We start from the raw sequence: 48,812 nt of genomic DNA on the forward strand, positions 1-48,812 counted from the left end.
GGGTGTGGTCAAGGCTTTCGATGACGCGCAAAGTGACCATCGACTTCAACCATCCGTTGGCCGGTAAAACCTTGACGTTTGACGTTGAAATCATCGACGTTAAAGCGCATCTTGATCAACGACTTCGAATTAAAACTGTGGGAGCGGGCTTGTGGTGGGAGGGGGCTTGCCCCCGATGGCGGTGGATTCAGTCAAAGATTTGTTTTCTGACCCACCGCCATCGCGGGCAGCCCCCTCCCACCTTTGATCTTCATTGTCAGCTGAGTCGCGTCGATCCTGACCCATAGCAGCTGCAACACACGAGGCACAGCATGCAAATCAAACTCGCCAACCCCCGTGGCTTCTGCGCCGGCGTGGACCGGGCGATCGAAATCGTCAATCGCGCCCTGGAAGTCTTCGGGCCGCCGATATACGTGCGTCATGAGGTCGTCCACAACAAGTTCGTGGTCGAAGACCTGCGCGCACGTGGTGCCATCTTCGTCGAAGAGCTCGACCAGGTGCCCGACGACGTAATCGTTATCTTCAGCGCCCACGGCGTGTCCCAGGCTGTGCGTACCGAAGCGGCAGGCCGTGGCCTGAAAGTCTTCGATGCAACCTGCCCGCTGGTCACCAAGGTGCATATCGAAGTCGCCCGCTACAGTCGCGACGGCCGTGAATGCATCCTGATCGGCCATGCCGGCCACCCCGAAGTGGAAGGCACCATGGGCCAGTACGACGCCAGTAATGGCGGCGCGATTTATCTGGTGGAAGACGAAAAGGACGTCGCCGCCCTGCAGGTGTGCAACCCCGAACGCCTGGCCTTCGTGACGCAGACCACCTTGTCCATGGACGACACCAGTCGTGTGATCGACGCCCTGCGCACGCGCTTCCCGGCCATCGGGGGGCCGCGCAAGGATGACATCTGCTACGCCACCCAAAACCGCCAGGATGCAGTCAAGCAACTGGCCGACGAGTGCGATGTGGTGCTGGTGGTCGGTAGTCCGAACAGCTCCAACTCCAACCGACTGCGCGAGTTGGCCGAGCGTATGGCGACACCGGCGTACCTGATCGACGGTGCCGAAGACCTGCAGCGCGGTTGGTTCGACGGCGTCGAGCGTATCGGCATTACCGCCGGTGCCTCGGCCCCGGAAGTGTTGGTGCGTGGTGTTATCCAGCAACTGCACGCCTGGGGCGCGACCGGCGCTGATGAGTTGGCTGGGCGTGAAGAGAACATTACTTTCTCCATGCCCAAGGAGCTGCGGGTGCGCTCGCTGCTCTGACGGCCACGGTGCCGTCGCCACGGCACAATGCCTGCTCGGCTCTATCGCTGCGCAGGCTGATGCGCCCGCTGGGTGCCAGCACCACCTGGTGCAGACTCTGCGCCGAATCTACTGTGCACACATGCAAGGTGCCCGCACGGAACCCCCCGCCTGCAAATACCGGTTCGCCCAACCCGCTGAAGCGTACCTGGCGCTTGACCGGTCCGTTGCCGACTATCGGGATGCGCCCGTTGTCCTGATGCTCCAGCAGCACCGGATTGTCTTCGTCCAGAGGGCCGCGCCCGCTGATATCCACGATCACCCGCCAGCCCCTGCTCCAGTCGTCGTGCCGGGCATGGATCACCACCGCCCGATTGCGCGCAATGGCTTCAGTACGTGCCAGGCGAAGGCCGTTCGCCAATGAGTGTGCTGCGCTGTACCGCTGCTGTGACTCCAGCAAACCCTTGAAACTGGGCACTGCCAAGTGCGCGAGGACGCCGCTTACGAGTAGCCCGAGCAGCAGTTCGATCAGGGTAAAACCACGTTGTCGCATGGGCCGTCCCTCCGTGGACGTGAGTCAATATTCAAGTGCAGCCCTAGGTATAGCGTCCAGCCGCTGGCGTTGAGTGATGGCATTTATGTCCAAAGTATTTCCCTTTGTTCCGCCGACGGCACGGCTGGAAAACCGCCGCTAGTCTTGGGTCGCACGGCAGGATTTACCTGCTTCTTTTTGGCCTTCGACACGGATGGCGACGGTAATGCTTGACGGCCTGAACCTGTTTTCCCGGCGCACTTTCCCTCGGCTTCAAGGCGGCATGACGCTGATTGAAGTGCTGGTGGCGGTGCTGATCCTTGCCATCGGCCTGTTGGGCGCTGCGGTGATCCAGCTCAATGCGCTCAAATACACCGACAGCTCAAGAATGACCAGCCAGGCCAGTTTTATCGCCTACGACATGCTTGACCGAATCCGCGCCAACACCGGGGTCGATTACTCATGGGGGCGGGGCGAACGCGCGCCGGCCAATAGCACCGCCGCCAGCGTGCGCGACCTGGACTTGCATGATTTCGAGGCCAATATCCTGAGCTTTGCCGGAGAGAGCGCCAAGGGCACGGTAGCCATCAGTGCCGGTGAGGCGACCGTCAGCATCAGTTGGGATGACAGCCGAGGTACCAACAGGTCTGGCGCGCGGGAAACCTTTGCCCTCACCAGCCGCATCGGCGATCAGTCGCAGGTGGGGCAGTGAGAAGCACAAATCTAGGTTTCAGCCTGGTGGAGCTGCTGCTGGCCCTGGCTGTCGGGCTGTTGCTGGTGTTGGGGATCGGCAAGGTGTTGATCAGCTCGCGGGCGACCCATGCCAGCCAGCAAGCCGCCATGTTATTGCAGGACGACGCGCGGTTCGTGCTGGGCAAGATGATCCGGGACATTCGCCAGGCGGGCATGTTTGGCTGCCTGGCCACGGCCTTTATCGAGAATGCCCCGGCGGCGTTCGAACGGCCGATTGGTTGGACTGCCGCTGGCAGTGCGACGTCGCTGACGCTGATAACCGCCAATCCGGGTGAAAGTGGCGACAAGCCTGACTGGACGGTGTTGTCCGATTGCGTCGGTACGGCTCAAGCCTATGCCGGGAACGCACCTGCACCTGCGCCTGGGCAGATTCGTTTTGCCGTACGTCAGCTCACTTACACCTTTGAGACGGGCCAGTTGAAGGTCAGCACGCCTGCCGCCCCGGCCAAGGTGGTATTGGTGGACAACGTGCGGGCATTCGATATCAGTTTTGGCATGGCCGCCAAAATGGATTCCATGCAGGTCGTGCGCTATGACAGTCGCCCGGCCAACGAGGCCCTGATACGCAGCGTGCGCATCCGCATGATGTTGCAGGACCCGGCAGATCGGGTAAAGGATCAAACCTACAGCGTCGTGGCGGCGCTACGAAACCGTTTGGGGTAGGGCGTCCATGGAGTTTTTCAATAATTTGCATTCGTTGCAGAGGGGGATGGCCCTGCTGATCAGTCTGGTATTTCTGCTGCTGTTATCACTGCTCGGGCTGTCGTCGATGCAAGGCGCTGTGGCGCAGCAAAAGGTCAGCGGCAGTTTCTGGCAGCGCAACCAGTCACTTCAGGCGGCAGAAAGCGGTTTGAGGCGGGGAGAGGGAGATGTGCGGCGAGCAGGGGGCATATGGCCGCGATGTTCCTCAGTTATTGCCTGTGCGCCGCCGCCGGAAGCGTTTTCGGTGGTTGGCGCCGGGACGAACCCTGTTTCGACGGTTACCTGGTTTGCCTTCAAGGGCGGCGTCTACGCCGTGCAATCCCTGGGCCCTGGCGTCGGGGTGGCGAATCTGCCGCCGCGTGTGTCTGCGAGGTTGTATCGGGTAACGGCGGTCGGGCTCAGTGGTCAATCGCGTACGGTGCTGGAGAGCCTGTATGCGCAGGTGGAGGAGGAGGGTGATCCACGTTTTCGACGGGTGTCATGGCGGCAACTTCAATAAGGAGCAATGGGATGGGCAGGGACAGCCAGGGGTTCACTCTGATTGAGTTATTGATTGCCGTGGCGATCATCACGGTGTTGGCCGCGGTTATTTACCCCGGTTACACCGGCCAGGTAAAAAAAGCTTATCGCGCAGAAATTGTCGCCCTTCTGTTGGAGCAGGCCCAGCATCTGGAGCGGTTTTATACGAGGAACGGCACTTTTATTGACGCAGGCGGCGTCAGTACCGGCAATGATCGCTATAGAATCACTGTTGCATTGAACCCTTTGGATTTCGTCCTGGTGGCGACGCCGGTCGCTGGATCCATGATGGTTGGCGACCCCTGTGGTGACTTCAGCCTGACCAGTACCGGTGCGCGGGAGAATCCGGGGGCGGCGCCTGAAATGTCGCGCCGCACATGCTGGGGGCAATGATGAGGATACTCGATCATTGGGCGCCGGGTGCGCTTGTTCCTTTTTATCGACTGGATCGAATGATGGCTAAGCAACAGCAAGTGGTGATCGTCGGTGGCGGAGTCATCGGTTTGTTGACGGCATACAACCTGGCAACCCAGGGGCAAGCGGTAGTGCTGCTGGAGCGCGCGGGTGTGGGGCAGGAGTCGTCTTGGGCGGGGGGCGGCATTGTTTCGCCCCTGTATCCGTGGCGCTACAGTCCGGCGGTTACCGCGCTGGCCCACTGGTCCCAGGATTTTTATCCGCAACTGGCTGAGCGACTGTTTGCCGCCACCGGCGTCGACCCAGAGGTGCATACCACTGGCTTGTACTGGTTGGACCTGGACGACGAAGCCGAGGCGCTGGCCTGGGCGGCCCGGGAAGGTCGCCCGTTGAGCAAAGTGGACGTGTCTGCCGCCCACGACGCAGTGCCGGTGCTGGGTGGCGGGTATGCCCGGGCGATCCATATGGCCAACGTGGCCAATGTGCGCAACCCGCGTCTGGTCAAATCGCTCAAGGCCGCGTTGCTGGCACTGCCCGGCGTGACCCTTCATGAGCAGTGCGAAGTCAGCGGCTTTGTCCTGGACGATGGCAATGTAGTGGGGGTGAATACGCTCGATGGCCCGATCCTGGGCGATCAAGTCGTGCTGGCGGCAGGTGCGTGGAGTGGTGAGTTGCTGCGCACGCTGGGCTTGTCGTTGCCGGTAGAGCCGGTCAAGGGGCAGATGATCCTGTACAAGTGCGCTGCGGATTTCCTGTCATGCATGGTATTGGCCAAGGGGCGTTATGCGATCCCGCGACGCGACGGGCATATCCTGATTGGCAGCACCCTCGAGCATGAAGGCTTCGACAAGACCCCCACTGAAACCGCGCTGGAAAGCCTCAAGGCTTCGGCTGTAGAGTTGATTCCCGCTCTGGCGGATGCAGAGGTGGTCGGGCATTGGGCCGGCTTGCGGCCGGGCTCGCCGGAGGGCATTCCCTATATCGGCCAGGTGCCGGGCTTGAGGGGGCTGTGGCTCAATTGCGGGCATTATCGTAATGGCTTGGTGCTGGCGCCGGCGTCCTGCCAGCTGTTTGCCGACTTGTTGCTGGACCGTGCTCCAATCATCGACCCGGCGCCTTATGCGCCCGAAGGTCGCCTCAACGCTGGATAGACTTGGGCCCTTGTTCCAGATGCGCCTGGGTGCAGTACCACTCCTGGCGCAGGCTGAGGGCGCGATCCTGCGGCAGGTGCACCCCGCAATGGGCGCAACGCACCATCAATGCCGCACCGGGTTCGCTGGCGCGTTGCTGTTTAGCCGCAGGGCTTTTGAACTTGCGCCAGAACCACACCGCGGCAGCAATAACGGCAATCCAGAACAGAAGACGAAGCATGATGAGCAGTTTCTCGACGAGGAATGCGCCAGTTTAGCAAGGACGTGGCAGGCGCACAGAGCAATAATGCTCGCCCACAAAAAAGGGAGCCTCAAGGGGCTCCCTTTTAACGTGGCCTCGACTGATCAGTCGAACACGCCGAAGGTCATGTAGCTGAACCACGAGCGGTCCTGGTTGTTGCCCAGGGCTTGCGGTTCTTGCTCTTCGATCACGTCGCCGTTCTCATCATGCGGTTTGAGATCCGCTGGAATGGCGTCCTTGGCGTCCTGATACTGCTTGATCACGTCCTGGTTGGCGCGGGTTTCGCCCGGCGGCAACGGTGGGCGGGACTCGATCAGGCCCAGGGTGTATTTGCTCAGCCACGAACGGTTGTCCGCTTCGGCAACCTGCGGCACGAACTGGCCGTCTTTCAGGCTTGGGTGATCGGGGTAGTTGAGCTTCAGGGTTTCCAGGCTGGTGCTGGCCAGTTCGTCCAGATGCAGGCGCTGGTAAGCCTCGGTCATCACGGCCAGGCCGTCACCCACCGAAGGGGTTTCCTGGAAGTTCTCGACCACGTAGCGACCACGGTTGGCGGCTGCGACGTAGGCCTGGCGGGTCAGGTAGTAATGGGCGACGTGGATTTCATAGGAGGCCAGCAGGTTGCGCAGGTAGATCATGCGCTGCTTGGCGTCCGGTGCGTAGCGGCTGTTGGGATAGCGGCTGGTCAGTTGGGCGAACTCGTTGTAGGAGTCGCGGGCAGCGCCCGGGTCACGCTTGGTCATGTCCAGCGGCAGGAAGCGCGCCAGCAGGCCAACATCCTGGTCGAACGAAGTCAGGCCTTTCATATAGTAGGCGTAGTCGACGTTCGGATGCTGCGGGTGCAGGCGGATAAAACGCTCGGCGGCGGACTTGGCGGCTTCCGGCTCGGCGTTCTTGTAGTTGGCGTAGATCAGCTCAAGCTGGGCCTGGTCAGCGTAGCGCCCGAACGGATAGCGCGACTCCAGTGCCTTCAGCTTCGCTGTGGCGCTGGTGTAGCTATTATTGTCCAGGTCTTTCTGAGCCAGTTGGTACAGCTCGACTTCGCTCAGGTTTTCGTCGACGACTTCCTTTGTTGACGAGCAAGCAGCAGTCATGGCGAGGATGGCGATCAGCAGCAGGTGTTTCACTTGCATGGCGGCTTGCGTCCCTATGACGGCCGCTGTCTTGGGCGGGGCCGTCCTGTTATGATGAGCGCCCCGTTGAAAGCCTCGGGGCAAAAGACGCCGTATTTAACCACAAGCGCGCAGCCGAAACCAAAGGCTGTGCCACGCCTAGTCTGAGCATGTCCGATAAAATTGAACTTCGCGCAGAGGTGCCGTCCGAATTGGGCGGCCAACGCCTCGATCAAGTCGCCGCACAATTATTCGCTGAGCACTCGCGCTCGCGCCTTTCCGCCTGGATCAAAGACGGCCGCCTGACTGTGGATGGAGCGGTTATCCGCCCGCGAGACATAGTCCATGGCGGTGCGATTCTTGAGCTGACTGCCGAGCAGGAAGCCCAGGGAGAATGGGTCGCCCAGGACATCGAGCTGGATATCGTCTATGAAGACGACGACATCCTGGTCATCAACAAACCCGCAGGCCTGGTGGTTCACCCGGCGGCCGGGCACGCTGATGGCACCTTGCTCAATGCCCTGTTGCACCACATCCCCGACATTATCAATGTGCCGCGTTGCGGCATCGTGCACCGTCTGGACAAGGACACCACCGGCTTGATGGTGGTGGCCAAGACCATTCAGGCGCAGACGCAGTTGGTAACCCAGTTGCAGAGCCGCAGCGTCAGCCGGATCTACGAGTGCATCGTGATCGGCGTGGTCGTGGCCGGTGGCAAGATCAACGCCCCGATCGGCCGCCACGGCCAGCAGCGCCAGCGTATGGCGGTGATGGAAGGTGGCAAGCAGGCCGTTAGCCACTATCGGGTACTGGAGCGTTTTCGTTCCCACACCCACGTGCGGGTCAAGCTGGAAACCGGTCGTACTCACCAGATTCGCGTGCACATGGCCCACATCAACTTCCCGTTGGTCGGCGATCCTGCCTACGGTGGTCGCTTCCGCATTCCGCCGGCTGCCAGCCAGACCATGGTCGAATCGCTCAAGACATTCCCGCGCCAGGCACTGCACGCACGCTTCCTGGAACTGGACCATCCGACGAGCGGTCAGCGCATGAGCTGGGAATCGCCGCTGCCGGACGATTTTGTCTGGCTGCTGTCGCTGCTCAAGCAGGATCGCGAGGCGTTTGTCGGATGAATGACTGGCTGATACCTGACTGGCCCGTGCCGGCTTGGGTTAAAGCTCGCGTCACCACGCGCGCGGGCGGCGTCAGTCAGGCGCCGTTCGACAGCCTCAACCTTGGCGATCATGTCGAGGACAGCTTTGAGGCCGTCCTCGAGAACCGCCGTCGTCTTACCGAAGCCTTTGGTATTCAGCCGGCCTGGCTGCGCCAGGTACATGGCGTGACTGTGGTCGAAGCCGACCCTGGCCGCACGCCTGAAGCCGATGGCAGTTGGACCAGCACCCCAGGCATCGCCTGCACCGCGATGACCGCTGATTGCCTGCCCGCGCTGTTCTGCAACCGTGCGGGTACCCGCGTCGCGGCGGCCCACGCCGGTTGGCGTGGGCTGGCGGCGGGTGTGTTGGAAGCTGCTTTTGAAAGCCTGGACGCAGAGCCTGCCGATGTGTTGGTCTGGCTGGGCCCGGCAATCGGTCCGCAGGCTTTCGAAGTGGGCCCGGAGGTGCGTGAAGCCTTCATGGGGCAACTGCCGGGTACCGTCGACGCCTTTGTGCCGAGCCGCAACCCTGGCAAGTTCATGGCCGACATCTATAAGCTGGCGCGCCTGCGCCTCGCCGCGCGGGGTGTCACGGCTGTCTACGGTGGCGGTTTGTGCACTGTGACCGACCCGCGCTTCTTCTCTTACCGCCGCAGCCCGCGCACCGGTCGGTTTGCCTCCCTTATCTGGCTGGAACGCTAGACTCTCCTGATCCATATCAAGCATCGCCCGCTTGAATCCTCCAGAATCCACCCCATCTATAAGGGTATCTGGCAGGTTTCTTCATTCAGGAATGTTTTATAGCTCCGGCCTGCTCAAAAGGAAGGTGACTAATGCGTATTGATCGTTTAACCAGCAAATTGCAGTTGGCCTTATCGGACTCCCAATCCCTGGCGGTCGGCCTCGACCACCCGGCCATCGAGCCCGCGCACTTGATGCAGGCGCTCCTGGAGCAGCAAGGTGGTTCTATCAAACCTTTGCTGATGCAGGTGGGCTTTGACGTCAATAGCCTGCGCAAGGAGTTGAGCAAAGAGCTCGACCAACTGCCGAAAATCCAGAACCCGACCGGCGACGTGAACATGTCGCAGGACTTGGCGCGCCTGCTTAACCAGGCCGACCGCCTCGCCCAGCAAAAAGGCGACCAGTTCATTTCCAGCGAACTGGTGCTGCTCGCCGCCATGGACGAAAACAGCAAGCTCGGCAAGTTGCTGCTGGGCCAGGGCGTAAGCAAGAAAGCCCTGGAAAATGCCATCAACAACCTGCGTGGCGGCGACGCGGTGAACGACCCCAACCACGAGGAGTCGCGCCAGGCCCTGGACAAATACACCGTCGACCTGACCAAGCGGGCCGAAGAGGGCAAGCTCGACCCGGTGATCGGTCGTGACGATGAAATCCGTCGCACCATCCAGGTCCTGCAACGTCGCACCAAGAACAACCCGGTGCTGATCGGTGAGCCTGGCGTGGGTAAAACCGCGATTGCCGAGGGTTTGGCCCAGCGCATCATCAATGGTGAAGTGCCGGACGGTCTCAAAGGCAAGCGCCTGCTGTCCCTGGACATGGGGGCGTTGATTGCCGGCGCCAAGTTCCGTGGCGAGTTCGAAGAACGCCTGAAATCCCTGCTCAATGAACTGTCGAAGCAGGAAGGGCAGATCATTCTGTTTATCGACGAACTGCACACCATGGTCGGCGCCGGTAAAGGCGAGGGCTCCATGGACGCCGGCAACATGCTCAAGCCCGCCCTGGCACGAGGCGAGCTGCATTGCGTCGGTGCGACCACGCTCAACGAGTATCGCCAGTACATTGAAAAAGACGCGGCCCTCGAGCGGCGGTTCCAGAAAGTACTGGTGGAAGAACCTAGCGAAGAAGACACCATTGCGATCCTGCGTGGCCTGAAAGAACGCTACGAGGTGCACCACAAAGTGGCGATCACCGATGGCGCGATCATCGCGGCGGCCAAATTGAGCCATCGCTACATCACTGACCGTCAGTTGCCCGACAAGGCCATCGACTTGATCGACGAAGCGGCCAGCCGTATTCGCATGGAGATCGACTCCAAGCCGGAAGTGCTCGATCGTCTGGATCGGCGCCTGATTCAACTGAAAGTCGAATCCCAGGCGCTGAAAAAGGAAGAGGACGACGCGGCGAAGAAACGCCTGGAAAAACTTCAGGAAGAAATCGTGCGCCTGGAGCGTGAGTATTCGGACCTCGAAGAAATCTGGACCTCGGAAAAAGCCGAAGTGCAGGGCTCTGCTCAGATCCAGCAAAAGATCGAACAATCGCGCCAGGAGCTGGAAGCCGCACGCCGTAAAGGTGACCTGAACCGCATGGCCGAGTTGCAGTATGGGGTCATCCCGGACCTGGAGCGCAGCCTGCAAATGGTCGACCAGCACGGCAAGGCTGAAAACCAGCTGCTGCGCAGCAAGGTGACCGAGGAAGAAATCGCCGAAGTCGTCTCGAAGTGGACCGGCATTCCGGTGTCGAAAATGCTCGAAGGCGAGCGTGACAAGCTGCTGAAGATGGAGCACCTGTTGCACCAACGTGTGATCGGCCAGGAAGAGGCGGTGGTGGCCGTATCCAACGCGGTGCGGCGTTCCCGGGCCGGCTTGTCCGATCCTAATCGCCCGAGCGGTTCGTTCATGTTCCTCGGCCCGACCGGCGTGGGTAAGACCGAGTTGTGCAAGGCCCTGGCCGAATTCCTCTTTGATACCGAAGAGGCCATGGTGCGGATCGACATGTCCGAATTCATGGAAAAACATTCGGTGGCGCGTCTCATCGGTGCCCCACCAGGCTATGTGGGCTATGAAGAGGGCGGTTACCTGACCGAGGCCGTGCGGCGCAAACCTTACTCGGTGATCCTGCTGGATGAGGTCGAGAAGGCGCACCCGGATGTGTTCAACATCTTGCTGCAAGTGTTGGAAGATGGCCGGTTGACGGACAGCCACGGGCGTACCGTGGACTTTCGCAACACGGTGATCGTGATGACTTCCAACCTGGGTTCGGCGCAGATCCAGGAGCTGGTAGGGGATCGTGAGGCGCAGCGTGCCGCTGTCATGGATGCGCTCACCAGTCATTTCCGTCCGGAGTTTATCAACCGGGTCGACGAAGTGGTGATCTTCGAGCCGTTGGCGCGGGATCAGATCGCCGGTATCACCGAGATCCAGTTGGGCCGTCTGCGTGGTCGCCTGGCTGAGCGCGAGCTGTCGCTGGAACTCAGCCGCGAGGCGTTGGACAAGCTGATCGCGGTCGGTTACGACCCTGTGTATGGCGCACGGCCTCTGAAACGTGCGATCAGCGCTGGATCGAGAACCCGCTGGCGCAGTTGATCCTGTCGGGCAGTTTTATGCCTGGCACCAGCGTCGAGGCGACTGTGGAGAACGACGAAATCGTCTTCCACTGAGTCCGGATTGCACTGCTATAAGAGAAGGCCCTGCATCGCAGGGCCTTTTTTTTCGATAGGGCGTTGAACTGTAAGGCAAAGGCTTGTAAAGTGCGCCCCGCAGCAACGTCAGCCCACGGGTTTCCTCTCCCCAAGAAGAAATCAGAAAGAAGCGCAAATCATTGTCTTAAAAGCAATTTAAAGGGTTGACAGGGGTTTTTAAGATTGTAGAATAGCGCGCCTCAGAGACGCTAACGTAGCGATACGGACAGGGTCGAAGAGGAAGGTTACACAGCAGTAAAATTGAAATATGTAGTTCCGTGATAGCTCAGTCGGTAGAGCAAATGACTGTTAATCATTGGGTCCCAGGTTCGAGTCCTGGTCACGGAGCCAATTTCAAATCGGGGTATAGCGCAGTCCGGTAGCGCGCCTGCTTTGGGAGCAGGATGTCGGGAGTTCGAATCCCCCTACCCCGACCATATTTGGGTCGTTAGCTCAGTTGGTAGAGCAGTTGGCTTTTAACCAATTGGTCGTAGGTTCGAATCCCACACGACCCACCATTTTTGAGACCAGTTAACGCTGGAATCGAATCTTAAGATCAGAGGCCAAAAGCGCTGATCGAAGAAGGCGACTGAAAGGTCGCCTTTTTATTACCGGGGTATAGCGCAGTCCGGTAGCGCGCCTGCTTTGGGAGCAGGATGTCGGGAGTTCGAATCCCCCTACCCCGACCATATTAAAAATCCTCGTATCGAAAGATACGGGGATTTTTTTTACGTGCACAAAACTCAAGTTCGCTGGAAATCAATGCGGGGGAGGGGCAAGTCGCACCGTCCCTCCCACATAGAGTATGCGTTTTTAGTGGAGTTTGAGGCGCGGCTCAGTCCCGCGTCCGATCTTACTGCCCAGCATCAACATCGCTGTGCGGAAGAACCCATACAGCGCCATCTGGTGCATGCGGTAAAGCGACACATAGAACATCCGCGCCAACCAGCCCTCCAGCATCACGCTGCCGGTCAGGTTGCCCATCAAGTTACCCACTGCCGAAAAACGCGACAGAGAGATCAGCGAGCCGTAGTCGGTGTACTTGTAGTTCGGCAATTCCTTGCCTTCAATCCGCAGTTTCAGCGACTTGGCCAGCAGTGAGGCCTGCTGGTGAGCGGCTTGTGCGCGAGGCGGCACGTTGCGGTCGGTGCCCGGTTGTGGACAGGCCGCGCAGTCGCCGAAGGCAAAGATATTTTCATCACGGGTGGTTTGCAGTGTCTGCAGTACTTGCAACTGATTGATGCGGTTGGTTTCCAGGCCATCAATGTCCTTGAGGAATGCCGGCGCGCGAATGCCGGCGGCCCATACCTTCAAACTGGCCGGAATCACCTGGCCGCTGCTGGTAATCAGCGCGTCGGCCGTTACCTCACTGACCGCCGAGTCCGTCAGCACGGTCACACCGAGCTTCTCCAGGGTTTTATGCACAGGCCCGCCGATACGCTCCGGCAGGGCGGGCAGCACCCGTGGGCCGGCTTCGATCAGGGTGATGTGCATGTTTTCCGGCTTGATGCGGTCCAGGCCATAGGCCGCCAGTTCATGGGCGGCGTTATGTAGCTCGGCGGCCAATTCAACCCCGGTTGCACCCGCGCCGACGATGGCGACGCTGATTTTCTCCACCACATCAGTCTGCCCGGCATGAGCGCGCAGATAGTGGTTGAGCAGTTGTTGATGGAAGCGTTCGGCCTGCTTGCGGGTGTCGAGGAACAGGCAGTGCTGCGCCGCGCCCTCGGTGCCGAAATCGTTGGTGGTACTGCCCACCGCGATCACCAGGCTGTCATAGCCCAGCACGCGCGCCGGCACCAGCTCTCGACCTTCTTCGTCGAGGGTGGCGGCCAGTTGGATTTTCTTCTGTTCACGGTCCAGCCCGCTCATACGCCCCAGCTGGAACTCGAAGTGGTTCCATTTAGCCTGGGCAACATAATTGAGTTCGTCTTCAGACGAGTTCAATGAGCCGGCCGCCACTTCGTGCAGTAGAGGCTTCCAGATGTGGGTCAGATTGGTGTCCACCAGTGTGATGCTGGCGGTACCGCGCTTGCCCAGAGTGTTACCCAGGCGGGTAGCCAACTCCAGGCCGCCGGCGCCGCCGCCGACGATAATAATACGATGGGTCATGGGGATATCTCGCAAGGCTAAAAGAAATCGGAGCAGTTACCCCCGCGAGCGCCAGGCAGCTCATAGCGTCAGGTAACTCAAAAGGCGGCTCAGCAGGCCGAGCCCGATCACCACCGCCAGCACTACGCAGAGGAGCAGCCATGGCCGGAAAGGCTTGCGCTCGACTCTGTTCTGGGAGAGTTGCAGGTACTCTTCGACACGCTGTTGGTCGTCAGGTTTCAGGCGGCTGGTCATATAAGGCCTCGTCGGGTAGACGTTGCAAAAGGGCGCCACGTTACAGTCAAGGGATCAGAGGCTGATGCCTACATCGAACACTATGCTGCGGCCCAGGTTGTTGCGCAAGAAATCCGGCGCGTCCGGGTGGGCGAACAGCACCCGTGCAAACGTCGGCCCCACCAGGGACAGTGAGCGCCAGCCCTGGCGCAGGTATTCCGTGGGGGGCGGGAAATGGCTGTTGAGGTCGAGCACTTCGCGCTTGAGGCTGGTGAAGGCGACGATATCCAGCTCGCCCAGGTCCATCCCGCGCTCTTTGTAGTTGCGCGCCTTTTTACGCAACGTCGGCGCCAGGCGCAGCAGGAATTCGTGAGCTGGGATGCGTCTTGGCTTGGCTTCGCGTCGTACCAACTGGCTCAAGGAAAAGGCGCTGCGCCGTCGCAGCAATTCATCGCGCCATTCATCGTTGAGGCGCCGGCCTTCATCAAGCACAAAAAACACTTCGAAACTGGCATCACGAAACAGCACGTCCGGCGGCTCTTGCCCGGCGGCATGGAACTCTTCAGCGCGGTAAGGCACGTTCAGGCCTTGCAACAGGCGCTGGCAGACCCAACGCTCACGCTCCCATTTGCGGGCATTGGACAGAAAGGCGTTGGCTTGTTCGGCCGCTACGGTGAGCAGGCGCAGGTAGTCTGAGTCATCCATCCTTGCAGCTTAGCGCTCAAATGATGACCGCAGGAAGTCCCGCTCCAAAAGGTCGGTGTAGACTGACGATTCGACTTCAACGCCAGCGAAGAGGTGTCGAGTGAGTTTTCGTGCAGGGGGATTGCAACCGTGATCAGTGCAGCAGTACTGGCGCCGGGAACGCTCGGTATCGGCTGGCTGCTTTATACCCCGGTGCTCATCTGGGCGATCCTGCGCTCGCCCTGGGTCGAGGTGTTTGCCGACCGGCGGCGCCAACATTTGCTATTCGGGACGGTGTTCGCGCTGTTCATGCTGTGGTTGGTGCGGCGGGATTTCGACACCGGCGTGTCCTACCACTTTATCGGCATGACCGCTGTGACCCTGTTGCTCGACTGGCCCCTGGCAGTCGTCGGTGGGTTCGCCGCCCAGTTGGGCTTGATGCTGTCGGGGCGCCAGGACCTGGCCGCGTTGGGCGTCAACGGCCTGTTGTTTGTCGGGCTACCGGTATTGATCACCGAAGGCTGCGCACTGCTGGTTGAGCGAGCGCAACCGCGCAATCCCTTTGTGTATATCTTCTGTTCCGGTTTTTTTGCCGCCGCGCTGTCGGCTTTGTTCTGCCTGTTGCTGGGGTTGGGCTTGCTGTGGTTCGACGGGCGTTTTGCCATGCCGCAATGGCTGGAAGATTTCGTCGGCTACCTGTGGCTGATCATCTTCCCCGAGGCCTTTATCAACGGCATGGTGATCAGCGCCCTGGTGGTGTTTTGCCCGGAATGGCTGGAGACCTTCAACCGCACGCGCTACCTCTCGGCGCCTTGGAAAGACGACGATTCGCCGCGTTGATCCAGGTCAAATGCCCTGCGGCCAAGCAGGCCCATGCTCTGCCAAATTGTCTATGAGCAAAGCGGGAGCGCGGATCATGAGTGTGTATGAGTGGGCACGGCAGGAGCTACGCAGAAGCCAGGATGCGGCACAGGAAATCGGTTTCGACCCAGGTTTGACGCTGCGTGCGATGCTCAGCGCGGTGGTGCAGCAGAGCAAGGGTGTGCGCAGTTTCGAAGACCTGGCCGACGAGCTGCAATACCTTGCAGAGAACCTCGACGACCAGCAGGAGTATGCCTTTATGCGCCCTTAGTGGCGCGGCCCCAGGTCTTCGGAAAACAGCTCGTCTTCGGCGTCCGGCGCCACTGGAATCTTGTGTTCTTCAGCGGCCCAGGCACCCAGGTCGATGAGCTTGCAACGGTCCGAGCAGAAAGGCCGGTTGAGGTTGGTCGCTTTCCATTCCACGGGTGCGCCGCAGGTTGGGCAGTCGACGGTCAAGGGTTGGCTCATGATCGGCCTCCACGCAAAGTAAGGTAAAAGTGGTGCAGTCGCTCGACCTCGCTGTGCAGCCAGGCGAGGTCCTTATCGTTGACCAGCACGTCATCGGCATGGTTCAGGCGGTCTTCGCGGCTTGACTGGGCCTTGAGGATCGCATGCACCTGTTGCTCGCTGATGCCGTCGCGCTGCAGGGTACGCTGTATCTGCAGCGATTGCGGCACATCGATCACCAGGATGCGCTGGGTCATGCTGTACTGGCCGGACTCGATCAGCAGCGGTGACACCAGGATCGCGTACGGCGAGCGCGCTCGCGCAAGGTGGCTGCGGATTTCCTCGCCGATCAGTGGGTGCAACAGGCTTTCCAGCCACAGACGCTCTTCGGGCACTTCAAAGATCAGCTTGCGCAACGCGGCGCGATCCAGTTGGCCGTCCGGTTGCAGTACGCCGCCGCCAAAATGCTCGGTGATACGCGCCAGTGCCGGCCGGCCAGGTTCGACCACCCAGCGGGCGGCATGGTCGGCGTCGACCAGGTCAATACCCAGGTCGATAAAGTGTTGGGCTGCGGCGCTTTTACCGCTGCCGATGCCGCCGGTAAGGCCAAGAATCCAGGGAGTTGCAACAGAAGTGGTCATCTGAAACCGACAGACAGCAAATAGAAGTCGGTTATTTGACCACCCCAGAGCAATGCAATCCAGCCGGCAATGGCCAGATACGGACCAAATGGCATCGGCGTCGAGGCCTGGGCCCTGCGCAGGCGCATCAGGATCAAGCCGACGAACACCCCCACCAGCGACGACATCAGCAGCGTCATCGGCAATATTTGCCAGCCACCCCAGGCACCGAGGAGCGCCAGTAATTTGAAATCACCGTGGCCCATGCCGTCCTTGCCGGTGACCAGCTTGAACAGCCAGAACACACTCCACAGGCTCATGTAGCCGATCACCGCGCCCCACAGGGCGTCGGACAACGTCGTCAGCCATCCGAAGCCGTTGACGATCAGCCCCAGCCACAGCAGCGGCAACACCAGCACATCCGGCAGCAACTGATGATCCGCATCGATCAGGCTCATCGCCAGCAGCCCCCAGCTCAACAGCATGACCGCGCCCGCTTGCCAGGCGAAGCCGAATTGCCAGGCCACCAACGCCGAGACCAGCGCACAGGCGAGTTCGGTGAGCGGGTAGCGCGCACTGATGGGGGCCTTGCAGTGCGCGCAGCGGCCTCTCAGGAACAGATAGCTGAACAGCGGGATATTTTCCCAGGGGCGTATCGGATGATCACACTGGGGGCAGCAGGAGTTCGGGTGCATGAGGTTGTAGGTTGGACCCGTGGGTTCGGCAGGCAATCCCAGCACCTCATGGGCCTGGGCACGCCATTCCCGTTCGAGCATTTTTGGCAGGCGCCACGTCAGCACGTTGAGAAAACTGCCGACGATCAAACCCAGTACTCCCGCCAACGCGACAAAAAGCAATGGATGTTCACTCAACAGCACGCTCAAAATGCATTCCCCAATTGGAAGACCGGTAGGTACATGGCGATGACCAGTGCGCCGACAATGCCCCCGAGCACCACCATGATCACGGGCTCCATCAGGCTGGTGAGGTTATCGACCTGATTGTCCACATCGGCCTCGTAGTGGCTGGCGACTTTTTCCAGCATACGCTCCAGCGTGCCCGATTCTTCGCCGATGGCTGTCATCTGGATCGCCATGGCGGGGAACAAGCCGCTGCTGGCCATGGAGTGATTCAGCTGCATGCCTGTGGATACGTCGCGACGCATATGTTCGATTGCCTTTTTGAACGGCTGACTGCCAGTGGCGCCGGCCACCGAATCCAGCGCCTGCACCAGCGGGACACCGGCTGCGAAGGTGGTGGAAAGTGTGCGGGCGTAGCGAGCTACGGCCGATCTGGTGAGCAGTTTGCCTGCCAGCGGCGCTTTCAACAAACCGGCGTCCAGCCAGTAATGGAAAGCCGATGAAGTTCGATACGTCTGGCGCAGGCCCATCACGCCTGCGCCCAGGCCCAGCATCACTGCCCACCAGGCGCGCTGCATGAACTCGGACAGGGCGATGACCTGCAGGGTAAAGCCTGGCAGTTGCCCGTCGACCCCGGCAAACAGGCTCTGGAACTGCGGCACCACATGTACCAGGAGCACCACCGTGACAAGGCCGGCAACCACCAGCACTGCGATCGGGTAGATCATGGCCTTTTTGATCCTGGCCTTGAGCTGTTCGCTTTTTTCCCGGTGAACCGCCACGCGTTCCAACAAGGTTTCCAGTGCGCCGGCCTGTTCGCCGGCTGCCACCAGATTGCAGTACAGGTCATCGAAATAGCGCGAATGTTTGCGCAGTGCCTCCGCCAGGCTGCTGCCGGCGGCGATCTGCTGTTTAAGTCCCTGGGCCAGGTCACGAACCGGTGCATTGTCGAAGCCTTCGCCGATGATGTCGAAGGCTTGCAGAAGGGGGATTCCGGCTTTGAGCAGTGTCGCCAGTTGGCGTGTGAGCAGGGTGATTTCGGCCGCTTTGACCGAGGGGGCGAAGCTGGGCAACACGGCGGTTTTCTTACGCACTCGGCCGGGGCTGATGCCTTGCCGGCGCAGTTGCGCCTTGACCAGGGCAGGGTTGTGCCCGGTGGTTTGCCCGGACACCCTGCGCCCTTTGCGGTTGATGCCTTCCCAGGCGTAAATGGTCGAAGCGTTGTTCATGTCACGGTTCCGCACACAGGTCGTCGAAGACTTACAGCTTAGTCAGATGACGGCACCGGGCCGGGCGGTGGCGCCGGATAAAATGTCAGAATGTGCGTCGTGCAGGCGATCAAGCGCTTGCGGGTGAGTACACTGGCGCCGTTGCACACTACGGGGCGCAGGACGCGCCTTGTCATGAGTTCTGTTCTGGAGAGTGAATGTGATGCGTCAGAAAGGTTTTACTTTGATCGAGTTGTTGATCGTCGTGGCAATCATCGGCATTTTGGCCACCATCGGCCTGCCCATGTACACCACGCATCAGGCCAAGGCCAAGTTCACCGCCGGCCTGGCCGAAGTCGCTGCGCTCAAGGCCGGGTACGAAAGCGTCATCAACGAAGGCACCGTCCCTACATTGGCACTGATCGGTGGTACCAGCTCAACCGCCAACTGCAAGATCGAGGTAGCGGGTGACGTAACCAGCGGCGCAGGCGCCATCAGCTGCGAAATCCTCGACGCCCCCGCGCCGGTATTGGGCAAGATCATCACTCTGACGCGCAGCGCAACCACAGGTTGGAAATGCACGACCAACGCTGATGCAAAATATGTCGCCAAGGGCTGCGGTGCTGAAGGGGCATAACTGCTACACCCTGCGTCGAGGTAGCCGATGGCAATAACCGTAGAGCAGCGTGGCAGTCTTTTTCTGGTGGTAGCGGTGTGTCTGCTGACGGTCGGGATTTGTGCACCGTTCAGCGGGCACGATCTGCAGCGTGTGATTCAAATCGCACTCGGCTTTTGTGCGGTGCTGTATGGGCTGTCGGTTGTCCCGGCGGAGCGGTTGGTGGACCGGCCTACGGCCTTGGGCCTGGCGCTGATTGTCGGGCTGGGCCTGGTGTCCTCGGCGCTGGCCCATCAGCCGCTCTGGGCGTTCACCGAAGTGGCGCTGTTTGTCGGTTGCGCAGCAATCGCCGCGGCGTTTGCCCTGCTGCGCCGTCTCAAGGGTGAGTCGTTGGATCGCGTGTTGATCCTGATTGTGCTGTCGCTGTGCCTGATCAAGTCGTCGCAATACCTGTATGCCGCCGCGAACGCGTTCACCGCTGGCGGGCGCATGCTCGATCCCGACCTGTTGCTGTCCGGGTTTTCCAACAAGCGTTTCTACGGTCAGTTCCAGACGTTCACCCTGCCGCTGCTGGCACTGCCCCTGCTGATACCGACTGTCTCGCGCCGCCTTCGCGGTGCGGTGTTCGCGTTGCTATGCGTTTGGTGGCTGATCGCGATCAGTGGTGGCACGCGCGGTACATGGCTGGGCATGGGGGCTGCGGGCATGGTGCTGGCGGTGCTCGGACCGTGGGGGCGGCGCTGGCTGGGTTGGCAGTTGGCCGCCGTGTTGGGCGGGCTATTGCTGTATTGGCTGGCATTTACGGTGCTGGCGGATTACCTGAACCTCGACTTGTCCAATGCCGCCGCAGATCGTCTCACCACCTCGCTGTCGGGGCGTGGCCCGATCTGGTGGCAAGGCTGGCATATGCTCGTGGAGCGCCCGTGGCTTGGCTTCGGTCCGATGCATTTTGCCGATATCGACAACGGGATCGCTGCTCATCCACACCAGTCCGTTTTGCAATGGGCCAGTGAATGGGGTGTGTCATCAGCGCTGTGCGTGGCGTTCCTGGCGGGGCGGGGCGGGTGGGCCACGGTGGCGGTGTTGCGCGAGCGAGCGCTGTCCCGCGAACGTGCGGACCTGGTGCGGTTATGCCTGTTTGCGGCGTTGGTTGGTGCGCTGGTGCAGTCCATGGTCGACGGTGTGATCGTCATGCCCAACTCCCAGGTCTGGTTGGCCCTGGTCGTCGGCTGGCTTATGGGCCTGCATGTGTGGCGATCCTCTGCGACCGCAACGCTGCCATTGGCGTGGAGGGCGTGGAATGTGCTGAGTGTATTGGCCGTTGGTCTGCTGATCGGGATAGCGATGCGCGATGTACCGCACATCGACCAGGCCCAGCAGCAGTACAGGAAAACCCACGACCACTACTTGCAACCACGCTTCTGGGCCCAAGGCGTGATTGCCCGCTGACGCGTGCAAGTTGCTGCACGCCCGATGCGGTGCTAGCTTTAGCCCACCGCCCGTGTAGCTCAGTCGGTAGAGCAGCGCACTCGTAACGCGAAGGTCGCAGGTTCGATTCCTGTCTCGGGCATTGGTTAAAGTTATCAGGTCTTACCGTTGGTTCTCTGTATTGCTTAAGGTTAAGGGGTCTGACTGAAATTCCTTTACCAGTGCTTGCCAGTTATTCCCACACTCACCCCGTTTTTTTAGTACATTACTAAGCACACGATTATCCGTTCGCTCAGGTGATGTACTAAATGCCCCTCACCGATACCGCTGTACGCCAAGCCAAACCGGCCGACAAAGACTTTTCCCTCACGGACGCCAGCGGCCTATCCCTATTTGTCGCCCGCAACGGCACCAAGTCCTGGCACTTCCGATTCTCCTGGCTTGGTAAGCAGCCGCGTTACTCCCTGGGTACCTATCCAGAGATAACCCTCAAGGAAGCTCGCGAGTTGCGCGACCAAGCTCGGGCGTTGGTGGCCAAAGGCATAGACCCCAGGGCAAAACGCCGCGCCGAGAAGGATCAGGCCACAGCCCTGGCGCTGAATACGTTTGAGGCTGTGGCCAACGAGTGGCATGCGTTCAAGGCGCCACGCATGGTGGTGTCTACCAGTGGTGGTTCTGCACAGGCGCGGTTCTACCTGGACAAGGATTTGATACCGGTGCTGGGTAAAATACCGATTGCCGATGTGACACGTGCCGATGTGCTGACTGCGTTACGCCGCATCGAAAAGCGCGGTGCGCTGAACTCAGCGCGCAAATGCCGATCCTGGCTTAATGAGATTTTCCGCTACGGCATGGTCTCCGGCTACTTGGGACTCAACCCCGCTTCCGATCTGGATATCGTGGCGCAACAAGAGCCACCAGTGCGGCACAACCCTATGTTGCTCCGCAGTGAACTGAAAGAGTTCTTCAAGCAACTTGATGCGTCAACAGCGGCTGCCTATGTCAAGTGCGCGATCAGGATCCTTTGGTATACGGGCGTACGTACCACTGAGTTGCGTAATGCGACGATTGACCAGATCGACTTGGAGGCGGGGCTATGGACGATCCCGCCCGACGCGGTAAAGCAATTGAAAAAAAGGGTGAGGAAAAAGTCCAAAGAGGATGAGGTGCCGCCCTATCTGGTGCCACTGTCACGGCAGGCGGTCGAGGAAATGCGTAGGGTGCATCAGTTGACCGGCGGTTACAGCCTTCTTGTCGCTGGTCGCAATGATCCGCGGCAACCGATCAGTAACGGCACGGTCAACTCAGCACTAAAACGCATGGGGTACGAGGGGCGGCTCACCGGGCACGGTATACGCGCATCGATATCAACAGCCTTAAACGAGATGGGATACAACGCGGATTGGATCGAGGCACAGCTATCGCACACCAGCGGGAGTCAGGTGCGTAGGTCTTATAACCATGCCGAGTACGTTGAGCAGCGGCGAGTGATGATGCAGGAGTGGGCTGATTCAGTCGATGCGCTGTGCGCCGCCCAAATACCACCTGTGACACTTACGAGGGTGTGCTGATGCTTTGCGAATATTTTCGCTACATCGACCTGGAGCAAGTTTATGAGCAGCTTGAAGACTTCACCTATTACACAGGTCCGGAGCTAGCAAATATTCCATGGCAGTTCGGTGAGACCCTATCTTCATGCTTCGAAGATATGGCCGACGCTGTGTTCGAGCAATATGGGAACGACGCATGGAGAGAACTGCCTGCGATTCAAGTGGCGGCAGAAATAGGCGACCACATTGAGTCAGATCTAGAAAAAATCGCAGCCATCGCTGAGATCTCCCTACCAACTCGCCGCGCATCAGCCAAAACATTGATTGAGAAGATGACGGTACTTGCCGTCCATGCCTCGTTCCGTAGCTTTGACTATTGGCAAACCTCCAGCCTGCTCCTCTATCAGTACGACCTCCTATGCTGGCTCTACAGCAAGGAAAAAATCTCGGAAGCTTTCCAAGTTTATGAGTTGATACTGAGAACTTTCGGGGAGCTGTCGGCTAGTTTTGCCCTGAATGTTACTTCGGAAAGCCAAAGCCGGGCAGTGTCGGACGTTGCTCGAGAGCGCGCAAAAAAACGCCATGCGCATACCAACAAAATCAAGTCTGACTTGCTCAGCGAATGGGATACGCATTTTGCAGAATACAATAGCCGTGCGGACTTCAGTCGTATCGTGTCGCAGCGCGATGGGCTTCTGTATCGCACCGTGTATGACTGGATAGCCAGCCACGATAGAAGCAAGATCTGACCAAGTACGGTCTGCCACGCAAACTGTACAGTTTGCTGCGCAAGCTGAACGGTGTGCGCCGCATACTGGACTGTCAGTAACTCTCCACTCCCACCAGCATTGTCATCGTCAGTTCCCCATGACGCCCTAGGAGGCGCAGACGATGGCAAACGCTACCGATCAAATCCCGCACCGCAAATTCATCAAGCTCAACCAAGTGAAAGAGCTCTCTAGCCTTTCCACATCCGAGATTTACCGGCGTATTTCCGTCGGCAAGTTTCCAAAACAGGTGTCGCTGGGCCCCAAGTGCGTCGTATGGATTGAGGCTGAAATTTTTTCGTGGCTGGATGCTTGCGTTGTTGATAGTCGCGGCGAGGCGGCTTGATCATGAATCGCTTTACTCCTATCTCAGCGCTTGCCAAGTCTTCCCGAGACGACTACAGTTCGGCTGTCACTGCAAATTCAGTGACGACCTTGGCCGGTCGATCAGCGTTAGGCGCACAAGCGCCCTCCATCCGATTGCTGGCGCTTTTTTTGCGTCCGCACATTCGTGTTATGGCGGCTGTGCGTGGGACACCTTCGGGTGTGCCGGGTGCCTAACGTCCCGGTCGGCCAACCCGCGTACAGCTGCCACCCTTATTCGCTTGGCCGCGAACAGTGGCAGCTCCTCAACGATAGGAGCTTCACAAATGGCACACGCCCTCACTCCGTCCGTAATTCGCGCCTTTGTTCATCGCCGTCTGGCCATGACCGCACTCCGCGCAAACTATTCCCTTTCCGTTCGCCTCGCCCGCTACAACGCCCACATGAATATCGCTCGTCCTCTAAGAGTTGCTAGGGCTGGCCAATGAACTTCCCATACTGGAATACCATTATCCACGATGTGAGCATGCACCCGAAATACGTCAGCGGAAGCATGATGCGCGCCACCGATAACATCAGGGCTAGCCGCTCTGTAACAAAGTTTGAATTAGCGGAATCGCTTTACCAGCATTCTCCATGCCCAAATCCACTAGTTTCGTTATCAGCTGTTTTGTGGTCTCGCCAGGAGCTTCACGGAGAGCTTTCAGAATCCCACTCTTTTGCTCGGCCGGCAGGTTCGACGCCTGAACTTTTGCCTCAATCAACTGGCGGAGGGTGTCCTCATGAAGCTTAACGGTCACGGTACCGATTATCGCGCTAACTCCGCCGTCATCCTCGATGAAGTCGATACCTCTTGCGGTGATTGTTGCGCAATGGATCTCTCTTCCCAGGTCGGTGTACTGGCTATCAAGAAGGGTAACCAATCCCAACTCTCGCAAGTAATAGAGGTTTCCCGCGCAGTACTTGGGGTCGCCGAGCTTCATCACCTCCTCAGATGCTTCTGGATAGCAGTCCCGGAGGTGTTCAAGCATCTCTTTTTGAAGTGCGCGAATCATTTTCATATGCCGGATCTCGGTGACCGTTGCTTCAAATGGAATCAGAACGATATCACGGCTTGGCCGGGCACCCATTTGCGGCCTGGGTAAATCACAGGCAACAAAAAGGCCCGCATTCGCGAGCCTTCTTAACCAGTCCACGCCAATGGACTTTTTTGAATCTTCGTTCCTGGAGGACGAATCAATGCGCCCAAAAAATAGCACCACCCTACTAGCGAAGCAAGCCCCCTTGCTTACAAGGGTTCAAGAGTTTCATGAAGCGTATAGCGCCGGGGAGTGCTTTTTCTCGGTTTCTTCCGGCATCCCGGTGGGCGATGCGCTCAATGAAGCGAGCGCCATCCTTGGCGCCGCCGAAAGCGTTTCAAGCAAGCTGCAGGACGATGGCCTTGATGCAAATGGCGTCTACTGCATTCGACTCATGATCAAGGCTGCCCAGGCTTTGATCAATGCGGGCATCGTTTCCGTAGAGCACGCCGGCTACCAGGAGGGTTTTCAATGAAAACTCCTATCCTCACTGTAAGCCATGAGTTCCATGTGCAGCTCAATCACGCCGTGTTCAGCGCCGAGGGCGGTGTCCCGATCCATGAGTCTCTTGATGCAGCAACGGACCTTCTTCACTCGGTGGTGGCTGGCCTCGCGGACTTGATGCAAGAGAATGCCGTTTCCAACCAAGCGACGCTCCTTCATTTTACTGCCAATAGCGTGCTGGCTTTGCTGGAGAGCATTGCTCCCAGCCTAGAACCTGAAGATCCCGCGCCACGATCTGAGATCGCGGAAAACGTGGAGTGCAATTCAAAACCCACCAAGGCTTCCAGATTTGCCATCACGCTGACCAATCGTTTGGACGAGTCGCTGGAGAAAGTCCAGCGGGCGCAGGATGGCAACTCCCGCACCCTGCGCAATGACGCCTACACCGCGATCCCATCGTTGAAAGATGTCCGTGCTGTCTCTCGGCAGGTGATCGCCGACAAGGTGGTGCGCGATATTCAGCCGCATCTGTACTTGAACGCCGAGCGTAAGGCCAACCGTGACGCCTTCAACTTCGCAAGCAAAAACCGCTGGCAGGAAGCCGCCGAGGCCAAGCAGCGCGAGCTGCTGAACCACTACCTGTACCGTGAGGCGACCGCTGCCCGCAAGGAAGAGGAAAAGATATACACCTTCATGCGGCGCTTCGAAAAGCCATCGACCCGTGAGCGCATCGGCAAGGCCGGTGCCAGTTACCTGGAGCAGATCGAGGGACTGCTGGACCAGTACGAATTTCGCAAGGTCAGCGGTACCCAGGTGGAGCGCCGTCGCAGCCTGGCCCAGTTCGTCAGCGAGCAGGAAGCTGCCGGCAACGTGGTCAACGTCCCGCAACACCTGATCGAGCAGAGCGCCCGAGTCAACTACCGAGACCTGACCTTCGAAGAGCTCAATGGTGTGCGCGATGCCGTGGTGAATATCGAGCACCTGGCCAGACTGAAAAACAAACTGCTGAACCGCAAGGATAAGCGCGACTACGAGCAGGCCCGTAGCGACCTGATCCGCTCCCTCAATGACAACGTTCCCGTCGACGCCCGCAAGGTGGCCACGTCCGAAAGCAGTGAGACCACCGCCGACAAGGCGTTTGGCGCTCTGGCCGGGATCGATGCGTCGTTGACCCGCATGGAGAACGTGATCAACCGCCTGGATGGCCGCAACACCAGTGGGCCATGGCATGAATTGGTATGGAATCCGTTGGCCGAGGCGCAGGCAAACGAGCGCACGCTATTCAAGAACGGCATTCGCTCCATTGTTGAGAAGTTCGCCGGTATGGATTCGAAGCGTCTGGCTGATCGCTTCTACATCCCCAGCGCCGGTAAATCGTTCAACCGCCGCGAGATCCTGATGCACGCGCTGAACACCGGCAACGAGTCGAACCGTACCAAGCTGCTCAAGGGCAACAAGCTGAACGACGCTGCGCTGGCCGATATGCTGGGCCGCCTGGAAAAACAGGACTGGGACCTGGTGCAGTCGGTATGGGATTCGTTCGACAATCTCTGGCCGGACATCGCCGCGATGTACAAGCGCCTATCTGGCGTGGCGCCGCCGCGTATTGAACCGAAGCCGGTCAACACCGCATTCGGCGAATACCGTGGCGGGTACTTCCCAATCATGTACGACCGCAAGCGGGCAGGGGCGCGCCGGCGGCAGTTGGCGGCGAGCTGTTCAACGAGGGTTTCGAGGGCGCACTGCCATCCAACGGGTTTACAAATCAGCGTAACGAAAGTGTCAGCGGCCCTCTGTTGTTGGACTTGAGTGCTATTCCTCAGCGCTTGGCGCAGCACATCCACGATCTGACGCACCGTGAAGCGCTGCAGGATGCTCACCGGCTCACGAAAGACCCGCAGATCCGTGCGGTGCTGATCGACAAGCTGGGGCCGCGCGGTGCTGACTCGTTCCTGCCTTGGCTGAAGGCGATCGCCAATGACCGCAACCCGCCGGAGGCCGGCAACTTCAACCGATTCCTTGACGCGGCCAGAACGAACACGTCCATCGTAGGCCTTGGCCTGTCCAGTACCACGCTTCTGGCGCAGGTCGGCGGATTGATTCCAGGGCTTCGGTACGTGAAACCCAAGCTATTGGCGCAAAGCCTTCTTGACGGTATCCGATCACCGGTGGAAACGTATCGGATGATTACCGATGCATCCCCCGCAATGCGCCTGCGCTGGGATACCGAGGACGGCCGGCTGGCGTCCAGCATGGCGGACCTTATCGGCAAGAATGCGTTTTTCCGCAAGCGTGACGATCTGGTGCGGTTCTCGTTCAACCTGCTGGGTTACCTGGATCGCGGCATTTCCGGTGCCATTTGGATGGCCAGCTATCGCGAAGGGCTGGCTGCTGGCAAAGACTCGGCCGCCGCCGCGCTTGACGGCGACAACGCGGTCCGACTGTCACAGGGCGGCACCGGCGCTATGGATATAGCCGCCATTCAACGCAAGGACCAAGGCGCCGCCATGCGCCTGCTGACGATGTTCTATACCCCGTTCTCGGCTTACTACAACCAAAACAGAGATCTGATTTTTGAAGCCAAGCAGGGATCACGCACTGTAGCCAGCGCGGCCGCCACGATGTTGGCGATCGCATTCTTTCAGGGCGTGGTGGGCGACCTGCTTACCGGCAAGGGCCCGGACGAAGACGAGAACACCGCCGCTTGGATGGCGAAAAGCACACTCGGCTTCGGTGTATCCGGGTTCCCGGTGATCAGGGACACCCTGGGCGCCGCACTTAGCGGTCACGCCGGCTCCTTGTCCCCGGCCTGGCAAGCCATTAATGCGGGTCGCCAGGCTGGCTCGGCCATAACTGGCCTGGTTGCCGGCACCAAGGATGCCGGGGCCGCGGCCAAGTCCGTGGTCACCGCCGGGGGCTACCTGTTTGGCATCCCTACCAAGCCCCTCACACGGCAGGGCTCGTACCTCTACAACGTCGCAATCGGCGAAGAAACCCCGGAAGACGCGGCGGCTTTCATCAAGGCCCTGCTGCACGGCGCTCCGAAAAAGTAAGAAAGCAACCACCCAACCGAATCCCGCCACCGAGCGGGATTTTTTTCGTCCAGAGAAAAGGAGTCACAACCGTGACAGTAAGCACGATCGACAGCGCTGCAGAGTTCGCAACTAACGGCGTCACAACGAACTTTCCGTTTTACTTCAAATTTCTTGAGAACGAAGATCTGGTTGTAACGTACGTCGACACCCTTGGTGTTTCGTCCGTTCTTACTTACGGTACCGATTACACGGTTAATGGGGCTGGCACTGAGGATGGCGGGAGTGTAGTGACCAGCGCAGCCAAGCCTGCGGGTCAGCTTATCGTGTCTCGCGAAATGGATCCTTTGCAGGGTACGTCGCTCAGAAATCAAGGGAAATTTCTAGCTGAAACGCATGAGGATGTATTCGATAAACTGACAATGCTGATTCAGCAAGGTTTTTCTCTATTCAGTCGCGCACTGCTCAGGCCATTTGGGAAAAATTATTACGACGCCAAAGGTCGCAATATTTCCAACTTGAACGATCCAGTTGCTGACCAGGACGCGACAACAAAACGTTGGTCTCGGGAATACATTGCATCGATTCTCAGCGCTATTCAGGGCCCGATCAACAATGCCGCGAATATCTTTTTCAAGGGGCCTGACAACCTTGATTACGTTGTTCAGGATCTTAGTGATTACAACAGCGCTCAGAAGGGCGACGCCCTGCTCGCGGTAAAACAGCCTACGGCGAATGCGGTTAATACGACACAGCACCAATTGAATCTGGAGCGTGTTTCCATTCAGCAATACGGAGGCAAGGACGATTACAACGGAACCTCCGGAACCAATAGCTTTGACGCATTAAACAAAATAATTACGGACTTTCCTAATGGCTGCACGATCTGTATGCCGCGAACCGTTGGCGGAACGGGTAGGTATTATTTTTCCGGTACGGCCAACTCGACCGATATGTCTAAGTACGTTCTTGATGTAGATGCGGGAGTTGACGCAACGGTAAACGGGGGTAACACACCCCTCGTAGGCCCGGGTTTGATCGTTAACCGCCAACTAAAGATAAAATTCATTGCCGCGAACTACACATATTCCCTGAGCCCCACTGCGTACGGGGTCGTTTCGGGCAAGCCTTACACCCTTAGCGCGAGTGATGGGGAATCGCCGATTGTTGAACGTTTGGTTACTGACAGTAACGTGAACATGGTTTTCAACAATGTAAATATTTCCACCGGGGCGCTCACTTCGTTTACCCCGTCAGGGACGGACGGCGAGACGGCCAGCTTAAATAACGTATCAACCAGTGGCTTTACAGTAGGATCGTTTTCTATTCGCCCAGGTCAAGAATTTCACGCCTCTCTGGCGCTTACTGTGGGCATGACAGGAAGTGTTTGCACTTATGTTCAGACTGAAAATGGATGGGTGCTGTTCAGCCAGAGCTTGGCGGGTGGAGATATCTCGCTGCGGATATTTGTTGAGGGTTCTCCGCTTCAGTCGACTGTGTTCGCGGATCCTTTCAACGGCTCGCTGGCATACCGAATGGCGAATTCTGAGATTGGCGTAAAAGTCCATTCGCCAACATCATTTTCTGTTCTGCTGAATCACTCCGAACTGTTCCGGATGGACAACCTTACATCTAGCGTTATTAGAGCCGGGTGGGGGGCTGGCCTTGTAAACAACGGCAGTGCGGTATATTTGACCTATCCCGTGAAGTGGACTTTGAGCAGAACCTACGGGATGCGTCAGTTGCGGGTGGTGTTCTGTGGTGACTCTACAGTTGCAAGCTCAAATCCGTTTTCTTGGACGAATCATTTTCTACGAACTTGCGCAGGTGTGGGCGGGCTTCAGTTCAAGAATGTGTTGAACCAAGCGGTGCCCGGTCATACTTCCGCGAATCAGGCCGCTATTGTTAGTGCAACGAACTACGGCGCGCTAGGCGGATTTGATTATATGTTTCTCGATGTGGGGATTAACGATATCGGCGGTGCCGTTCCGGTGGACACGTTCATCGCCAACATCGTGACAATCTACAACGTATGTCTGACCTACAACATCAAGCTGCTGGTAGGCTTGCCAGCGATGTTTTACAACCAGACGGAAGCTACTGCATACGGGCAAACAGGGCAAAACAGTGCATTGGGTGAGCGTGGTGCCTCATACCGTCTTAAGCTTCAAAGGAAGATTGCCGAGCTTGGACTTATTCCAAATTTCCTGGAGTTTCTGGACATGGGGGCTGTCGTTCCAAGCATGCTGGCTAATTCTGCGCTGAACCCTGTGGTTCAAGATAACGTCCACCAGTCCAACTGGGGTGGCGAAATCAAAGGGATGGGGGCGGCGAAATCATTCCTTGGGTATCTGTTCCCAGCCCCAAAAAAGGACATCGCACTGCGGTCGATAAAGCCGGCATGGATGCCGACTGCTATCCAAGCAACCTACGGCCTAACTTTCAAACCGCTGTTCCGCATCAACGGAGATCAGCTCTCTATGACTGGAGTTATGGATTGCCCCGCAAGTGTTCCCGCCAATACTAGCCTGGTCAAACTCCCGTACACCCCTCCAGCTGACATACGGGTAACGGCAATCTGTGGTGATGCGGGAGGGGTTTACAACCTCACAGCAATTCTCCTGATTGCATCGAACGGCATGGTAAGCGTGCTGAGCATCCCCGCCACAGCTCGGTTTATCGATTTCAGCACCGTGACATTCACCATGCTTCCATAACTCGCGAGTGATTGATCCAAGGTGAGTTTCGCCAAGCCTACGTCGGGGTGTGGCGCATAAGCGCTGTATCAATCAATAAAGCAAGAAAGCCTCCGTATGGAGGCCTTTGAACCTTTGTTTCATCTGAAATTAATATGCCCCATGGTAGGCAAAGGTTGGGAATAGTGAGCGATTCCCATCCCGGTCAGCCCTGCCACTCTTCACCTTAATTAGCTGACCATTCATGGCATAGGTAGCGATACCTATGGTCATAGACCGATCGAAGACTTCTTTGGGTATGGGAATTGAACACTCCAGAACCTTTTCGCCTTTGCAGTATTTTTCAGCAGGAAAGTCGCCGACGTTGGTGATGACTTTCTGATTTAAGTCGTTTAGTTGAATAGCAAAGGTCAGTCCATTCTCTGTGCCGGGATTGATTGTGAGCACTGCGACATTGTGCTTGTCCTCGGCACCAAATGATTCAAATTTAACCTGAGAAATTTTTGTTCCATCGATGAGCGCTGCTTTCGCATCTGCGGACGTGTTTTTTTCGATGGTGGTATTTGAGTAAAATTTGCTTGCCGCTATAGCAGCAATTGCTACGACCGGAAGAATCCAGTATTTATTCACTTTCAATAGCCTATTAATTTGAGAGCGGGAAGGAATAGTGATGGGTGAACTGCCTTGCGATACCAAGAGACCCTAGGAGGTGGTGGCTGTGACCAATCACGATCATGGCCGCCGCAAAAAACCGTAGTGAGGTTAGCGCGTCAAGCTGTAATTTAGCTTTCACTTTTCATACCTGAATAGTTGAGTATTGGACTGTCTCAATCCCTGACCACATCATTAATTTTGTATTAGTATATTGCATTCTATTTGCCGCTTACTTTCGCCGCAAAGTTTGTCCTTTGCTGGGTTGTCATGCCTTCCCTGAGCGCGCTGAGGTAGTCGGCATACCACTGCACCATCTTCTGGCGCTGGGGCAGATAGGTCGCCTTGTCGTACACGCCCTTGAGCCCAGGCTTTTTATGGGCCAGGTGCATATCGCGCCAATCCTCATTCCAGCCAAACTCGGACAGCAGCGTTTCGCACGTATGCCGGCTGCCGCGATCTGTCATTCGGCATTTGTTCTCTGTTTATTGACCAGCTCCGCCTGGCTGTTTTCGAGCTGCCTTCTTATCGGCAATCCACTGTTCGACCTCAACCGGGTCGAAGCGGCAGCGTGCACCCCGCGCGTCACTGCTCTTGATCGGCGCCGGGAATGTCTTGTCGCGTACGCGCAGCTTGTTCAGCCCGGAAACGCTTTTCATGCCGAGCATCTTAATGACTTCTGCATTGCCCACCAGGGCGGTACGTTGTTGTTCCATTGGTATGCCTCGCTGGGCTGTTGTCGAGTGGGTTGATTGAGCAGGACGGCTATGAGGCGTCCCTGATAGTCGGAGGTGGGGGCCGGCTGTCTGCCTTTGATTTGATCCAGGCCTCAACTTCGGCTTTCACGAAGTAGGCATGAGCCTGTCGGTGCGGGCCCTCCTTGATCGGAGTGGGGAAGGTCGAGTCCTTGTTGCGGATCCGGTGCAAGGTGGTGCGGCCGATGCCCAGCATCTGCATTATTTCTTTGGAGCCGATCAGAATTCGATTTGTGACCGGACTTTCTTTGGTCATGGAGTTCATCACCTATTCGTCATAGCAACGGAGGTGGGCTTGAAGAGACTAGTTTGTTCTGACTTGTGGCCATTTCCGGAAATCCACGGACTGCGCACTTCAGAGTGATCGTGCTTTCCACCCATGCTTCATACCCGCGCACGTCGATCAACACCCTACCATCCGGAGCATGTCGCCAGACTAGGTTTTTGGTCCAAGTCCCATCAGACATCTTGGCTCTGATTGCAGCCTCGGTATAACCGCTCTCGGCCGAAAACCGCCTCACCGTTTTGTAATTGACCATATCGGTACTCCTGATCAATGGCCGATGCTTTTCAGGGTAGGCGGCACCTGACGCTTTCTTCCAGGCCTTTTGGGCTTGGTCTGGATATTGCCATCCCTACAATCGATTATGAACTGCATGACATCCGTTTTAAGCCAGCAAATTCTGTTGCCCATTTTGAAACTTTTAGGGAGCCAAGCAGCATCAGTTTGAAGCCCACTTCTAATCGAAGATTCAGATCGGCCAAGCATCTTGGCCAAATCAGGTACGTAGAGAATTTCGGTTAGATCGCTCATATGCCCTCCTGCAGTTCCTAGCTTTCAGTGTTCCGCCGTAGTCGCGCCAAGCCTTGCTTGATGTGCCCGGCGTTCTCGCTGATCGTCTCCAGCGCTCCGCGGATGTTCTCTCCTATGTTTGTGGTGTCGCTGTCTTCCGCCCACAAAGTCAGTTCCATGATGGCTGCTTCAAGGGCAAGCTGATTTTCGTAGATGCGTTCGAGCGTGTCTGGGAGGGAGTATTCGGGGGAGGGCATCGCTTGGTCTCCAGTAGCGGGAATGGAAAGCATAGCCGCGAGCAAAAAAATGGCCCGTTTATGTGCGGACCTAATGGGAGTTCTTCAAAGGAGTATGGCGACCTTACCCACAGCCGTGTAAATGCCAGGTGAAAAGGATGTCGCAAAAGCAGAAAAGCCCGCACGCGGCGGGCTCTCTGTAACACTTGGGGCGCTGATCCCTCAGCACAGCCAGTTCCCAATTTCTAGGATTACCGACTCAATGGTGGCGGTTTGGCTCGTTGAGCGAGATAGGCTGCTGTTACGAGCGTCTATCAGCTTTTGACATGCCAATAAAGATTTCTTGTTCAGCAAACAGACAGGATTTTCCATTGCAACAAAATATTTCTTAACTAGCTTGAAATACGGGACACCTAGCCCCCTGTCGCGCTAATTCTCATAGTAGCGATGCGACATTAAATTATCCGGGCCCCGTTTTGGCCCGTCTAATAGGAGAGCAACAATGAAAATTGTAACCAGCGCAATTGCTATAAGCATGGCGTTCGCAGCGTGCTCATCTGTTTACGCTTCTCAAATCAAAGCCCCTATTGGCCACGAACCCAACAGTCACGTAATCGCCGACTCACCACCGCTACTGCAACTGGCGGGAAATGGTGGATCAGGCGGTAATGGTGGAGCTGGAGGAAGTAACGGCGGTCAAGGCGGCGCGGGTGGTAACGGTGGTGCTGGCGGTAGTGATGGTAACGGCAGTGGCAACGGTAACGGCAGCGGTAATGGCAACGGTACCGGCAACGGGAATGGAAACGGCGGGGGAGTAGGAGGAAGCGGTGGTGACGGAGGGAATGGTGGTGGAGGTGGCGATGGCGGCGGTGATGGCGGCGGCGGCGATTGAAACCTGATCTTTAACCTTCGAGGATTACCCCATGAAGAAGTTGATCATCTTTCCTTTGTGCAGCGTGATCGCTGTTTTACTGACGCATTCAAATTTCGCGGCGGCTTTTGAAGGTCCAACCATTAAAATGCCTCCTTCAGTTACGGCTGTCGCTTCCAATGATACGCCCATTAATGGGCACTCAGACTCCGCCGTCAAAGGAGGACACGGCGGCAAAGGTGGAAATGGTGGTGCCGGAGGAGCCGGTGGTGCTGGAGGCAGCGGAGCTCAACCCGGCAAAGGGGGCTCTGGAGGCAAGGGTGGTGCGGCCGGCCCTGGCGGTACACCAGGCGCCGACGGCGCCCCGGGCGCTGACGGTGCACGGGTCCCCAGCGATCCGCCTGATAAAAAATCAAGCACCTGACTGCTTGCAGTAAATAGTTGGAAGAGAGGGTTGGCTCTCTTCCAACTTATTTGTGATTGAAAGAGGTGGTGTTATGCGCAAACTCTTTGTTGTTTCCTCGATATTTTTTGTAGGAATGATGAGCGTAGGTTCTGCGTCGGCAAGTTGGCTGTCATCGAAACAGATCAGTTGTAACCAGAATATTTATAGTTGTGTTGACGCAAGTCTGGACAGCGCGAGCGCAGGTGCAAATGGAGGGCCTGGCCAGAATGGTAGCCCGGGTGCCGCAGGCGGTCCTGGGCAAAATGGCGGACGTGGAGGCGACGGAGGTGCTGGAGTCAACGGCGGGCCCGGTGGAAACGGAGGCGCCGGCGGTGCTGGTGGGTCAGGTGCCTCTGGCGGAGATGGTGGAAACGGTGGAGCTGGAAGCGGCGGTTCTTCAGGTGGTAATGGCGGCGATGGCGGAGCAGGAGGCGACGGAGGAAATGGCGGGAACGGCGGTGATGGTGGTGACGGATAAAATGCCTTCATCAGGACTCGTGGCCCGATAGCTTGTCAGAACGGAAACAAAAAGCGCGGCGCCGGGTACAGCTAGGAAGTGGCTGTCAGAGGGAAGTTGCGATCGCCAGGGCCAGTTGCCTGTCTGACATCAGCGGCGGTGCGCTGGTCGAGCGGTAGTACCTGGAGGCCTGCTCAAACTGGTGCCGCGAATCTCTCCATCCGAACCAATGAACGCCAGGGCGTCGGTCTTGGCCGATTTGAAAATCTTAGGCGGCTCGGTCGTGAGAGATGTAGTCGCCCCAATTAAAATGGTTGGCGCGGAGATTGTGAGAAATATCGCGGCAGCGATAGGGTTAGCGCCATCACCTGATACGGCCTGCCTGCTGACCGATGCCAGTAGGGCGATCGCCAGTGTCTTCCATGAGTCCATTCTTCGATGCTTCCAGTGCGTCCAGGGAGCGCCACAATAGCAGAGCAGGGCGCTTGCCAGAAACAAGAAGCCCGGCGCTAGGCCGGGCTTAATGTGAGTAAAGCTATTTTTTTTGGAGGGTCTTTATCGCTTCTGCTGTGGAGCCCTGCGCCTCGTAAATCTTCATGAGTTGAGCGGTGACAGCCTCGCTGTTTACGTTAGCCTGCTGGCGATCGGCCTCCCGCTCAGCCTTCAATTCAGCGATGAGCTTCTTCAAATCGTCGTCAAAAGAAGTTCGATCAGCGCGCATGTCTGTACGCATGCCACCCAACTCGGTAAGCAGCGACTTGTGCGAATCCCAGGCAAAATAATACGACCCACCGAGAATTGCCAGGGCCGCCAAGGCCAGCTGCCACCCCTCGACGCTAATATTTACGCTTTTCGCTTGAGCGCTCACAATCTCACCTTCGGTAAAAATATAATTGCCGAGAGTCATAGTGCTATCACTGTAGACCCCTAACGGCAAGGATGATTCAGAAAGGATAGAAGGGTCGGTGTTGTCCACGTAAAAAAATGCGTCTACCGGCTTGGTCGTCGCGCTGGATAACGTAGATACCTGATCCTCCATGAAATCATAGAGATCAAAAGATAAGCAAGCCGCCTGCATCACTCATCCTTGTTCATGGCTGCCAAAACGCTCTGGCAGTTGAATAGAGCCGTGTATCCACAGCGCTTGCATGACCCGATAAAAAACCAAACGCCTAAATGCTGGACATTAGGAACTGTGGCCGCCACCACTCCAGCAATCCCACCGCCAGAAGGCGCAGAGATTATGCTGTATTCGCCAACTTGGCAAAAGGTGCACTTGTTGTCAGGGGCGACCCCGTTGAGAAAATCAGCCAGTACAGATCCAGGTATTTGAAATGCTTTATTTTGATCAGGCTCTACTGCAGACCCGGCAGAGCCAGGTGCGTCATCATTACTACTCATGGCGACTCCATTCGATTATTTTTAAACTTAAAGCATCCCGCCGCACCAGACGACGCGCCTATGCAAGCTTACGTCGATTTATCTGTCCTACATTCACCTCATTTACATAACCCGCCATTTGGTCCTCGACCGCCTGAAACCTGGTCGCGATCCTGATCAGCTCCTTGGCGTCATCCTCCTGGCCAGCCTCGGATAGCTTTACGGCAGCCTGCATCAGATCAACGCCCGACCACTTGAGCAGGGCTGCGGCTTCTTTCAGATCGCGGCGCAGCTGCTGGTTGGGTTTGGTGAGGGGCATGTTCAGGTGTCTCGTTTCGCTTCGCCAGTCAAAATCCACTGCACGAGCCGGCCGGTTACCTTGTCATACAGAACTGACAAGAAAATCCCAATTATCACCAGGTAACTACCGTAAAAGGCTGCCGGGTACTCCTTTACGCGATATTTATTCCAGCGGATCACATCTAGCCACCGCTCAAAAAATCGGTCCGGACTCAGGTAGCGCCCGCCCATATCGTAAAGACCGATCGACAGGATAATGAGGCCGACGAGCAGCAGAACAAGACCTATACGCTTTGTGACGCTATTCGTGAATTGTTCCACGCCGACCTCCTGTCAGACTTAATGCCAGCAGGCATAGGTAGAGCTTGTCTTTGATCAGTCATTTCTGCAAGTCAGCAAAAAGATACAGGCAAAATTACGTTGCCACAGATTAGAGGCGCCAGTGCACTACAGATCGTTCTCCGCTCACGATCTGGTGGGTGGCGATCTTCCGGCAGAGTGCCTATTATCGTTTGGCAACCTTGGCTCCTGCGGTCCAGCGGAACCAAAAAAGTACACTGGCTAGTACAGCGGTTTAGCAAAGGCCCGGACAGGACAAGTAAAAACAGGTGGATTATCACCAAATACGATTCCTGTCTCGGGCACAAAAGCAACACCGCTACAAAGGCAACGTTTTCAGATGATCCCAGAATGGTTCTGAAGGCCAGACGAGCCGGCACATGTGCCTGTTCTTTTGTATCTGCGCAACCTTGATGACCCAGATGCATCCCCATTCCTCGATCTAAGAGAACAGACATGACCCCTACAGAGATGACCCAGGACGCTCGGCACGAAGAAGCGCTCAAGAAGTACGTTGAGGACACGCCGCAGCTTAAAGAAGAGATCAAGGACCTGAGCGCCGATGATCAGCGCGACCAGATCCAGTGGGCATTCGAGGACGAGGCCGAGAGCCAGGGATTCCAGCCTTGGGAACTGACCCTCAAATACACCTCGACCCCGGAAGAGTTCGAAGCAGCACGTCTGGCCCTGCACAAGGAGGCGGCCGAGGTGCTGGGTGTTGAATGGGATGAATATTGCGAGATGAATAACCTGGTCGTCTGACGCAGACGTATGTCGTAGTGAGCGGGCTTGTCGAATCGTCGCACCGCCCGCTCACTACAACGATCAGCCCTCAGATACTGAGGCGCATCGACAAATCCACTGCCTTCACATCCTTGGTCATCGCGCCGATGGAGATGTAGTCCACACCGGTTTCAGCGATGGGCAGCAGGGTGCTTTCATTGATTCCGCCGCTGGCCTCCAGCTTCGCCTTGCCGCCGTTCAGGCGCACGGCTTCACGCATATCTTCCAGGCTCAACTCATCGAGCATGATGATATCGGCGCCCGCCGCCAGGGCTTCGCGCAGTTCATCCAGGCTTTCCACTTCGATTTCCACCGGTTTACCGGGGGCAATTTTGTGCGCGGCGGTGATGGCCTGGGCAATACCGCCGCAGGCGGCGATATGGTTTTCCTTGATCAGGAACGCGTCATACAAACCGATGCGATGGTTGTGGCAGTCACCGCAGGTCACTGCATATTTCTGCGCCAGACGCAGGCCCGGCAAGGTTTTGCGGGTGTCCAGCAGCTTGACCTGGGTGCTGGCGACGAGATCCGCCAGGAATTGCGCGCGTGTGGCCACCCCCGACAACAGTTGCAGGAAATTCAGCGCCGAACGTTCGCCGCTGAGCAGCGAGCGCGCCGGGCCTTCGAGGTGGAACAGTGCCTGGTTGGGGCTGACACGCTCGCCATCGGTGACCTGCCAATGCACGGCGACGCGCGGGTCCAGCTGGCGAAATACCGCATCCACCCAGGCCGTACCGGCGATAACCGCGGCATCGCGGGTAATGATAGTGGCCGTGGCCAGCCGTTCGGCCGGGATCAACTGGGCGGTGATGTCGCCGCTGCCGATGTCTTCCAGCAGTGCACGGCGCACGTTGGCTTCGATTTCGGCGGTGAGGTCGGCAAGACGGAGATTCGGCATAACAGGCTCCACAAACAAAGTGCCCCGATTATAGGGGCAGTGTGCGTTCGAACCCAGCGACCCGCTCATTTACCGGCACATAACAGAGTTTACTGGCGTAAGCCCCTCCAATTGCCAGATAATCCTGCGCCTTGCAATTGGCGTCATAGCTTTGACGTCGTGGTGATAACCGGTGTTCCACAGGGCCTGACCCGCCTGTGCCCGATCTCTCCCCAGCCGATACCGCCGTTTCAGGAGGCCAGGATGCACAATGACGGAAAGGTGCTGCCCTTCAACAAGGCCTACGCCACGCCATCGCCGCTCGCGCGTCTGCCGGTGGTGTTGCTGCAGGTTCGCGACAAGGCTGCACAGCAGTTGCAGCAAGGGCTGCAGGACCTGTTCGATAACGCCGACGACACCTTGTTTGAAATGGCCGACAGGGCCCGCAACGACGTCGACCATCATATTTTCTTTGAAGCCATGCGTGACCTGCGCCTCAAACGCAAGAATTTCGAGCGCGTGTTCATGGAGCAATTGTTCGAAGCCTTTTCCGGCCTGGGCCATGCGGGGCGGGGTGACCGGCAACTGTTGCCGGTGGTGTCCTATGACACAGCCTCGGGCGCGTCCAGGGATGATCAGGAAAAAACCGTGGCACTTGAGGCCATGCTGGGCCGTGTGCATAACCGTGATGGTCTTGCCCTGTCGCAGCTCACCGCACGCTTGAGCGCGGTGCTGGGCAAGCATCTGGATGAGCATGAGAACCCCCTGAGCCCGGCGCTGCTGTGTGAGTTTTTCCTGCGCGCGGGCCGCAGCCTCGGGGTGGAAATCCGCGTCAAGCTGATCATGCTCAAGCTGTTTGAAAAGTACGTACTCAGTGACGCCGACCAACTGTACGGCGAAGCCAATCAATTGCTGATCGCCACAGGCGTGTTGCCCGAACTCAAGGCGGTGCCTTCCCGTCGTCCCGGTGGGCATGATGGACGTGCCTGTCAGCGCGAGCCGGCACTGCCGCCCGCCGACCCGCCCATTGACGAAACCGGCCAGGAAGCCTTCGCGGCTTTGCAGCAATTGCTGATCGCCGTGCGCGGCAGTGTGGCGCCGACCCTGGAGGCCAGTGCCGAACCCGTGCCGATTGCCACCCGTGACCTGCTGCGTCTGCTGTCGCATCTGCAGCAGTACGTGCCGGAGCCGCAAGCCGAGGACGATTTCGACCTGCGCAACCAGCTGGAGCAGTTACTGACGCGTGTCAGCGTCAAGAGTGGCAGGTCACGGGTGGTGGAAGTTGCGCACGAGGATATGATCAACCTGGTCGCCCTGCTGTTTGAATTCATCCTCAATGACCGCAGCGTGCCGGACGCCTTCAAGGCGTTGATCGCACGTTTGCAGATACCCATGCTGAAAGTGGCGGTGCTGGACAAGAGTGTTTTCAGCCGCGCCAGCCATCCGGCGCGGCGCCTGTTGAATGAAATCGCAGCGGCGGGCCTGGGCTGGAGCTCCAGGGATGATTGTTCGCGTGACAGCCTGTATGTGCGCATCGAGCAGGTGGTGCAGCGCTTGCTCAACGAATTCATCGAAGATCCGGCGATTTTTTCTCAGTTGCTCACCGAGTTCAGCGCGTTTACCGCCGATGAGTGGCGCCGCAGCGAGTTGCTGGAACAACACACCCGCGACGCCGAGCATGGCCGCATGCGCACCGAAGCGGCCCGTCAGCGGGTCGCCGATGTGCTCAATCAACGGTTGTTGGGCAAGGTATTGCCGGTAGCGGTCGTGCAGTTCCTGCAACAGGCCTGGAGCCAGGTGATGTTGTTGGCCAGCCTCAAGCATGGTGAGCAATCGGTGCAATGGCAGGCTGCGCTGCGCACCATGGACGAGTTGGTCTGGAGCGTCGGCCTGCCGGACGATACCGAGGCGGGTCGGCACCTGATGGAGCAATTGCCGGGCTTGCTCAAGGCCTTGCGTGACGGTTTGACCAGTGCCGCCTTCGACCCCTTCAGCACGCGCGATTTCTTTGTTCGCCTGCAAGCCCTGCATGTCCAGGCGCCCGAAGGCGTGGAGGCGTTAATCGAAGTGCGCGAGCCGTTCGTGCTCAGCACCTTGCCCGCCGATTCAGGCGAACACCTGCCGGCCGACGATCCCGACCTGCTCAAGGTTCACCAATTGCGCATCGGTGGCTGGGTGATGTACCAGCAGGACCAGGCCAACACCCTGCGCTGCAAGTTGACAGCGATCATGGCGCCGGCCGACACCTATATATTCGTCAGTCGCACAGGGCTCAAGGTCCTGGAGCAGAGCGCCGCTCAGTTGGCACTGGCGTTCAAGCGCGGCGCGTTGCATACATTGGATGACAGCCCCCTGTTCGAACGGGCGCTGGCCGGCGTGGTGGACAGATTGCAGCAACTCAATCGCGGCAAGTGATCGCAACCACAGGGTCGAACGCGGCATACTGGTCACACTTTGTCTCACTCAGGGAACCTGTATGCAGTTGGACCCCATCAGCGGTTGGTGCCGGGGCATCCGTCATTGCCCCTCGCCCAATTTCAACGAGCGCCCCGCAGGCGAAGTCTCACTGTTGGTGGTGCATAACATCAGCCTGCCACCGGCGCAGTTCGCCACCGGTAAAGTGCAGGAATTTTTCCAGAATCGCCTGGATGTCACGGAACATCCCTACTTTGAAGGGATTGCCGACCTACGGGTATCTGCACATTTTCTGATTGAGCGTGACGGCGCGATGACGCAGTTTGTGTCGTGCCTCGATCGTGCCTGGCATGCCGGGATTTCGTGCTTCGAAGGGCGGGAAACCTGCAATGACTTTTCCCTGGGGATTGAGCTGGAAGGCACGGATGAACTGCCATTCACCGATGCTCAGTATGAGGCGCTGATCGAGTTGACCCGTCAGTTGCTCGGCACCTACCCCGGTATTACCCCGCAACGTATCTGTGGTCACAGCGACATTGCCCCGGGACGCAAGACAGATCCCGGCCCCGCTTTTGATTGGACGCGCTTTCGCAGCGCCCTGCAGGATGGAGGACACGCACGATGAGTTTCCTGGTATTGGTACTGGCCGTGTGGATCGAGAAATTCTCGGCCCTGCGTCAGCGTTTACAACGTGATGGCGGCTGGTTGCGCGAATTGGCCAGGCTGGAATCGAGCCCGCGCATGGGCAAACAGCCATGGCTGATTCTGACCCTGTTGGTGCTGCTGCCGGTGGCGTTGCTGGCGTTGTTGCTCCTGGTGCTGGAGCCGGTGGCGTATGGCTTGTTGGCACTACCGGTGCATCTGTTGGTGGTGATCTACAGCCTGGGGCGCGGCGATCTACTGGCCGGGCTGGGTCCGTTTCGCGATGCATGGCGGCGTGGTGACTTGCAGGCCGCCGAGCATGTGGCCGAGCGCGATCTGGCGCTCGGTGCGGACAGCGGCGAGCAGTTGCTGGAACGCGTTCAGGGCCACCTGTTGTGGCAGGCGTACCAGAGTTTTTTCGCGGTGATTTTCTGGTACTTCCTGTTGGGTCCCGTCGCCGCCCTGGCTTACCGCCTGTTGGCGCTGGCCAGTGAGCACAGTCGCAACCCGTTGGTGGCCGAGCGCGCCGGGCAACTGCGACATGCCTTCGATTGGTTGCCGGTTCGCTTGCTGGCGGCCAGCTTTGCGCTGGTGGGCAACTTTGTTGCGGTCAGCCGCGTGATGCTTCATGAGTTGCTGAGCTGGGACATCAGCGCGGCTCAACTGGTGGAAAAGGTCGGCTTGGTGGCCGCCGAAATTCCGGCTCCGGTGGTGGGGGCCGACGGTATCAGCAGCCTCGATCGCCTATGGGAACTGCTGCTGCGCGCGGCGGTGCTGTGGTACGCCGGGTTTGCCATCTGGACCGTGTTGCCTTGACCCTTGTCATCAGCGGGCTTGCCCCGCGCCGGCTGCGTAGCAGCCCTTGGACTCCCCGCTCGTTAACCTTAAGTTACAAAACTCCCCTTCAAATTGAGCTATACAGGCAGAGCGCCAAATAGTGGCTTTGTGCCGCCGCCCTGCGCCTCAATAAAAATAAAAATAAGGGAGTTCACCTGTGAAGAGCTTGCTCTATCCCGCTGTCGCATTGATGAATCGCCTGACCTTCGGCATGAAGTTCAGCCTGATCAGCGTGCTGTTCCTGCTGCCGATGCTGGCGACCAACTATTACCTGGTGCGCGATTCCTGGCGTGAATTCCAAGGCACCCGAGTCGAGCTGCAAAGCCTCGACCTGCTTGGCGGCAGCCTGGCGTTGCGTCGTGATCTGGAAACCCTCAACAACCAGGTACAGATCAACGCAACCCTCGGCCAATCGGGCAAGGCCGGTGACCTGGAGAGCCAGATCGACACCCTCGAACAGAGTCTGCTCAGTCGCTTGCAAGCCCTCAACGCAGTGGCCGGCGAGCCTGAGCAAATAGTCGTTTTCGAAGGCAAGCGCGACGAACTGATCGCCGCCTTTACGGCCCAGCAACAGGAAACCTCGTTGATGAGTAAAAGCGCGCTGATCGGCAAACTGCTGAACAAGGCGCAAATGCTCAGCCAGATCGTCGCCAGCCAATCCGGCCTGAGCCGCGATTCCCAGAGCGACCTGCGCCAGCTCAGTGAGCTGATCACCAATGTCACCCCGCAAGTCACCCAGACTTTGGGCGAAGGTCGTGCGATGGGCGCGTATTCCCTGGGCCAGGGTTTCCTCAACTCATCGTCCAGTACCCGTTTTGATGAATTGTTGCAGCAGCTGGAAAAACTCCACGCCGAATACGCCTTGAAGTTGCAGGACGCCCTGGGTTCCAGCAGCGCCGCACATGCCGCCCTCGATGGCCTGGCCAAGGCCAGCAATGCGAGCCTCAAGCAAGGCAGCGCAGTTTTTGAAGAGCAGGTGGTGATGGCCGAAACTCTCGACGCGCCCTGGCCGGCCTTCTACGACGAGGTCAGTCAATTGATGGCCACGACCTATGAACTCGATGCAGCCACGCTGGCCTTCCTGGGCCAGCAACTGGAGCAGCGGCTGGCACAGAACCGCACGCACATGCTGGTGCTGATCTCGGGCCTGACGGCGGTGTTCTTGCTGATTTTCTATCTTTACGCCGGTTTCTACGCCTCTACCCGCACCACCCTGCGGCGCCTGGGGGCCATGATGGACAAGGTCGCGGCTGGCGACATGACCGTGACCTTCGTTGCCCGCAGCCGCGATGAACTGGGCGACCTGGGCCAGGTGTTCAACGCCACCGTGGCGAAAATCCACGACTTGATCGAACGTGTCGGGCACACGGTCAGCCAGGTCGAGCGCCAGGCTGGCCAGGTGCAAGCGGTCTCGGCGCAGAGCAACCAGGCGGTGTCCGGTCAGCGCAGCCAGATCGAACAGGTGGCGACCGCCATGAACCAGATGTCGTCGACGGCCCAGGAAGTCGCACGCAATGCCGCGGCGGCGGTCAGCAGCGCCCACAGTGTCAACGATGAGACCGTCAGCGGCCGTAGCCTGGTGCAATCCCAGCAAGGCAGCATTGCGCGGCTGGCCTTGGAAATCGACCAATCGGTGCGGGTCATCAACCAATTGGCCACCGACAGCCAGGCCATCAGCAGCGTATTGGAGGTGATCAAGAGCATCGCCGAGCAGACCAACCTGCTGGCGCTCAACGCGGCGATCGAAGCGGCTCGCGCCGGTGAGCAGGGGCGCGGTTTTGCGGTGGTGGCCGACGAGGTGCGTACCCTGGCTCGACGGACCCAGCAGTCCACCGAGGAAATCGAACAGATGATCAGCCGTCTGCACGACGGGGTGGCGGCGGCGGTCACCGCCATGGGCTCCAGCCATGCAATGGCGAATGGCACCGTGGGCCAGTCGGAACAGGTACAGCAGGCCCTGGAAAACATCCTCGGCGCGGTCGGCATGATCGTTGATCAGAACCAGCAGATCGCCGCCGCCGTGGAACAGCAGACCACGGTCGCCCACGATATCGACCAGAACATCGTCGAAATCAACCGGGCCGGTGAACATGCCGCCGACGGGGCGCATCAGACCGAAGCGGCGAGCCGGCAGTTGTCATTGCAGGTGGTCGAACTGAAGCACTTGATCGGGGCGTTTCGCGTGTAGGACGCGGGAGTAAGAACGGTCTTCGAGCGGTGTGGCGTTTTTCTGTATTTCACGATGTGTCTTTTTTGAACGCATAAGTAGGTGAGAATTTGTTTCACCTTATTAACGGTCCAAGGGAGGCACGACGATGACCGCTGCAATCGGCATCAAAGGGCACTGCGCCCATTGCGACATCACGTTTGTACTCAAACCCTGGCAATTGAATGCCATCGCGATCGAGGAACCCTTCGATTGCCCGTATTGCCAGCAGATCCTGCAGTTGAGCTGCCCGCGACAGATGCGCCAATTCAAGTCGCTGGGCCACTGGGCCCTGGTACGCCCGAGCATGACCATGCTGACCTGTGCGGTGTTGATTGTGGCCCTGGTGGCGGAGTGGCTGGGGCTGATCAGTCTGGTCGGGCAGCTCAATGTGTCGCTGGTGGTGATCCTGATGCACTTTCTAACGCTGCGATATGCCCGTTACCGGCAGCGAATGACGCTGCAACTGCAAATCGCCGCCGCGCCGTTACCAGTTGAACAGCTCGCACGCATTGCGTGTGCTCGCCTCGGCCAGCAGTAGAGGGCTTGTGCCCATGCGCTCGGCCAGGGCGCCGCAAATCGCCGGCAAGTGCTCGGGGCTGTTGCGCTGGCCCGGGTACATGGCGGGGGCCATGTCCGGCGCGTCGGTTTCCAGCACCACGGCGTCCAGCGGCAGGTGCGCCAGTACCTTGTGCATGCGCAGGGCCTGCGGCCAGGTGGCGGCGCGCCCAGGCCGAGCTTGAAGCCCAGCTTGATGTACTCGTGGGCCTCTTCGCGGCTGCCGGCAAAAGCGTGGATGATGCCGCCGCGTGGCAGGCGGATGCGCTTGAGCGTGGCGATGACCGCCGCGTGGCTGCGGCGTACATGCAGCAGCGCCGGGAGCTGGAAATCCACCGCCAGCTGAAGCTGCGCCTCGAACAGTGTTTGCTGGCGTTCGCGGTCCAGCGCCTGCAGGAAATAATCCAGGCCGATTTCGCCGACCGCGCACAGTTGCCGATGGCCATGCAGGCGTGACAGCCAGTCGGCCAACACGGTCAGGTCGGCGGGGCGGTGGTCGTCGAGGTACACCGGATGCAGGCCGAAGGCCGCGAACAAACCTTCGTCGGCCTGAACCAGATCCCACAGCCTCTGCCAATTCTGCTGATACACCCCCAACACCACCATGCGCCGCACGCCCAATTCACGGCTATGGGCGAGGACTTCGCGCCGATCCGTGTCGAAGTCGGCGAAGTCCAGGTGAGTGTGGGTGTCGATCAGCTCCACGCTTACGCCTCGATAATGCGCTGCTTGAAGGTCCGACCGATGGCGTGCACGCCCGGCTGGTACTGCTCTTCTTCAATCGCCGCCAGCGCCAGGCGCAGGGCGGCGTCCGCGATCAACTGGTGTTGCTGGGCCATGGCGTTGACCGGCAGTGGCAAAAAGTCCAGTAACTGGGTGTCACCAAACGTGCCCAGGCGCAGCGGGCGTGATTTGAGCGGATAGTCATGCAGTGCGTCGAACACGCCCTGTAACAACACATAGGACGTGGTCACCAGCGCATCAGGCAGGTGCCCCAGTTGCTGGAGCAATTGCTGCATCAACTGGCGGCCACCCTCGCGACTGAAGGCTTCGGCGTGTTCGACGATGATTTCACCGGTGAATCCCTGCAGCGCTTCGCGAAAACCGGCGGCGCGCTCCTGGCTGATGCTCAACTCGGGCCGTGCGCCGATCAGCACGATCTGCTTGGGCAGCGGTTGCAGCAGGCTGGCCGTCAATTGCTGGCAGGCCTGGCGGTCGTCGCTGACCACCGAGCAGAACTGTTCCGGCGCCATCACCCGGTCGATAGCGATCACCGGCAGGCCCTTGGCTTGCAGCTCGCGGTAACTGTCGTCGGCGGCGGGCAGGCAACTGGCCACGAACAACGCGTCGCAACGCCGGGCGCGGAACAGTTGCAGCAACTGGCGCTCGCTGTCCGCATCGTCGTCGGAACTGGCGATCAACAGCTGATAGCCGCGTGCTCGGGCGCCTTGTTCCAATAGCTTGGCGATACGTGCGTAACTGGGGTTTTCCAGGTCGGGCAGAATAAAGCCCAGGGTGCGCGTATGCCGGCTGCGCAGCCCGGCGGCCTGTGGGTTTGGGGTAAAGCCATGAGCCTCGACAACGGCACGCACCCGCTCGACGGTGGCATTGCTGATGCGTTGCTGTTCGGCCTTGCCGTTGATGACGTAGCTGGCGGTGGTCACGGACACACCGGCGAGACGCGCAATATCACTGAGTTTCAAACCGGGATTTCCTTGTTTTTTAGAGCTTGCCCCGACATTTTGTCCAATCCTAACCGATTCCAGCCCGGGACCCATGTCCCAGCTCAAGCGCCGAGTGGGTCTTCAAGGATGGCCAATTAACGCGTAATCTGCCATACAATCTAGATTAAACGTTTCAGCAGGCGTATTTTTACGATGTTCGCGACTGAGTGGCTACTGCCAATTGACTGCTCAGTCAGTTATCGCAGAACACCTTTACACTGTTTTATTCAAAACAATACCTAGTGCATCAGCGCACTAACTAGGAGAACGGCATGCTTGAGCTCACCCACGAGCAGATATCCATGGGCCAGGTGGCTGTGGATAAATCTGCTGCCTTGCACTTGCTCGCTGACAAACTGGTGGCCGATGGCCTGGTCGCCGAGGGTTACCTCAGCGGTTTGCAAGCCCGTGAAGCCCAAGGTTCGACCTTTCTCGGCCAAGGTATTGCCATCCCCCACGGCACCCCCGAAACCCGCGACCAGGTGTTCGCCACCGGCGTGCGCCTGCTGCAGTTCCCCGAAGGGGTGGACTGGGGCGACGGCCAGATCGTCTACCTGGCGATCGGCATCGCCGCGCAATCCGATGAACACCTGCGCCTGCTGCAATTGCTCACCCGCGCCCTTGGTGAAACCGACCTGGGCCAGGCGCTGCGCCGTGCCGGCAGTGCCGAAGCCTTGCTGAAACTGCTGCAAGGCGCGCCGCAGGAACTGGCGCTGGATGCGCAGATGATCAGCCTGGGCGTGTCTGCCGACGACTTCGAAGAGCTGGTCTGGAGAGGTGCGCGCCTATTGCGCCAGGCCGACTGCGTGAGCAACGGGTTCGCCGCCGTGTTGCAGCAGGTCGATGCGCTGCCCCTGGGTGATGGCCTGTGGTGGCTGCACAGCGAGCAGACGGTAAAACGTCCGGGCCTGGCGTTCGTGACCCCGGATAAACCGATGCGTTACCTCGGTCAGCCGCTCAATGGTCTGTTCTGCCTGGCGAGCCTGGGGGAGGCCCATCAAGCCCTGCTGGAGCGCCTGTGCGCGTTGCTGATCGAAGGTCGCGGCCAGGAATTGGGCCGTGCCACCAGCAGCCGTGCGGTGCTCGAAGTGCTGGGCGGCGAACTGCCGCCGGACTGGCCGAGTGCCCGTATTACTCTGGCTAACGCCCATGGCCTGCATGCGCGCCCGGCGAAGATCCTCGCGCAATTGGCCAAGAGTTTTGAAGGTGACCTGCGTGTGCGCATCGTCGATGGCCCGGTGGCTGCCGTGTCGGTGAAAAGCCTGAGCAAGCTGCTCAGCCTCGGTGCGCGTCGCGGCCAGGTGCTGGAATTTGTCGCCGAGCCGAGCATCGCCGGCGATGCGCTGCCCGCGCTGTTGGCGGCGGTGCAGGAGGGTCTTGGCGAAGAGGTCGAGGCGTTGCCGACGGCGAGTGCCCAGCCCGAAGTACTCGATATCGAGCCGGTGGTCAGCGCGCCGCCAGCCGGCAGCCAGGTGCAGGCGATTGCGGCCGCGCCGGGTATTGCCATCGGTCCTGCGCACATTCAGATCCAGCAAGTATTCGACTACCCCCTGCGCGGCGAGTCCTCGGCCATTGAGCGCCAGCGCCTGCAAGCCGCCCTGGCGGACGTGCGCCGCGATATCCAGGGCCTGATCGAACGCAACCCGTCCAAGGCGATCCGTGAGATTTTCATCACTCACCAGGAAATGCTCGACGATCCGGAACTGACCGACGAAGTCGACACCCGCCTCAAGCAGGGCGAGAGCGCCGAAGCCGCCTGGATGAGCGTGATCGAAGCCGCCGCCAAGCAGCAGGAGTCATTGCAGGACGCCTTGCTCGCCGAGCGTGCCGCCGACCTGCGGGATATCGGCCGGCGTGTGCTGGCGCAATTATGCGGCGTCGAAAGCGCCCAGGAGCCGAGTGAGCCTTACATCCTGGTGATGGACGAAGTCGGCCCCTCCGATGTCGCGCGCCTGGACCCGACTCGCGTCGCCGGTATCCTCACCGCCCGTGGCGGCGCCACCGCTCACAGCGCCATCGTCGCGCGTGCTCTGGGCATCCCTGCGCTGGTCGGCGCCGGCCCCGGCGTGCTGCTGCTGGCCGCCGGCACGCTGTTGCTGCTCGATGGTCAGCGCGGCCGCCTGCATGTGGACGCCGACGCCGCGACCCTGCATCGCGCCACCGTCGAACGCGACACCCGCGAACAGCGCCTGCAAGCCGCTGCGGCCCAGCGCCACGAACCGGCCGTGACTCGCGACGGCCATGCCGTGGAAGTGTTCGCCAACATCGGCGAAAGCGCCGGTGTGGCGAGTGCGGTGGAGCAGGGCGCCGAAGGCATCGGCCTGCTGCGTACCGAACTGATTTTCATGGCGCATCCCCAAGCGCCGGACGAA

General features: G+C 58.8%; 52 protein-coding genes, 5 tRNA genes and 4 pseudogenes. 36 read left to right on the plus strand and 25 right to left on the minus strand.

The features are described 5' to 3' along the window. Positions 1–104 (plus strand): annotated as a pseudogene (locus JWR98_RS13305) (FKBP-type peptidyl-prolyl cis-trans isomerase); the annotation flags it as partial. A gap of 207 nt (positions 105–311) precedes the next feature. Then, positions 312–1,259, plus strand: coding sequence for a 4-hydroxy-3-methylbut-2-enyl diphosphate reductase (gene ispH, locus JWR98_RS13310; protein ID WP_205490248.1), 948 nt, complete (start codon positions 312–314; stop codon positions 1,257–1,259). Here ispH and JWR98_RS13315 read toward each other — a convergent pair. After that, positions 1,213–1,791, minus strand: a complete 579-nt coding sequence (locus JWR98_RS13315; protein ID WP_078731500.1) for a GspH/FimT family pseudopilin — start codon at positions 1,789–1,791, stop codon at positions 1,213–1,215. The two genes, ispH and JWR98_RS13315, sit on opposite strands and share 47 nt — an antisense overlap. 205 nt (positions 1,792–1,996) lie before the next feature. Here JWR98_RS13315 and pilV point away from each other — a divergent pair, with 205 nt between their 5' ends. The 5 genes from pilV to thiO all read left to right on the plus strand — a co-directional run bounded on the left by pilV (position 1,997) and on the right by thiO (position 5,309). Further along, entirely contained in the window at positions 1,997–2,482 is a 486-nt protein-coding gene (gene pilV / locus JWR98_RS13320) for a type IV pilus modification protein PilV (RefSeq protein ID WP_205490249.1), read from the plus strand. Next, a complete protein-coding gene (locus JWR98_RS13325) occupies positions 2,479–3,186 on the plus strand; it encodes a pilus assembly protein PilW (protein WP_078731502.1) in 708 nt (235 codons plus the stop codon). The genes pilV and JWR98_RS13325 overlap by 4 nt, the downstream gene beginning before the upstream one ends. A 7-nt stretch (positions 3,187–3,193) precedes the next feature. Further along, a complete protein-coding gene (locus tag JWR98_RS13330) occupies positions 3,194–3,724 on the plus strand; it encodes a pilus assembly PilX family protein (RefSeq protein WP_078731503.1) in 531 nt (176 codons plus the stop codon). Positions 3,725–3,735: 11 nt separating this feature from the next. Then, positions 3,736–4,137, plus strand: a complete 402-nt coding sequence (locus JWR98_RS13335; protein ID WP_205490250.1) for a type IV pilin protein — start codon at positions 3,736–3,738, stop codon at positions 4,135–4,137. A 62-nt stretch (positions 4,138–4,199) separates the two neighbouring features. Further along, entirely contained in the window at positions 4,200–5,309 is a 1,110-nt protein-coding gene (gene thiO, locus JWR98_RS13340; RefSeq protein ID WP_205490251.1) for a glycine oxidase ThiO, read from the plus strand. On the opposite strand, the gene JWR98_RS13345 is transcribed toward thiO, so the two are convergent. Beyond that, the gene (locus JWR98_RS13345) at positions 5,296–5,529 is read right to left on the minus strand and encodes a PP0621 family protein (RefSeq protein WP_003171665.1); all 234 of its coding nucleotides are present in this window, start codon (positions 5,527–5,529) and stop codon (positions 5,296–5,298) included. The genes thiO and JWR98_RS13345 overlap by 14 nt on opposite strands. Positions 5,530–5,654: 125 nt before the next feature. Next, a complete protein-coding gene (locus JWR98_RS13350) occupies positions 5,655–6,680 on the minus strand; it encodes an outer membrane protein assembly factor BamD (RefSeq protein WP_078731506.1) in 1,026 nt (341 codons plus the stop codon). Between the two features lie 149 nt (positions 6,681–6,829). Here JWR98_RS13350 and rluD point away from each other — a divergent pair, with 149 nt between their 5' ends. The 7 genes and pseudogenes from rluD to JWR98_RS13385 all read left to right on the plus strand — a co-directional run bounded on the left by rluD (position 6,830) and on the right by JWR98_RS13385 (position 11,919). Beyond that, complete coding sequence (gene rluD, locus JWR98_RS13355) at positions 6,830–7,792, plus strand: 23S rRNA pseudouridine(1911/1915/1917) synthase RluD (RefSeq protein WP_003171668.1); 963 nt, start codon at positions 6,830–6,832, stop codon at positions 7,790–7,792. Beyond that, a complete protein-coding gene (gene pgeF, locus JWR98_RS13360) occupies positions 7,789–8,514 on the plus strand; it encodes a peptidoglycan editing factor PgeF (RefSeq protein ID WP_078731507.1) in 726 nt (241 codons plus the stop codon). The genes rluD and pgeF overlap by 4 nt, the downstream gene beginning before the upstream one ends. A 131-nt stretch (positions 8,515–8,645) precedes the next feature. Next, positions 8,646–11,209, plus strand: a pseudogene (gene clpB, locus JWR98_RS13365) (ATP-dependent chaperone ClpB). 296 nt (positions 11,210–11,505) lie between these two features. Beyond that, positions 11,506–11,581: transfer RNA gene (locus JWR98_RS13370), tRNA-Asn, on the plus strand. 9 nt (positions 11,582–11,590) lie between these two features. After that, positions 11,591–11,667 (plus strand) — tRNA-Pro (locus tag JWR98_RS13375). A gap of 5 nt (positions 11,668–11,672) precedes the next feature. Beyond that, positions 11,673–11,748 (plus strand) — tRNA-Lys (locus JWR98_RS13380). Between the two features lie 94 nt (positions 11,749–11,842). Further along, positions 11,843–11,919 (plus strand) — tRNA-Pro (locus JWR98_RS13385). A gap of 124 nt (positions 11,920–12,043) precedes the next feature. On the opposite strand, the gene JWR98_RS13390 is transcribed toward JWR98_RS13385, so the two are convergent. Genes JWR98_RS13390 through JWR98_RS13400 form a run of 3 tightly spaced genes read right to left on the minus strand, consistent with a single transcriptional unit; the run spans position 12,044 to position 14,260 of the window. Beyond that, positions 12,044–13,342, minus strand: coding sequence for an NAD(P)/FAD-dependent oxidoreductase (locus tag JWR98_RS13390; protein ID WP_205490252.1), 1,299 nt, complete (start codon positions 13,340–13,342; stop codon positions 12,044–12,046). A 60-nt stretch (positions 13,343–13,402) separates the two neighbouring features. Then, positions 13,403–13,576, minus strand: a complete 174-nt coding sequence (locus JWR98_RS13395) for a DUF3094 family protein (RefSeq protein WP_078731510.1) — start codon at positions 13,574–13,576, stop codon at positions 13,403–13,405. Positions 13,577–13,630: 54 nt separating this feature from the next. Further along, positions 13,631–14,260, minus strand: coding sequence for a DUF1780 domain-containing protein (locus JWR98_RS13400; protein ID WP_078731511.1), 630 nt, complete (start codon positions 14,258–14,260; stop codon positions 13,631–13,633). Positions 14,261–14,389: 129 nt separating this feature from the next. Between JWR98_RS13400 and JWR98_RS13405 the strand changes: the two genes are divergently transcribed. Further along, positions 14,390–15,079 (plus strand): energy-coupling factor ABC transporter permease, encoded by a 690-nt coding sequence (locus tag JWR98_RS13405; protein WP_078731512.1) that lies wholly within the window; start codon positions 14,390–14,392, stop codon positions 15,077–15,079. Between the two features lie 76 nt (positions 15,080–15,155). Further along, positions 15,156–15,371, plus strand: a complete 216-nt coding sequence (locus JWR98_RS13410; RefSeq protein WP_003171680.1) for a hypothetical protein — start codon at positions 15,156–15,158, stop codon at positions 15,369–15,371. Here the strand turns inward: JWR98_RS13410 and yacG are convergent. The 4 genes from yacG to JWR98_RS13430 are packed head-to-tail and all read right to left on the minus strand — an operon-like array spanning position 15,368 to position 18,256. Next, complete coding sequence (gene yacG / locus JWR98_RS13415; RefSeq protein ID WP_078731513.1) at positions 15,368–15,568, minus strand: DNA gyrase inhibitor YacG; 201 nt, start codon at positions 15,566–15,568, stop codon at positions 15,368–15,370. The two genes, JWR98_RS13410 and yacG, sit on opposite strands and share 4 nt — an antisense overlap. Next, on the minus strand, positions 15,565–16,188 hold the full coding sequence (coaE, locus tag JWR98_RS13420; protein ID WP_078731514.1) for a dephospho-CoA kinase: 624 nt from the start codon (positions 16,186–16,188) through the stop codon (positions 15,565–15,567). The genes yacG and coaE overlap by 4 nt, the downstream gene beginning before the upstream one ends. Further along, complete coding sequence (locus tag JWR98_RS13425; protein WP_205490254.1) at positions 16,185–17,051, minus strand: prepilin peptidase; 867 nt, start codon at positions 17,049–17,051, stop codon at positions 16,185–16,187. The genes coaE and JWR98_RS13425 overlap by 4 nt, the downstream gene beginning before the upstream one ends. Next, entirely contained in the window at positions 17,048–18,256 is a 1,209-nt protein-coding gene (locus JWR98_RS13430; protein ID WP_205490256.1) for a type II secretion system F family protein, read from the minus strand. Before JWR98_RS13430 ends, JWR98_RS13425 begins: the two co-directional genes overlap by 4 nt. A gap of 202 nt (positions 18,257–18,458) precedes the next feature. Here JWR98_RS13430 and JWR98_RS13435 point away from each other — a divergent pair, with 202 nt between their 5' ends. From JWR98_RS13435 to JWR98_RS13460, 6 genes are all read left to right on the plus strand, one after another. Further along, positions 18,459–18,872 carry a pilin gene (locus JWR98_RS13435; protein ID WP_205490300.1) on the plus strand — a complete coding sequence of 138 codons (414 nt, stop codon included), beginning with the start codon at positions 18,459–18,461 and terminating at the stop codon, positions 18,870–18,872. A 27-nt stretch (positions 18,873–18,899) separates the two neighbouring features. Further along, positions 18,900–20,300 (plus strand): O-antigen ligase family protein, encoded by a 1,401-nt coding sequence (locus JWR98_RS13440; RefSeq protein ID WP_205490258.1) that lies wholly within the window; start codon positions 18,900–18,902, stop codon positions 20,298–20,300. A gap of 48 nt (positions 20,301–20,348) precedes the next feature. Beyond that, positions 20,349–20,421, plus strand: a tRNA-Thr gene (locus JWR98_RS13445). Positions 20,422–20,587: 166 nt separating this feature from the next. Next, positions 20,588–21,850, plus strand: a complete 1,263-nt coding sequence (locus tag JWR98_RS13450; RefSeq protein WP_205490260.1) for a tyrosine-type recombinase/integrase — start codon at positions 20,588–20,590, stop codon at positions 21,848–21,850. Beyond that, positions 21,850–22,578, plus strand: a complete 729-nt coding sequence (locus JWR98_RS13455) for a hypothetical protein (RefSeq protein WP_205490262.1) — start codon at positions 21,850–21,852, stop codon at positions 22,576–22,578. The genes JWR98_RS13450 and JWR98_RS13455 overlap by 1 nt, the downstream gene beginning before the upstream one ends. Positions 22,579–22,720: 142 nt before the next feature. Continuing rightward, the gene (locus JWR98_RS13460) at positions 22,721–22,942 is read left to right on the plus strand and encodes a helix-turn-helix transcriptional regulator (protein ID WP_205490264.1); all 222 of its coding nucleotides are present in this window, start codon (positions 22,721–22,723) and stop codon (positions 22,940–22,942) included. Positions 22,943–23,501: 559 nt separating this feature from the next. Here JWR98_RS13460 and JWR98_RS13465 read toward each other — a convergent pair. Next, entirely contained in the window at positions 23,502–24,116 is a 615-nt protein-coding gene (locus JWR98_RS13465; protein WP_205490266.1) for a hypothetical protein, read from the minus strand. 4 nt (positions 24,117–24,120) lie between these two features. Here JWR98_RS13465 and JWR98_RS13470 point away from each other — a divergent pair, with 4 nt between their 5' ends. The 4 genes from JWR98_RS13470 to JWR98_RS13485 all read left to right on the plus strand — a co-directional run bounded on the left by JWR98_RS13470 (position 24,121) and on the right by JWR98_RS13485 (position 30,192). After that, positions 24,121–24,474 carry a DUF3077 domain-containing protein gene (locus JWR98_RS13470; RefSeq protein WP_205490268.1) on the plus strand — a complete coding sequence of 118 codons (354 nt, stop codon included), beginning with the start codon at positions 24,121–24,123 and terminating at the stop codon, positions 24,472–24,474. Continuing rightward, a complete protein-coding gene (locus JWR98_RS13475) occupies positions 24,471–26,252 on the plus strand; it encodes a hypothetical protein (RefSeq protein ID WP_205490270.1) in 1,782 nt (593 codons plus the stop codon). The genes JWR98_RS13470 and JWR98_RS13475 overlap by 4 nt, the downstream gene beginning before the upstream one ends. Continuing rightward, the gene (locus JWR98_RS13480; RefSeq protein ID WP_205490272.1) at positions 26,249–27,496 is read left to right on the plus strand and encodes a hypothetical protein; all 1,248 of its coding nucleotides are present in this window, start codon (positions 26,249–26,251) and stop codon (positions 27,494–27,496) included. The genes JWR98_RS13475 and JWR98_RS13480 overlap by 4 nt, the downstream gene beginning before the upstream one ends. A gap of 71 nt (positions 27,497–27,567) precedes the next feature. Beyond that, positions 27,568–30,192, plus strand: a complete 2,625-nt coding sequence (locus tag JWR98_RS13485) for a phage tail fiber domain-containing protein (protein WP_205490274.1) — start codon at positions 27,568–27,570, stop codon at positions 30,190–30,192. Positions 30,193–30,321: 129 nt separating this feature from the next. Here the strand turns inward: JWR98_RS13485 and JWR98_RS13490 are convergent, their stop codons facing one another. From JWR98_RS13490 to JWR98_RS13515, 6 genes are all read right to left on the minus strand, one after another. Beyond that, positions 30,322–30,801, minus strand: a complete 480-nt coding sequence (locus JWR98_RS13490; RefSeq protein ID WP_205490275.1) for a hypothetical protein — start codon at positions 30,799–30,801, stop codon at positions 30,322–30,324. Positions 30,802–31,043: 242 nt separating this feature from the next. Next, on the minus strand, positions 31,044–31,289 hold the full coding sequence (locus JWR98_RS13495) for a hypothetical protein (RefSeq protein WP_205490277.1): 246 nt from the start codon (positions 31,287–31,289) through the stop codon (positions 31,044–31,046). 18 nt (positions 31,290–31,307) lie between these two features. Next, complete coding sequence (locus JWR98_RS13500) at positions 31,308–31,538, minus strand: helix-turn-helix transcriptional regulator (RefSeq protein WP_205490279.1); 231 nt, start codon at positions 31,536–31,538, stop codon at positions 31,308–31,310. A 49-nt stretch (positions 31,539–31,587) separates the two neighbouring features. Then, a complete protein-coding gene (locus tag JWR98_RS13505; protein WP_205490281.1) occupies positions 31,588–31,833 on the minus strand; it encodes a helix-turn-helix transcriptional regulator in 246 nt (81 codons plus the stop codon). 297 nt (positions 31,834–32,130) lie between these two features. Further along, complete coding sequence (locus tag JWR98_RS13510; RefSeq protein WP_205490283.1) at positions 32,131–32,391, minus strand: hypothetical protein; 261 nt, start codon at positions 32,389–32,391, stop codon at positions 32,131–32,133. Positions 32,392–32,408: 17 nt separating this feature from the next. Continuing rightward, positions 32,409–32,627, minus strand: a complete 219-nt coding sequence (locus JWR98_RS13515; protein ID WP_205490285.1) for a hypothetical protein — start codon at positions 32,625–32,627, stop codon at positions 32,409–32,411. Between the two features lie 481 nt (positions 32,628–33,108). Between JWR98_RS13515 and JWR98_RS29785 the strand changes: the two genes are divergently transcribed. From JWR98_RS29785 to JWR98_RS13530, 3 genes are all read left to right on the plus strand, one after another. Further along, a complete protein-coding gene (locus tag JWR98_RS29785) occupies positions 33,109–33,498 on the plus strand; it encodes a hypothetical protein (protein WP_205490287.1) in 390 nt (129 codons plus the stop codon). A 31-nt stretch (positions 33,499–33,529) separates the two neighbouring features. Next, positions 33,530–33,901 carry a hypothetical protein gene (locus JWR98_RS13525; protein WP_205490289.1) on the plus strand — a complete coding sequence of 124 codons (372 nt, stop codon included), beginning with the start codon at positions 33,530–33,532 and terminating at the stop codon, positions 33,899–33,901. Between the two features lie 230 nt (positions 33,902–34,131). Further along, on the plus strand, positions 34,132–34,431 hold the full coding sequence (locus tag JWR98_RS13530; protein WP_225908700.1) for a hypothetical protein: 300 nt from the start codon (positions 34,132–34,134) through the stop codon (positions 34,429–34,431). A 54-nt stretch (positions 34,432–34,485) separates the two neighbouring features. Here JWR98_RS13530 and JWR98_RS13535 read toward each other — a convergent pair. From JWR98_RS13535 to JWR98_RS13555, 5 genes and pseudogenes are all read right to left on the minus strand, one after another. Then, a pseudogene (locus tag JWR98_RS13535) lies at positions 34,486–34,811 on the minus strand (DUF2388 domain-containing protein). Positions 34,812–34,914: 103 nt separating this feature from the next. Continuing rightward, a complete protein-coding gene (locus JWR98_RS13540; RefSeq protein WP_205490291.1) occupies positions 34,915–35,457 on the minus strand; it encodes a hypothetical protein in 543 nt (180 codons plus the stop codon). After that, complete coding sequence (locus JWR98_RS13545) at positions 35,457–35,780, minus strand: zinc ribbon domain-containing protein (protein ID WP_205490293.1); 324 nt, start codon at positions 35,778–35,780, stop codon at positions 35,457–35,459. The genes JWR98_RS13540 and JWR98_RS13545 overlap by 1 nt, the downstream gene beginning before the upstream one ends. 58 nt (positions 35,781–35,838) lie before the next feature. Continuing rightward, entirely contained in the window at positions 35,839–36,078 is a 240-nt protein-coding gene (locus tag JWR98_RS13550) for a hypothetical protein (protein WP_205490295.1), read from the minus strand. A 2-nt stretch (positions 36,079–36,080) separates the two neighbouring features. Then, the gene (locus JWR98_RS13555) at positions 36,081–36,380 is read right to left on the minus strand and encodes a hypothetical protein (protein ID WP_205490297.1); all 300 of its coding nucleotides are present in this window, start codon (positions 36,378–36,380) and stop codon (positions 36,081–36,083) included. Positions 36,381–36,854: 474 nt separating this feature from the next. Here JWR98_RS13555 and JWR98_RS13560 point away from each other — a divergent pair, with 474 nt between their 5' ends. Further along, positions 36,855–37,160: a DUF6388 family protein gene (locus JWR98_RS13560; RefSeq protein WP_078731521.1), complete on the plus strand. Its 306-nt coding sequence runs from the start codon at positions 36,855–36,857 to the stop codon at positions 37,158–37,160. Positions 37,161–37,230: 70 nt separating this feature from the next. On the opposite strand, the gene nadC is transcribed toward JWR98_RS13560, so the two are convergent. Next, the gene (nadC, locus tag JWR98_RS13565; protein ID WP_078731522.1) at positions 37,231–38,079 is read right to left on the minus strand and encodes a carboxylating nicotinate-nucleotide diphosphorylase; all 849 of its coding nucleotides are present in this window, start codon (positions 38,077–38,079) and stop codon (positions 37,231–37,233) included. 243 nt (positions 38,080–38,322) lie between these two features. On the opposite strand from nadC, the gene JWR98_RS13570 reads away from it, so the two are divergent. The 5 genes from JWR98_RS13570 (at position 38,323) to JWR98_RS13590 (ending at position 44,699) form a co-directional block, all read left to right on the plus strand. Next, positions 38,323–40,473: a DUF1631 domain-containing protein gene (locus tag JWR98_RS13570; RefSeq protein ID WP_205490298.1), complete on the plus strand. Its 2,151-nt coding sequence runs from the start codon at positions 38,323–38,325 to the stop codon at positions 40,471–40,473. 61 nt (positions 40,474–40,534) lie between these two features. Then, the gene (gene ampD / locus JWR98_RS13575) at positions 40,535–41,098 is read left to right on the plus strand and encodes a 1,6-anhydro-N-acetylmuramyl-L-alanine amidase AmpD (protein WP_078731524.1); all 564 of its coding nucleotides are present in this window, start codon (positions 40,535–40,537) and stop codon (positions 41,096–41,098) included. Beyond that, positions 41,095–41,931, plus strand: a complete 837-nt coding sequence (ampE, locus tag JWR98_RS13580; protein ID WP_078731525.1) for a regulatory signaling modulator protein AmpE — start codon at positions 41,095–41,097, stop codon at positions 41,929–41,931. Before ampD ends, ampE begins: the two co-directional genes overlap by 4 nt. A gap of 1,504 nt (positions 41,932–43,435) precedes the next feature. Further along, a complete protein-coding gene (locus JWR98_RS30205; protein WP_425273183.1) occupies positions 43,436–44,140 on the plus strand; it encodes a methyl-accepting chemotaxis protein in 705 nt (234 codons plus the stop codon). A gap of 127 nt (positions 44,141–44,267) precedes the next feature. Continuing rightward, entirely contained in the window at positions 44,268–44,699 is a 432-nt protein-coding gene (locus tag JWR98_RS13590; RefSeq protein ID WP_078731527.1) for a hypothetical protein, read from the plus strand. Here the strand turns inward: JWR98_RS13590 and JWR98_RS13595 are convergent. Further along, positions 44,646–45,421 (minus strand): annotated as a pseudogene (locus JWR98_RS13595) (TatD family hydrolase). The gene JWR98_RS13590 and the pseudogene JWR98_RS13595 sit on opposite strands and share 54 nt — an antisense overlap. A gap of 2 nt (positions 45,422–45,423) precedes the next feature. Further along, on the minus strand, positions 45,424–46,419 hold the full coding sequence (cra, locus tag JWR98_RS13600; protein ID WP_078731529.1) for a catabolite repressor/activator: 996 nt from the start codon (positions 46,417–46,419) through the stop codon (positions 45,424–45,426). A gap of 293 nt (positions 46,420–46,712) precedes the next feature. Here cra and fruB point away from each other — a divergent pair. Further along, positions 46,713–48,812: fused PTS fructose transporter subunit IIA/HPr protein (gene fruB, locus JWR98_RS13605; RefSeq protein WP_205490299.1), on the plus strand; the 2,100-nt coding region annotated here is incomplete at its 3' end.

Source organism: Pseudomonas lactucae (genome assembly GCF_016937615.1).
Lineage (GTDB): Bacteria > Pseudomonadota > Gammaproteobacteria > Pseudomonadales > Pseudomonadaceae > Aquipseudomonas > Aquipseudomonas lactucae.

Coding starts and splice junctions, on each gene's coding strand:
- ispH (WP_205490248.1), top strand. CDS start 312: ATGCAAATCAAACTCGCCAACCCCCGTGGCTTCTGCGCCGGCGTGGAC.
- JWR98_RS13315 (WP_078731500.1), bottom strand. CDS start 1,791: ATGCGACAACGTGGTTTTACCCTGATCGAACTGCTGCTCGGGCTACTC.
- pilV (WP_205490249.1), top strand. CDS start 1,997: ATGCTTGACGGCCTGAACCTGTTTTCCCGGCGCACTTTCCCTCGGCTT.
- JWR98_RS13330 (WP_078731503.1), top strand. CDS start 3,194: ATGGAGTTTTTCAATAATTTGCATTCGTTGCAGAGGGGGATGGCCCTG.
- JWR98_RS13335 (WP_205490250.1), top strand. CDS start 3,736: ATGGGCAGGGACAGCCAGGGGTTCACTCTGATTGAGTTATTGATTGCC.
- thiO (WP_205490251.1), top strand. CDS start 4,200: ATGGCTAAGCAACAGCAAGTGGTGATCGTCGGTGGCGGAGTCATCGGT.
- JWR98_RS13345 (WP_003171665.1), bottom strand. CDS start 5,529: ATGCTTCGTCTTCTGTTCTGGATTGCCGTTATTGCTGCCGCGGTGTGG.
- JWR98_RS13350 (WP_078731506.1), bottom strand. CDS start 6,680: ATGCAAGTGAAACACCTGCTGCTGATCGCCATCCTCGCCATGACTGCT.
- rluD (WP_003171668.1), top strand. CDS start 6,830: ATGTCCGATAAAATTGAACTTCGCGCAGAGGTGCCGTCCGAATTGGGC.
- pgeF (WP_078731507.1), top strand. CDS start 7,789: ATGAATGACTGGCTGATACCTGACTGGCCCGTGCCGGCTTGGGTTAAA.
- JWR98_RS13390 (WP_205490252.1), bottom strand. CDS start 13,342: ATGACCCATCGTATTATTATCGTCGGCGGCGGCGCCGGCGGCCTGGAG.
- JWR98_RS13395 (WP_078731510.1), bottom strand. CDS start 13,576: ATGACCAGCCGCCTGAAACCTGACGACCAACAGCGTGTCGAAGAGTAC.
- JWR98_RS13400 (WP_078731511.1), bottom strand. CDS start 14,260: ATGGATGACTCAGACTACCTGCGCCTGCTCACCGTAGCGGCCGAACAA.
- JWR98_RS13410 (WP_003171680.1), top strand. CDS start 15,156: ATGAGTGTGTATGAGTGGGCACGGCAGGAGCTACGCAGAAGCCAGGAT.
- yacG (WP_078731513.1), bottom strand. CDS start 15,568: ATGAGCCAACCCTTGACCGTCGACTGCCCAACCTGCGGCGCACCCGTG.
- coaE (WP_078731514.1), bottom strand. CDS start 16,188: ATGACCACTTCTGTTGCAACTCCCTGGATTCTTGGCCTTACCGGCGGC.
- JWR98_RS13430 (WP_205490256.1), bottom strand. CDS start 18,256: ATGAACAACGCTTCGACCATTTACGCCTGGGAAGGCATCAACCGCAAA.
- JWR98_RS13435 (WP_205490300.1), top strand. CDS start 18,459: ATGCGTCAGAAAGGTTTTACTTTGATCGAGTTGTTGATCGTCGTGGCA.
- JWR98_RS13440 (WP_205490258.1), top strand. CDS start 18,900: ATGGCAATAACCGTAGAGCAGCGTGGCAGTCTTTTTCTGGTGGTAGCG.
- JWR98_RS13450 (WP_205490260.1), top strand. CDS start 20,588: ATGCCCCTCACCGATACCGCTGTACGCCAAGCCAAACCGGCCGACAAA.
- JWR98_RS13455 (WP_205490262.1), top strand. CDS start 21,850: ATGCTTTGCGAATATTTTCGCTACATCGACCTGGAGCAAGTTTATGAG.
- JWR98_RS13460 (WP_205490264.1), top strand. CDS start 22,721: ATGGCAAACGCTACCGATCAAATCCCGCACCGCAAATTCATCAAGCTC.
- JWR98_RS13470 (WP_205490268.1), top strand. CDS start 24,121: ATGGACTTTTTTGAATCTTCGTTCCTGGAGGACGAATCAATGCGCCCA.
- JWR98_RS13475 (WP_205490270.1), top strand. CDS start 24,471: ATGAAAACTCCTATCCTCACTGTAAGCCATGAGTTCCATGTGCAGCTC.
- JWR98_RS13495 (WP_205490277.1), bottom strand. CDS start 31,289: ATGACAGATCGCGGCAGCCGGCATACGTGCGAAACGCTGCTGTCCGAG.
- JWR98_RS13500 (WP_205490279.1), bottom strand. CDS start 31,538: ATGGAACAACAACGTACCGCCCTGGTGGGCAATGCAGAAGTCATTAAG.
- JWR98_RS13505 (WP_205490281.1), bottom strand. CDS start 31,833: ATGACCAAAGAAAGTCCGGTCACAAATCGAATTCTGATCGGCTCCAAA.
- JWR98_RS13510 (WP_205490283.1), bottom strand. CDS start 32,391: ATGAGCGATCTAACCGAAATTCTCTACGTACCTGATTTGGCCAAGATG.
- JWR98_RS13515 (WP_205490285.1), bottom strand. CDS start 32,627: ATGCCCTCCCCCGAATACTCCCTCCCAGACACGCTCGAACGCATCTAC.
- JWR98_RS29785 (WP_205490287.1), top strand. CDS start 33,109: ATGAAAATTGTAACCAGCGCAATTGCTATAAGCATGGCGTTCGCAGCG.
- JWR98_RS13525 (WP_205490289.1), top strand. CDS start 33,530: ATGAAGAAGTTGATCATCTTTCCTTTGTGCAGCGTGATCGCTGTTTTA.
- JWR98_RS13530 (WP_225908700.1), top strand. CDS start 34,132: ATGGAGGGCCTGGCCAGAATGGTAGCCCGGGTGCCGCAGGCGGTCCTG.
- JWR98_RS13540 (WP_205490291.1), bottom strand. CDS start 35,457: ATGCAGGCGGCTTGCTTATCTTTTGATCTCTATGATTTCATGGAGGAT.
- JWR98_RS13545 (WP_205490293.1), bottom strand. CDS start 35,780: ATGAGTAGTAATGATGACGCACCTGGCTCTGCCGGGTCTGCAGTAGAG.
- JWR98_RS13550 (WP_205490295.1), bottom strand. CDS start 36,078: ATGCCCCTCACCAAACCCAACCAGCAGCTGCGCCGCGATCTGAAAGAA.
- JWR98_RS13560 (WP_078731521.1), top strand. CDS start 36,855: ATGACCCCTACAGAGATGACCCAGGACGCTCGGCACGAAGAAGCGCTC.
- nadC (WP_078731522.1), bottom strand. CDS start 38,079: ATGCCGAATCTCCGTCTTGCCGACCTCACCGCCGAAATCGAAGCCAAC.
- JWR98_RS13570 (WP_205490298.1), top strand. CDS start 38,323: ATGCACAATGACGGAAAGGTGCTGCCCTTCAACAAGGCCTACGCCACG.
- ampD (WP_078731524.1), top strand. CDS start 40,535: ATGCAGTTGGACCCCATCAGCGGTTGGTGCCGGGGCATCCGTCATTGC.
- ampE (WP_078731525.1), top strand. CDS start 41,095: ATGAGTTTCCTGGTATTGGTACTGGCCGTGTGGATCGAGAAATTCTCG.
- JWR98_RS30205 (WP_425273183.1), top strand. CDS start 43,436: ATGTCGTCGACGGCCCAGGAAGTCGCACGCAATGCCGCGGCGGCGGTC.
- JWR98_RS13590 (WP_078731527.1), top strand. CDS start 44,268: ATGACCGCTGCAATCGGCATCAAAGGGCACTGCGCCCATTGCGACATC.